This window comes from Bradyrhizobium sp. MI1.4 (genome assembly GCF_055811315.1).
Genome location: NZ_JBVVPP010000034.1, coordinates 1 through 57,671 on the forward strand (window position 1 = coordinate 1; position 57,671 = coordinate 57,671).

The window sequence follows — 57,671 nt, forward strand, 5'->3', positions numbered from 1 at the left end:
ACGGGTGGGCGACTTCAAATCGGAATGGTGGGCGAGATCATCTCGGAATCCTGGGCGACATCGATCGGAATCCGCAAATAGTAGCTGAGGTTCGCTGAAAGTGCTGTGAAATACCTCATTTTCGTGGAAAAGACGTGTCCTGAGCGGTTTCATTTGCTTGTGAGGTGGGTACCAACTTCGGCGGATTAACCACGCGATCCGGGTTAATTTTAATGAGACAAAATACTGCTTGTTAGCCTAGGCGGTGCAGATCAACGTGCAGATATTGCCGTTTTCCGGGCTCGGCGGGATCGGAAAACTGACTCTGTAGAGGTGCAATCGCGATCGCTGCGATGGCTCGATTGGAAGTTACCTCTTCATTGGAGAATCTCGCCATGGTCGAACGTCGAGCAATGGAGCGGATACCGATTAACCGGGCGGCGCGGCTGTCGTTTGGTGGATGAGTGGGACCCATCCGTGCGTGGTGCGCGACATCAGCGCCCTGGGAACCTGCATCTCCACGCCGTACTACATATTCGCCAGCGAATTGGCGTTATCGTTCGACGAACATTCCGAAACCTTCACCTGCCGCCTCATGTGGAGGAAGGAGACACTTTGCGGGGTGTGCTTCCTCCTGCGCCGCAGCTCGCCGAAATTGGCGAATGACGTGGTGCGGCTTGACCACCAATGATGTGCTGCCGACTCTGAGCATCCTTAAGCTCATGTGTCGACATAATTCCTCGCGTGCGCTGAGAGGGGATCGGGCGGCCGTTTTGGGCGACAAAGTCGAGCCCCTCCACAAGGTCCGCTGATTGAGGGATGGCAGACCAGATCAACTCACGTTCAGTTCTTCGCGTTTTGACCCGAAGCGGTCATGTTGCGATTTTGGGAGGAAGCATCTCAACGTTCGCATCACGCTGCAAATCGTGTCACCGCGTGAAGTTCGCAGCTTGATCGCCTCCCGGAAGAGAAGACGTGGAGGCTGGCCGTTGGCAGCCTTCTCCGAATTTTGCCTGCTCGCCTCTCTGGCCAACAAGTTTCCTCAAGTCTTCAAATCAATCGTGGCTGCCTGGGTTTGATCCTGATTGAGTTCAGCAGCGTTGCGGCGGCGATCATCAGCAGGATGCCGGCGAGGCTGAGCGCGATCTGCATCGCAAGACCATTCGAGATGTCGGCCAGCGCTATTTGGCTGGCGAGCGCCAGCAGAACACCGAGACAATAGATTGCCAGCGAATTCTCCCCACAGCGGATCGCTGCGCGCATCAGCGGCATCGGCAGTCCTTGCCAATCGCGGGGTACGAGCCATACCGCCAAAATCGCAAGCGCTAAAAAATGCAGCAACCGCAAGGGAGCGAGATCCGATTTGTCGACTTGGTAAACCACATTGGCGAGCGCTTGTGGGACCAGATCTTCCAGGGTCGTGAGCCACCAACTCAATGCGACGATCAGGCTAAAAGTCAGATAGAGAACTGCAAGTACAAGCGCGATGCGACAGGTCATCCAGGGCCAGACTCCCTTGCCCGCAATGACACACCAGGCGCCGAGCACAACCAGCAGCTGCCAAGCCAGCGGGTTGAAGAACCACACGTTGTTGGGCCAGGCCGGGACGGTCCAGCCGAAGACGTGTACCAGCGCATAAAGCAAGAGCGACGCGCCGAGTGTCACGTTCGGCACTCGCAACAGCAACCACAATAGTGGTGCAAACAAAAGATGATAAACCACGAAAATCGGCAAGACGTCGGTATTGACCGGACGGTATTGCAGGATCGCCGCATGCGCGAGCGCCGCACCCGGATGTTCCAGCAAAAGGCGCGTGTTGCTCTCGTCGGCGATCCGGCCACCGCCGGTTAGGTAGACCATGATGGCGCAAGCTATAGTGAGCAATAGAAATGCAGCATAAATGTCCCAGCTTCGCCACAGCGTTCGGGCGATGACGCCGGGCCAGCCATCGCGCGAATGTGCGCTGCCGTAAGCCAGTGCGCAGGTCACACCCGAGACGAACATGAATACTTCCGCGCTATCACTGAAGCCGTAGTTCCGCAGCGTCAGCCAGCTTCCGATGTTGTTGGGGAAATGATTCAAAAAGATGCACCAGAGCGCGAGGCCGCGGCAAGCATCGATGCGTAGGTCGCGGCCTAGCCCTTTCGGCTCCGGCCGCGGGCCCGCCAATGGCATCGCAGGCGCCGCGAGCAACTCGGGTTCGGGCTGCGGATGCAGTCCGCGCAACGCGTTTCGCTCGATCTCCGCCAGCATCCGGCGACTGTCAATGTTCAGCGCAGTCCGATGCTTGTCGAGGTGGGCCGGCGCGTCACTAACGGGATACGATCGCATCGGCTCCCGCGCATCGGACAGATCGATCGAACTGATCGCCACCATCTCGACGAAAGAGCTGCGCGGCGGCGGCGCAGGCACCATCATCATGGTGGCGACGGACCGAAAGGACGGAAATGATAATCCTTCCATTCCTTCCATTAATTCTTCGTCGGTAATCACTTCATAGGAGCCAGCCGGTAGTATCCGCTCGAAGCTTGTGATCCGAAATGGGTGCTCGAACTCCACCGTTTCACGTCGTGATCGGGTAATCGTCATGATCATCCTCGCATGTTGGCGAGGACGCGCCGGGACAGCGGATAACAGCTGGCATAAAGAGGCGATCTCGCGGGTGCTGAACGCTCAATGACGGGGCTATTCAGCACCTCGGGCGAAAGCGATTCCACTGCAAACCGAAACCGGAAACTCCGCCTCAGAGCCATGCGCGTCCGGATTAATTGTTATCGAATATTCGCTGCCGTCCCGGCAGCCAATGCGCCAAGCATCGACCCCAGATTCGGTGCCGCCTTGATACATGGTCCGAACAACAGCTCCACAGGCCTGCTTTCTATTCTTCAAAACGGACGTCCAGAAAGCGAGATGCTTAGCCTGATCCAGTGCAAGTATCCTCATCGACCTTTTGTTAGCGGCGTGGGCCGTTCTGAAAGGCTCGGCAGCTACGACCTCGGGTGGCATGGCTGTTGTTGCAGTGGCAGCCGCCCTTCTAAAATGCAGATCGGCATCCAGAACAAACCATAGGACGGTGAAGCTCGCGACAGCCACCAGAGAGAGAATAGGCGATCGCTTCATCATGTCTCTCCCTCCCAGAGATCGAGACATTGCGGCCATCGCGGCGTCGCGGGGCCCGAGAAACCTAACGAAATATGGTACGTCGTGAACGGCGCTGATCGCTGCAACCGCCCAGGAACTGAGCCCTACCCTTCGATGAGCAGTGGCACAGCGGGGAGTGCAGCAGCGGCAGCGGGTTCAAGCAGCGGCACTGACCTGTCGCGAAAAGATGTCAAGGTGGGGCTGACTGATACCGTTTAAAGCCGCGTCAGCTCGGCTCGAACCTTGCGTGTCACTGCGTGCCGAGCGGCGAGCCTGGCAGCGCACTAGATGTCCGATTCGGGCACACGTTTACCTAGTCGACTGGAAGAGCATGATCTGATCAACGGCAAACACAACTCACGATTTATGAACGCGCGGAGGTTTCACACAACCGCTGAGGCATAGAAGGGCAACGGCGCGCGAGACGGACTCAGATCGCATGACGCGCAGCGCGAGATAAATGTCTCTTCCTGGCCGATTTTGTTGCAAAAGTCGGTTGAGACAAGTCACGAACCGTGATTCCGTTGTGTTGACGCGAATCTCGGCGAGGTCGATCCATGATGGGCCGTCTGAAGAGTGACCAAGGTCAACTGTTCTACGAGTTTCGTCTTGGCGACGCGATACCCGAAGATCATCTGGTGCGGAAGATCGATGCTGCTCTCGATCTGTCCTGGCTTCGCGGTGAACTAGCATCTCACTATTCGTCGATGGGGCGCCCGTCGATTGATCCGGAACTGATGATCCGGATGCTGGTCGTGGGGTATGTCTTTGCGATCCGCTCGGAACGGCTGATCTGCCGTGAAGTGCAGGTGAACCTCGCCTATCGCTGGTTCTGCAAGCTTGGTATCGAGGACGCTGTCCCGGATCATTCGGCATTTTCGCGCGCCCGCAACGAGCGCTTCCGTGATGGAGATGTTCTCCGCCGCGTGTTCGAGCGGATTGTCGAGACATGCATTGCCGCCGGTCTGGTTGGTGGCGAAGGATTTGCAGTCGATGCGAGCCTGATTGCGGCCGACGCGAACAAGCAGCGCTCGATCGCAGGTCAGGACTGGTGCAGGGATCGCGATCCGGCCAGGTCCAGCCGCGCGGTGAAGGAGTATTTGGCAACCCTCGACGATCCGGCGTGGGGCGCCGCCAGCGATGTCATCCCGAAGTTTGTCTCGCCATCCGATCCGGCAGCGCAGTGGACCGGCGCTCACAAGGGGCCGGCATTCTTCGCGTACTCCGACAACTATCTCATCGACGTGAAGTTCGGCGTCATCGTGGATGTCGAGGCCTCCCGCGCCATTCGCCAGGCCGAGGTCGGTGCAGCAAAAACCATGATCGAACGAACCGAGGAGCGCTTTGGTCTCAAGCCAGAGCGACTTGTCGGGGATACCGCTTACGGAGCGGCTCCGATGCTGAACTGGCTGGTCGAGGAGAAGGGCATCGCGCCGCATATCCCTGTGTTCGATAAGTCGAAGCGGGATGATGGCACCTTCTCGCGGAGCGACTTTCGATATGACCCAACCGGGGACGTTTACCACTGCCCGGGTGGTAAGCGGCTTGGGACGAGCGGTACCGTGCACGAGGGCAAGACCCTTCTGTATCGTGCCAGCAAGCTCGACTGCGATGTATGCCCGCTCAAATCGCAGTGCTGCCCAAAGGAACCATCACGCAAGATCCCGCGCGATATCCATGAGCATGCCCGAGACGTTGCCCGGTCGTTCGCTGGCACCGAGGGCTTCGAGCTCTCTCGGCGTCAGCGCAAGAAGATCGAGATGAGGTTCGCACACTTGAAGCGCATCCTGAAGCTTGGTCGGCTCCGATTGCGAGGCCCGCAAGGTGCCCAGGATGAGTTTGTTCTAGCCGCCATCGCTCAGAATCTGAGGCGGTTTGCATCGCTGGTCGCACGACCGCCGCCGGCTCAGGTTCTGCGCATCGCGTAGCGTAGCGTCAAAGTTGCGTAAAATGCGTCAGGGCCAGCGCTTCAAAGCGCGGCTCAACAAAAGGCCCAGCGGCCAAATCCATTGCAGCCAACTTTTGCAACAAAATCGGCCCATAGCCGACCTGTCGGGAGCAGGCCGGTCGAGGACCGCTTGTGACCCCAATTCAGACATCGGCCTCCCTCTCCCTCTCTCTCTCTCTCTCTCTCTCTCTCTCTCTCTCTCTCTCTTCATGTTGCAGTAGTCTTGAATTGAGACGCCCCGACCAATTGTCGCGGCGCTCGTCGATTTCATATCGTCCGCCAACTAGCCCTTAGACGTTTGTCTCGCGTCGGTTGGCGCAGCGACATATCTAGAGTTCGGCGCAACCAGGAAGTCACGTCAGAGGGCAAGCCGACGCAATCGGTGCGCCGTCGCGTGCGCCATTCGCAGCTACAATCGTTTTTCTTTGCGAAGAAACGCACCTTAAGCCTTTAGGTCCGTGATCCGCATAATCGCGACCACGTTCCCATCATTGAACGCCTGCTCCTTTGTGTCCTTGTTGCAGGTCCAGACAAAATTCTTCTTGCCGGTAAAGGTCTTTTCGTCCTGCTCAAGCCGAAGCTCTCCTTCGGTGATATGGCAGACCATGGCATTCATCATCGGGGGCCCCATGGTCTTCGATCCCGGCTGCATGATGATGTCGCGCATTGAGACGGTCTTAAAACCCGGGATCAGCGATGGTGTCTCGCTATCATACTCACGCACCACCACACCTGGCCACGGAGTTGTGTCCTTGTAGCCCGTCGTTTGAGCGGCGGCGGGCTTTATCATGGCCGCCGAAGCCGCTGCCAACCCGAATGTCAATGCAGACCTTCGATCGATCTTGCTCATCGCTTTTCTCCCTGGGTTACTTGCAACAAGCCGCCGCAAAAGCTGCGCGCGTGTGGAATGTGAAATCGTGGTGTGAAACCGAAAAGGGGGCGGTCTCTTAGGCTAGCGTACCTGCCGACAGCGCTAGTACTGCTCGTTCGGCCCGAACGGTGACTTCGGCACATCCCGCTTCAAGGGCGACCACATTCTACGAGAACGGACGCGCCCTAGAAATGGGTGTTTCGCCCAAGAGGCATAATGCCTCAGTTTGCTTAGGCCTGAAGTTCGGACCCGGCGTCAGCAACTTCACACTGCGACCAACTGAATACGCAAGTCAGTGTCACTGACTGGTCCTGTGGCGGGTCGCAGTAAGTGTGCGGCCACGACCTATTGGCGTCGAGTGCGGAGGCGATGATGCTGCTCCCGCAACACCGCCCGGAGCTAGCCCATCAGCGAAGTGGCAGCATGCCTCAGTTTTATCGGACAAAGGGCAAGGGTCCGATGCCATCAGTGCAACCCGGAAATGAAATAGCTCCAAGCGGTGGCCGGTATTATACAGGTGCCACTGGAAGTGCTGTTTCAAGCGTTCGTGGAAAGATTGCTACGACCAGTCTGGGAGGAACATCTGATGACGACTATGTTTGTTAGACACACGGTTTCCGACTACAAGACCTGGCGGAAAGTTTACGACGATTTTGCTTCGGTTCAGAAGACGAAGGGCGTAACAGCCGAGGCTGTCTACCGAGCAGTCGAAAATCCCAATGACATCACAGTAACTCACGAGTTTGCCACGATTGAAGCTGCGCAAGCCTTCGCGGAGAGTGCTGAATTGAAGAATGCCATGCAGAATGCGGGAGTAGCGAAAGCTCCAACGATTTGGTTTACCAAAAAGGCGTGAAGTATCGATCCCGGCCAAGTGCCGGCTGTGGTGGTACCATGTCGCCTGTTGGCCCATTGAGACATGCCGAAGCGGTCTGACGATATCCGTTCACAGGGGTAGACCGGTAGAGAACGGCACGCGGCCAAAGTGACGCGATTGACCCTGGCTGTGTAAAAACGCAAAGATCGAAACGCGACGAGAATGACATTCTGGCTTTGCGGGCCCGCCGCCCTAGAATTGCGGCGATCAGGATGGGCGAAATGCAGTATGTTTGCGACACGCCGAAGGGTAAGACCTGGTTCCGTATCGAAACGGAAGGTGAAGCGGTGCAAGAGTCGCGCCTGATGCGCCACACAGTCGAGAAATATTTCTGCCGCGAGCGAGAGAAGGCAGTCCAATCCTGGCGTCCGGAGCAGCCCAACGCGATCGAGCGCGACATCGGCCTCGAGGCCCATGTACAGCGAGAGATGCCGCTTTTCCTCACGTTGCGTGACAGGGAGGGTAATCCACTGGCTACAGCGATGCTGCCACCGGGTGGCAAGGATCGCGGCGGGTTCCGGATCATCATCGTTGCCGCATGCAATGCCGATCCTTATCCTGAGCAGGATGCGGCCATCGCTGCGCTAGGAGCGCATTTCGGTCTCACACTCGATCGCCACCGCTGCTTCCCCTACGGCCGCTAAGGAGCCTGACAAGTATCGCTGCTTGGAGCGAAGTCGGCTCATGTCCCGTTGCGGACCTGCGCCGGCCTGCTACCTAATGGCAGCTTCTGACCGAAGGCGGCTATCGCATGGTCTCTATTTCTGCGAAACGGCTCTGTATTCACCACTCGCTCCGCCGGACGAGACGATGGCGCTTTCCCGGAACGGCGCACGGGTAGGCTGGGACGCCGACAATTCCTGGCAATACATCCGATCGATCTTGCGCTGCATGAGCGCATAGCAGTCGCATACAACGCGCTCGAGCCGCACCCGGTCGATCTCGATAAACCCGCGCCGGTCGGAGGGGACGGCGCCGGCCGCGCGCAGCTTGCTCATCGTCAGAGTCACTGTCGTCCGCCGCACCCCAAGCAATTGCGCAAGCGCCTCCTGCGTCACCGGAAGGAGGTCATCGGGAACGCGGTCGTGAAGCTGCAGAAGCCACCGCGCCATGCGGCCATCCACCCGGTGCAGCGCGTTGCAAGCGGCTACGTGCTGGAGTTGCAATAACACCGCGCGGGCGTGGAGCTGAACGACATTCCTGATGGCTGCGCTTTGCGCATAGGCATCCCGAAATTTGGCGGCGGAAATCAATGATGCTGTGCCAGCGATGCGTGCAATCGCGGTCACGGATGAAAGCGATGGGCCGAGTACGGAGAAAGAGGCCAAAGCGCCTTCCCGTCCCATCAAGGTGGTTGCGACCGTTTGCCCGTCCGGCATATCGAGCATGAAGGCGATTGCGCCGCTATGGGGAAAATAGACCGGGTCCATCTCATCGCCCGAGCGCACCAGAACCGCATCTGGCTCAAACGAGATCTTCTGGAAGTAGGGCGTGAGCAAGCTGAGATCCGCTGGCGGCAGCGCTGCCAGTAGCCGATTCCCGATGCCAGTGCGGTTGACGGTCCCGATGCTTTCTTGTGAAAGAGCCCCCACTGAACGGCCGCGTCCATCTATTTCATTCACTAGGATTATCCGAATTATGAGTTGCCGAAAGGCGACTATCCAAACAGAGCCATTAGTCGAGATCAAGCACGGACATTTGCGGAGACGCTGCCGGCGTCTCGCCGCGCAAGCAGGATCTTGCATACATCATACTATTCACGCCCGTTGTGCGACTCGGCGAGCGGGGCCCTGCGGGATGATCAACCGGTGATGGTTCCGGCAGCGCTTGCTCTTGGCTTCCTAGCTGACGTCTTCGGCGGTGTGGGGCGTGCACGTCTTTTGGCCCGGCGCTTCCGTTGACACGGTGCAATTATCCGTCGGTTGATTGGGGTAAAGCCGGAAGTTTGCCGCCCCGCCAGAGCGACGCTTTTGCCCTCAACGGACATGCGGGCGTTGTCCGTCAGGAGGCCCCAGGCCAGCACGCTTAGGTTGCTCTGCCGAAAGTGCGGACATAACGCGGCCAGCTGCTTAATGAGTACACAGCCTAGGAGGGCCCTGCTGCCAGTTAAATTCGGCGACTGTTCGCGATTCCTCGCCGTGCGCAGACGCCGCCCCTGCACTGGCGGTGATCCACAGGCGATGCTTGCGCTATTCGCGCCACGGCATGCGGCACGGATCCGTAGCCCGCACATCGCCTGTTTCGTCCAGCCGTATGCACGCAAATTCCCTGTTCGCTAGCGATAAATTCCCTGTTCGGATTTGGCGGATCGCGCCCCGGATGCACTGAATTTCGAGGCAAATGTTCGCATTTTCATGGGATAGCGGCCTCACCGCAGGCGCGCTTTCCCTGTAAAATTCCCTGTTCGCAGGGAATTCGGACCGCGGCAGCGAAGGAACTTCCTGCGTCTGTCGTGATTGCTGTTCAAGCGCAGGGAGACGCATCCATGATCCGCAAACCTCTGTTCGTTGTCCTTGCCTGCATAGCATTCTCGTCGACAGCGTTCGCCCAAGGCGGCGGTGGCGGCTCGGGTGGGGGAGCCGGCGGCGGCGCGGGTTCGGCGGCAAGCTCTGGTGCTGGGACAGGCACCTCGTCGAGCAGCGCGACCTCGGGCCCCTCGGCTCCTTCCGGCATAGGGACTCAAGGCACCACCACCGGCGCTAACGTGAACACGAGCAGCCCCAACCCCAGCCAGAACAATCCGAACGTCCAACCCCCAACCGCGAACGGAAAGACGCCGGCCGCCGCGCAAGCCGAGCGTAACTCCGGGGTTGGTCATTCAGCTAATGGTTTGCCGATCGGAAGCCCCGGATCAGGCACCAGCAACGAAGATCAGAAATAGGGCGATCTATTCATCAGCTCTCACCGAAAGGCCCACCGTTGTGGGCCTTTTCCTTCGAGCTATGGCTCCGAATAGATCGGACAGCCTGCGGCCAGTGTGTTAAGGCCGGGGATGAAAAAATTGATTTTGGCGATGCTGCTCATCGCGACGCCGGCCTTGGCGCAGCCCGAACCGCTAGCCCCGAAGGCCCCATTGACCGATCGCGAACGGGTTCAGGCCGATCGTGCGCAGGCCGCCACGCAGGAGAAGGACGCCCCGACCGCGCGGCCGTGGGACAGGGGCGCGGATGGCAAGCGGCCCTGGGACCGGGGTGCGCAGGCGAAGTAGCAGCGTTCCCGACGGGACCTCGAAAGCTTGCCGGCAATCGGCAGCAGCCTTCCGTGAGGATCCTTCCGCGACGGAACTGAGTTTAGGCGGCACGGGCTGGGGCTGCCTCAATTTCTCCATCGAGCCGTCCAGTGCAGCGACAGCGCTCCGGCTCCGCTTCCTCGCCAGTCGGCACGGCCCTATCTGACGGTCACTTCCACAGCGATGATCGAGGATCCGCGCTGCCTGCGGTTTTCGCCTGACACCGCAATTCGAAACCGGTCAGTCCCTGGACGTGAGGGGGCTTGGTAGCGAAATGACGGGCCGACGATCGTCACATGACCGGCACTGGGCGCCTCTGCCAGTTTAACTTCATCCAGAAGCTGAGTTCTGCCGCGCAGGCCTTGCAGGCATTCCGTGCCGGCTGGGATTGAAACAACCCAATACACGGTGTCGGAAAGCAGTACGAAGCGCTCGGGCCGCAAGGCGCATTCACCTGCGGCCGCAGCATGCGCTTGCAGCCAGTATCCCGCGATAAAACATAGGCTTGCCGCCGCTGTTTTGGGCCTCATGCTGCCGCCCATGCGGTGATCATGGTTGGATCGGCCAGGCAAGCTCAAACAAAATCGCCGCCACCGGCTGCCCGGTGTTGCGGCGATTCATGGGTGAACGCGGCTGGTCGCTAAACGCTATGCCGTTCACCGAGCGTACCAATACCCCCACCAGCGTTGCGACACAGGCCGGGCCTCCGCCTTGAGCGCGGCGACTTCCTCGACAGAGCGAAGGTTGGGGCCATAGATCGCAGGCGGGTAGACATCATCCCAAAACACGTAACCGGTTCGGAGGTGGGCCGACCGATGATGCGCAGGAGCAAGCGCGAGCTCCGCGGCTGAAGCTGCGGTCGTTATCAAAGCAAGGCCAAGAACAGAAAGAGCAATGGATGGAGCAAGGGTGCGGAAGTTCATTGGATCAATCCCTCTCGAAATGGGCGAGAAATAATGCGACGGCCTCTAAAAGGTTGCAAGCGCATCGTTCCATAGAATGGCTGCGAAATCCAGCTCTTCAGGTGCGCGAATCCACCTGGACGGGACAGAACAGATTTGAAGGTGACCATCCGTGTCGGTGCGTCCGGCCAAAAGATCGCGCTATCAGACAACTCAGATGCTGCTGCTCAGGACACGATCACGCGTGGGCAATCTTTTGGCAGCAGGAGAGCCACCAAGATCATCAGGAATCATGATGTCGACACACTGCTCACTCTTGATGAGCACTGCACTATTCAGGGACGACTCCTATGGCTTCTGCATTTGTCTTCGCCTTGATCTTCTGCGCCGGCGTCATGTCGGTCTATGCGCTGCGTCCCCGGCGGTCGCAACGAACGACGACGAACGAACCCTCCGGTACCTCGCGCAGAACAGCCCGATCGACTCCCAGCTCGGCATTCGGGCGCGTCCGACGTGCCTTTTAGGCCTCGTCCAGCGTGCGAGCGACACCTTTGTTCTCACGACCATAGGCGACACAGAACATGACCCAGCCGATGAGGGACGCACCGCGACGGTACATCGTGGACGGTACAGGACAGCGTGTCCTTTTCGGTTTGACGATCGCGGAAACCATCGAGTTCGAGACGTTGGACAAGCCCGACGCGCCCCTCGGCCCTGGCCTTCGCTTCGATCAGAACAAGCCGGGACAACGATGGCTGGAGCTCTACGCCAAGCATGAGCGGGCCTGGCGCAACTGGATGGCCGACACGCGGGCTGGAGGGGAAATGCCACTCGTGCTCAACTAGGTGATGCTCTTAGCTCGTGACCGCCGAGGCATTCCATTGGCTTCAGGAACAATCTTCCCGACGAATCGGGAGACATTCCCAGGCTAGTCATATCCTGGGCAGTCATACCGCGAGCATCCGGCTGCCTTGTATGCTCATGAGAGTTAGATTGCCCGTCGCGTAGGCGCCCGTATCGATGTTGACCCGGTTTGCCAGAACTTCGGCGGTGCGCACCGGCGTGTGACCATGAACGATATATTTGCCGAACTGCTCCTCACTCTGAAGGAACTCTTCGCGAATCCAAAGCAGGTCGCTTTCGCTTTGCTCGGCCAAGGGGACACCCGGGCGAACGCCGGCGTGGACGAAGAAAAAATCTCCACAGGTAAAGCTAAGCCGTAGTTCGTCCAGGAACTCCAGATGCTCACCCGGCATTGCGCGGATCAAATCGCGCATGATCGACGCTGGGTCGTCGCGCTTCAGGTCTGGCGGCGCGAGTCCATAGGACATGAGTGTCTGGGCGCCACCGATGCGAAGCCAATCTTCAAACAACGAAGGGTCTTCGAAAACCCTCACTAAAAATGCCTCGTGGTTTCCCTTGAGAAAAATCGAGTTTCCCCGCCGGCTTCGTTCGACCAAGAGGTCAAGCGTGGCGCGCGTGTCCGGGCCGCGATCGACATAGTCGCCCATGAACACCTCGATCGCATAGCGTGGCCGACTGTGGGCCAAGTCGGCGTCGATGACCCGCAGCATGGGCTGCAGCAAATGCGAGCAGCCATGAATATCCGAGATCGCGTAAATTCGGACGCCATCCGGCAGTTGCGGCCTATGAATCGGCGGGTGTGATTGGGCAAAAGATGTCATGGCGCGCACACTCGGTGAGGTGGTGGGGACAGTTTCGCCAAGTCGGTCCGCGGCCGGACCTTATTGAAGGGTGTCGCCTCTCAGACAGCCCGATTGCGCCGAAGGAAAGGAGGGTATTCGCTTGCTTAGCTTGTCGGCGCGCGCTGAGCAAATCAGGCAACTCTGCCGTGGGCTGCATCGCGCCCGGCAGCGGGAAGATGCCTGCCTCGCTGAAGACAGCTGGGCGGATACAGCTCTAGATCGTAATTCATCGGACTTCTACTAATCGAATCACATCGGTTGCGGAGTCACTCAATGTGGGCAACAGGCGCATCAAAGATGAGCTGCTATCGCTTCACGCAGGCGCCCCAGCGAATTCGACGCGGAACCTGATTCAAAATAGGGCAGCGAGTTTCGATCGTGTGTCAGCACTGTGACGTAGGTCTTCCGCGCCCATGACCTCTCAACAAAACGCGATGCATTCATGCATCGCAAAAGTTTCGCGTGCAGCGCCACAATATCGCTGTGATCACTTCACAGTTTGCGTTCGGGGAAGTGACGGATCTTCAGCATCACGGATCAGCGTCAAGCATTCTCGATAGCAGAGGTTCGAATGGCTGTTGCAACTTATGGTTCTGAAGGCGCTGGTGCACTGTCGTCAACGCGCGGCACGGCTCTTCAGCGGCCTTTTCAGATCGTCATCATCGCTGCCGACCTGCTGCTGATCCTGCTCAGTTATGGTGCAGGGGCGGCGCTCTACAATGTTGCGCTTGCCTCCACTGGCGACGGCGCGTCGATGGGGGCAGGATTGATTGTCGGCGTTGTGTTCGTCGCGGTCGCATATTCCCAGGACGTCTACGCCACGCACCGCTTGCTGAATCTGGTCTGGCAGCTGCGCAAGGCCGTCTTCATCTGGTTGGCGTCGCTGACGATCCTCGCTATGGCGGCATTTCTGCTCAAATCCACGGACAATCTGTCTCGCGGCACAGTGATCATTTTTGCTGCAATCGGAGGCGCCGGATTGATCAGTCTGCGCTTTGTCTGGCAGTTCGTACTCGCGACAAACTATGCCAGAAGCCGCTTGGTCGATCGCAAGGTGATCCTGTTGAGCCTGAAGCCGCTCGATTTCACCTCAAGCCGCTTCAAGGATTTGCGCAGAAACGGTTTCGACGTCATGCGTCATTTCGTGCTTGGGATCGACAGCGGCGACGGCCATTGGGAGCGACAGATTCGCGATGTCATTCGGCAATCGCGCCAGGCGGACGTCGATGAATATCTTCTAGCGATCGATTGGAACGAATTGCCGATGCTCCGAAAGATCGGGCCCTTCCTGCGCGCGGTGCCCCAACCGGTACGCCTTCTGCCGGATGATTCAATCGCCGACCTCGTGTCGCGCCCATTCCTGCCAGTCAGCGGGACCGTAGCGGTCGAGATTCAGCGGCCGCCGCTCAGTGTTTTCGAGCGTTTCCAAAAGCGCTGTCTTGATGTAGGGGTGGCCTTGTTGGCGCTCGTCATACTTGCACCGCTGCTGCTGACAGTCGCCGTTCTGATCAAGCTCGGATCGCCGGGAGCTGCCATCTTCCGCCAGTCGCGCCGAGGGTTCAACGGCAAGCCGTTCGAGATATGGAAATTTCGGACCATGACGGTCTGCGAGGACGGCCAGACGATTACCCAGGCCACCAAACGGGATGCTCGGGTCACCAAGATCGGGCGTTTCCTTCGCATGACAAGCATCGACGAGTTGCCGCAGCTTTGGAATGTCTTGCGCGGCGACATGTCCCTGGTCGGGCCGCGCCCGCATGCGCTCGCCCATGACAATTACTACGATGAACTCATCAGCAAATACGTCTACCGCCACCACATGAAGCCGGGCCTGACAGGCTGGGCTCAGGTCAACGGCTTCCGGGGAGAAACCCCGACGATCGACTTGATGGAAAAAAGGGTGGAATATGACGTCTGGTACGTCAGCAATTGGAGTATCTGGCTGGATCTGAAGATCATGGCGCGTACGGCCTCGACGGTCCTGTTCCAGGAAGCCTATTAGTAGGAGCCGCCTAGGTGGCGGCGGCACTTATCGGCCGTCAGCTTCCGTTGCCGGGGGTCTTCTTGAAGAGACGAAGGACGGCGTCCCGCAGCGCAAGCATTGGCGGCACAAGGACGAAGAACGCTCCCATGGCGACTGAGGCAACGACGTGACGAAGCGAAAAAGGCTCGTCATGCTCGAGCTCTCGGCGATTCGGATCGAGCGGGGCAGGCGCGAGAGTGGTCGCCAGCGGTCGGGATCCCCGGCGGGCCTTACGCGGGGGAACCACGATCAACACGAAAAGAATATTGAGCAACACCCAGATGCTCAGGACAATAAGAGCAATCACCATCCGAACCTGCCGAAAAAATGCGAAGAGTATGAGCGCACGTTAGCCCCCTGAACCTCGGAAGGAAAGGTGCTCAAAGATTCGGCAGTCCAGGTTGCGGTCACGATCAACAGCCCTTCGTGCCGGGGGCAGGTTTGTGCAGGCAACACGTCACTATCTACTATCTTTCGTCCGGATCGCCGTGGTCAATCCATGCCTTGGGCTATGGCAGAGATCGGCATTTGTGGATTCCGGATGAATACGGGGATTGGGCGCGTATCGGAGCCCGACGATGGGGTCACTTGGCGGGTTGGTTCCGACGTCGTCGCGGCCCCGGAACTCAAATAGAGCCCCGCTGACGCATCTTCGCCCCGCCTGGCGTCCCGCCCCACGGCTGCGAATTTCCGACGGCCCGTTTCGGTCGGCTCCTGCAGACGATGGGACCGAAAAGTGGGTCCCTGCAGTCTCTTCGGAAGGCTCCGCGGCGGCCGTCAGCAGGTCGGGGCCTGCGCTAGGGGCGCAGCCGCGGACTGTGCGGCTTGCTGCGCCCCTCGCTCTAGGAATGTTCGACGTAATAGCTGTTGCGGTGCTTACCCTTATACGCCTCGATGCGTCCAAGCATCTTCGGGTTGGCGCGATTGAGGACAGCACCCAGCAGCTTCTTCTGAAGGATCTCCGACCCCGAAATTGATTCTTGAAGCGCAGCTCGCGTGGTTGCTCCCCATTCGATCACATAGACCATTGCATCGATGAGGACGCTGAACGCTTTTGAGTCCGCCACCGGCATCACAGGCGCAAGATCGATAATGATATATTCGTAGTGTTCCCGGAGCATCGCGAGCAGGTCGGCCATTGGCCTCGATGCGATGACGTCGGCCGAATTGACCATGCGCGAAGCAACGATGGACGGCAGGAAATCGAGACCGGTCTCCTTGCTTCGTTGCACGTGATAGCTGAAGCCCGTGGGATCACTGAGGGCCTCGACCAGTCCGCTGTTGGCGTTCGGCGCGAGTTCCCGTGTGAGTGAGCGCGTATGCAGGTCGCCGTCGATGAGGATGGTGCGGTGACCTGTCATGGCAATCAACTGAGCGAAATTGGCCGCGACTGTCGTTTTTCCTTCCTTTGGCAGCGACGATACAATGCCGATGACCTTGATCTCTCGGGTCATGCGCGCAACGTCGATTGAGACCTTGATGTTGCGCAACGTTTCCGCAAACCGCGAGAACGGATGATCGACGACATAGCGGGATAGTCCCGCTTCGTCGGCTTTCGCGGATGCCGAAAGCAACGCGCGCGTCTTTGTCGGCGGGCGAATATCTGGGAGAACGCCAAGACACTTCACGCCGAGTTCGTCCTCGACCTCTCCGGGGGTCCGCAAGACGTCGTTGAGGAGCTCGCGCGCAAAGGCGGCGCCGAAGCCGAGGCAGAGGCCGCCGACCAAGCCTCCCACCAGGGCCAAAACCGTCCGCGGCGAGCTTTTGCGATCAGGCTTGGTCGCGGTGCTGATCAGGCGTGCCTCGCTGAGCGGGAAGCTCTGATTTTGGGTGGCGCTTTGCAGCTTCTCCAGGAAGTTGTTGTAGAGATTGCGATAGGTGTCGGCCGCGCTTTCGAGATCGCGCAGCTTGACTTCTGCCTGGCCGGTGTGACCCGCCTGGGCGACCAGCTCTTTCACGTTCTTATCGAGAGAAGCCTCTCGGCTTTTTGCGATCTCGTAGTCGCTGCGATAAGCGTCCCCAATCCGATGAAGCTCATCGGCGATATTCTTGCGCAGTTCCTCCATCTTGTTGGCCAAATTGACCGCTGCAAGATGGGTCTTGCCGTAACGCCTTGACCAATCGGCATATTGGGCCTGTAAATCGAGGTACTGGGCGCGCAGGCGCGTAATGACCGAGTTGTTAAGGGCGTCCGTCACGGTGGGTTGGGCGAGGTCTTGGTCGGAAATCGCTTCGATCCGATCGAGGCGCGCCTTGGCTTCGGCCGTGGCCGCCCGCGCCTGAACCAGCTGTGTATTCAAGTCCGACAATTGCTGCTCGGACATGAGGCCGCGGCTGGTTCCGACGATATTGTGCTCTGCCTTGAAGGTTTGCACCGCGCGGTCGCTGGCCGTCGCCTGCTCGCTGAGCTCGACGCTCCGCTGCTGGAGCCATTCGGTCGCCCGTTTAGTGGACTGGTATTTTGCTTCCAGTGCACCCACGATGTAGGCATCGGCGATCGCATTTACGATCTTGACTGCCTTGTCCGGGCTGTGTGCGCGATAATTGAGCGACAAGACGTATGTGGTCAGGACGCGCTCGACCCTGAGACTCTTTTGAATCGATTCCACCACGGCATGTTCGATCCGCTCCTGCGTGGGCGGTTCGCCGGATTCGAACACTGACATGATCTTGCCGGTAACGACGGCGAGAAGTCCTGGATTGGATCCGTTGAATTCCGGATCCTCGGTGAGCCGCAGGCGGCGAACGATTGAAAGGATAAGATCGTCAGAATTGATGACTTCGACCTGGCTGTCGACATAGCCGGTGTCGATCAGAGCGCTGTTGGTCCCGCTGTCCTTGTCCAGAACCTGGGTTTGCCGGGTGTCCATCATGATACGGGCGTTTGCCGTATACATCGGCTTTGCCAGAACCAGATAGACGATCACCAGAGCCAGCGAAGCGCCAACTGCCGCAGCGATCAGCGGCCATTGCCGACGAAGGACATCAGTGACACGGTCAAAGCTGAGGACCGCGCCGCCAAACTCGATGCCAAACCGGTGTCCCGATTGGAAGTGTTCTCTAGGCTGATACATCTGAAATTCGCTGCCTTAATGGTCAGGATCAATTCGGGAGGGGAACAGGTTTGAATGGATTGGCCAGTTTGGTCTTCCATTCGCCTTCCAACAGCGCTCCGCCCCGAGGCTGCGTCGGCTTGTTGTCTCTCGGCTGCAATTGGGCGCTGGAGCCATCTTCTCCCGCCGCGGAATAGCCCGCCTGCACGGCGAGGTCACCGACTCGCTGCGTGAAATCCCTAATCTTGCGCGCAGCGTCCGGTTTCGTTGACGTGCACAGCGCTTCTGCGAGCCGCAGCGCCGCGCCGATGGTCGAGCGGTCGGGGGAAGCCAATTCGGAAATGAGCGTCTGCACCGACGGCAACACCGATGGATTGGTCGCGATATATGAAGAAAGGCGAGCCCTCAGCTTCTCTTTGTCGTTGCGTAGCCGTTCCAGAAGCGAAGACGGCGCCTTCACGAAGGCGTCGAGTTCGGTTTGTGAGGCGCGGTCCGAGAATCCAACGCATTGAGCGCGGGTCGGACCGACGCCCGATGCGATCAGAGCAAATCCCGTCAAGATGATGGGTAGCCATCTCGGCTTCGTACGACGCGTCACTTCGCAGCTCATCCGTGTCCCTTCGTCGTTGCTGCAAACCAGTACACGCGAAGAGTGGCAGCCAACTGTGTCAATTTTTGTGCGATGCAAAAGCGGGTTTCATTCGGTCGCGCTTGCCATCGATTGATACATCAGTGCCTTACCTTTCGTCGGTTGTGCAAGTACGATTTGCAATGCCTGCGAGATCGGCACAATGGCGCCTGCGATTTTTGCAGTTTGAAGATTTATGAGGCGGTCGCAAAAATCTTGTCGCGAAATTGACACACGAAAATTGTTCGAGCGAGCAGCGCTGGATAGCGCCTGGATCAAGAAACATCTTCTGTACAGGCTAAATCGCAACACCGCCGGGTTTCGCGCATACTTTGTTCGCAAATGCTCGCGACCATTCGCCGGCGAGTCAGTTCGTTCGTCCCGATGCTCCTCGATCAGCAAAAATGGCGCAAAGTTGTCGCGCGCATGTTCGAATGACAGAGAGCGTTGAATTTATCGCCGGTCCTCATGCGTCATACGCGAATCCTCAATCGTGACGATTGAAAGCACGCAAAGACCTGATACAGACTGCTGCGGTGCAACAGCTACGGAATGTCGATGTGACGGAGTTGGTTCATCGTGAGAAAGCGCATGTCCTGCCGCTCGACAGCATCCGGGGTATCGCCGCGACATCTGTGGTGATCCACCATCTCCTGCTGATGCCGACCTTTCTCGCGGCATTCCCACACAATGCGTGGATCAATTGCTCGTTCTTCAGAAGCGCGTGGCTATTGGTCGACTTGTTCTTCGTTCTCAGTGGCATCGTGATGTCGTTGAGCTACGTCGAGGGCGACTTCGGACGCTTCTCGCTGCGCGAATTCATGGTGCGGCGTTTGGCGCGGGTCTATCCGCTTCACATCGTCATGCTGATCGCAAACCTGCTGTTCCGCCTCCTGCGTATCGGCTTGGTCGCCACAGGCGTCGTGGTTGCCGCGCCAGCCGCCTTCGAGGTGAACAACGCCTATTCCTTCCTGCTCAACGTCTTTCTCCTGCATTCGATGGGACTGATCGACTATCTCAGCTGGAACGCTCCGAGCTGGAGCATAAGTGTCGAATTCTACACCTACCTGGTGTTCGGCCTGATCGTCCTGCTGGCCCAGCGCATGCGTTCGCTGTCGTGGTTCTACGCCGTCTCCGGGCTCGTCGCGGTCGCAAGTCTTGTCGTGATCGTCTTCGTGCTCGACAAGAGGAGTCTGGGACTCCAGACCGATTTCGGCATTCTTCGCTGTTTTGTGAGCTTCTTCCTCGGTGTCTTGACCGTCAGGATCGTTCGTCGGCTGCCAGGCAAGCCGAGCCCTGCCGTGCAGGGAGGGCTGCAGTTGATCGCCATGATTGCCAGTATCGTCCTGGTCAGCCTCGCAGAGACCAATCCGGCGACCACCTTCCTGGCGCCGCTTGTTTTCGCAGCCTTCCTTGGCACGCTGCTGGCGTTTCCGGATGCGTTGCTGGTGCCGAAGATTCTGGTGGCGCGGCCGCTGGTGTGGCTGGGGCGCAGATCCTACTCCATCTATATGGTGCATGCGCTCGTGGTGCTCTTCGCGGAGTACTTCGTGCGGGCACTTGGGCCACGGCCGATCGCGGCGCTCGATTCGATCTGGACGGGGCTGCCGGCGACGCTGAACCTCGTGATCTCCCTGGCCGCTGTGCTGGTAGTTTCGAACTTCAGCTATCTCTACATCGAGAGTCTTGGCGGTAAGCTGCTTCGGAATGCCCTTGGAAGCCGGCCCGATTTTTCGCCATCTCCGGCGCCATCGGCGCGGCTGACGAATTGAGGCGAGCATGACGGCCCTTGCGCTGCAGCGCCCGCAGATCACGCTGGTCAGCCTCAACATCGAGGCGATCGCGCTCGGGGTTTATCTGGTCCGAGACGCCTTCGGCGGCGTGATCCGCTACTACACCAGCATCTTTCATCTGGACACGCTCTGGTACCTGCCCGACGGCGTCGCGCTGCTGTGTCTGGCCCAGTTCTTCGTGCATTGCATTTTGCGCAATCGCAGCACCCTGGCGCTCCTGGTGTTCGCGCAGATCATGCTGTCGCTGGTGCTCGGCTACTTCATGATGGGCACTGCGACCGCCGCGATCTCGGCTTTCAAGATGATGCTGCCGGTGTTTGTCGGATTCTGTTTCTGCGATTCGAGCCTGGGTTCCTACCGAAAGCTGCTGTCGATCATCGCCGTGACCTTCTATCTCTCCGTCATCGGCGTGTTGTTGACCAAGTTCTACCTCATGCCCTGGGTCGGCTACAAATATGAATCCTTTGGCGCCGTGCGTGAGGCGGGCCGGCTATGGTGGGCCTATGGCGGTGACGATCAGCGCCTGATGGGCTTTGCCGCCGACAATACCATGGCCGCATTCTTCATCCTCGTGTCGTTTGCGATCACGTCGATCCGCAAGAGCACGCTCTGGTGCCTTCTGTACGGCTCCCTGGCGGTTTACGTCATTCGTCTGACCACCAGCAAGACGACCATGATCGTTCTCGTGCTGTACCTGGTGCTGCTGGTGATCGTGCGAATGCTGCCGGAGAAGTCGCGTTTCCCCGCGATCCGCGCGATCGCGTTGTGGTCGTTCGCTGCGATCCTCGTTCCGTTCTTCATGATCGTGGTCGCATCGGGCACCGCAGCAGTGCCGCACTCGACCTTGTTCAGCATTCTCGACCGCATCAATAACAGCTGGCAGCTGCCGTTCGTCTACATGAGCCAGCTGATGCCGATCGGTCTGGTAACCGGCTGCGGCGCGGGTTGCTTCAACTATCCGCAGAAGCTTTTCTCGCCGCTCGCGGCGTACTGGGTACCGGTCGACAACTTCTACATCGGAACATACCTGATGTTCGGGCTTCCGTTCGTCGCATTCATGGTGATGGTGTTCCGCGCCAACTTCGGAGCGACCGACGTCTACAAGCTGACGCTGCTCTTCGTGGTCAACCTGTTTACCATCACCGTCCTGAACTACGGTCCAGCATCAGGGCTCCTGATCATCGCATTGAGCTTCAGCGAAGTATTCTCCCGGCGGGCGACCTCCGCACGGGCAGCCGATACCGTTCCGATAGAATTGCCGCGGCCGATCCGCTCATTGGAGGGTCTCGGCGTAGATATGCCAGGGACGGCAGCGCGTGGGAGCAGATGAGACAAACGATGCATAGACGGCTTGCATTCATCGATACGCTGCGCGGCATTGCCGTGTTGGCGGTGCTGTTCCAGCACGTGTTCGAGGTGATCGTCCAGAAGCACCCCACCGGCGCGTATTACTGGGTCTTCCACGATGCGATCGGCTACTACATGAACTTCGGCCGGTTCGGAGTCGTGCTGTTCTTCTTCGTCAGCGGATTCGTCATCCCGTTCAGTTTTCCGGACAGTGCTACTCCTGTGCGCGATTTCACGATCAGCCGCTTCTTTCGGCTCTACCCGGCGTACTGGACGTCGATGGTGATCGGGCTCGTCACGATGCAGGTGCTGGAGGCCAATGCCTACCCGTTGTCGCAGGTCATCGCGAACGTGACGATGCTGCAGACTTTCGTGAACATCCCGAACCTCTGGATCTTCTACTGGACGTTGGCGATCGAGCTCCTGTTCTATGTCGGATGCACCATTCTTTTCGCGATGGGATTGCTGAACCGGCGCTTTACTGCAGTTGCGATTGTCATTGCTGCGGCGCTGGTCGGGACCGCCGCAGCACTTCTGATCGAAAGCAGGACGGTGTCGTCGCTGATGGAGGTTGGGCTGAACCTTTCGGCGATGTTCCTGGGCAAGGTCATCCGCGACACCGTCATCGGCGGAAAGCTGCGATGGCCGCACGTCGCCGTTTGTACGGTGTTCTATGCGATCTTCGCCATCACGCTGGCGGAGAGGCGGTTCGGCGGCGTCTATCAGGAGAACTTCTTCTACAGCTATTCGATCGGGTCGGCTTATGTCTGCGCAGCGCTCGTCTTCATCGCGTTTGCGGCGTTCGGTGAGAGGATGGCCTGGCGCTCGATGGCGTTCGTGGGAACCATCAGCTATTCCGTCTATTTGATGTCGCCGTTCGTGATCGTCTGGATCCATCGCCTCGTCTGGCTCGGTGATGGACCGCTGGGATGGGCCGCTTTCGCCGCGCTGGTCGCAGCATTGTCAATTCTGGTCAGCTGGTCGACATATGCGTTCGTCGAGAAGCCCAGCATATCGTTCGGCCAGAGGTTCCGGTCGAAGCGCAGGAGGGCGGTCGTTCTCGAGCCGGCGCTCAGCGCGCAAGGGGCAGCTGAGTGATCGAAAAAACGCGCCAGCCGAATGCCGGATACGACGGATCTTTCGTTCCCTCCGTCCAGGGACTTCGTGGCATTGCGGCGCTGAGCGTGCTGATGGATCATTTCTACGACATGCCAAAGGGAGGCGTGTACGACATTCCGGATCCGGGCTTCCTGCCGCCGCTCTGGCTCTGGCTGCAATCGGTGATCAATGTCGGCGGCCACGGTGTCGAGCTGTTTTTCATGATCAGCGGCTTCCTGATCCCGGCCAGTCTGGTGCGGCACGGCTCGCTGCCAAGGTTCTTCTTCGACCGTGTCCTGCGCATCATGCCGGTGTTCGTCGTGCTGCATCTCGCGCTGTTCGTGATTGGCCCGATCGTGGGCTACAAATTCTTCCGCGGGATCGATCTGACCGGTTATCTCGCGATCTTCACGGCCAATCTGTTCTTCGTGCAGGACGCTCTCGGCTTGCCCATCGCTCAGCAGAATGCCTGGACCTTGACTTACGAATGGGCGTTCTACATCTGGTTCGGGCTGACATTCTCGGTGTGGCGCATCGGAGGGAGAATGCTGGCGGCGCCCCTGATCTTGCTGGGCGTGGCCTGTCTCCTGCATTGGCCGATCACGGCGTTCTTCTGCATTGGCATGCTTCTCAGCGCCACGGGTTGGCGCATCTCCATTCCGAGACCTCTTGGCTTGATGGCGGGCCTGACGTGCGGGGTCGCCATGTACGCGAGCCTGGTGCTGTTTCACCCGTTCGTAGGTCTTATTCCGGGCCTTTTGCTGTTCGCCATGGTGCTGGCCCCGGACTCCGGTCTCGCCAGGGCGCTCAGCACGCCGGCCCTGCAGTATGTCGGCAAGATAAGTTACAGCCTTTATCTCGTGCACCCGTTCGTCCTGTTTCCGTTACAGGTGATCGGGCTCAAGCTCGTCGCTGTCGGTGTCGACCGCTGGCTGCTGTGGGCAGCATTCATCCTGCTGGGATCGTTGATGTCGCTGGTTGCAAGCGCGATCACCTACGAGCTGATCGAGGTGAGGCTGAGACGATTGTTGGATGGCGCGGTCCGCGGCATGTTCTTTCGGTCATTGAGCAAGATGGAACAGTCCGCCTAGAAGATCGCAATATAAGTCACGATCAGCTCACGGTACGGCCGGCAAGCTTGCGGTAGGATGGCAACAGGCCATCGGCGATGCGATCCCAGTTCAACTGGCCCGCCGCTGTCTGCCGTGCACCGTCGGTCAATGTCGCGGTAAGCGATTTCGAGGTCAGGACGCGTTCGAGCGCATCGGCCAAGGCGGCAGCATTACCAGGCGGGACCAGAAGCCCGTTCACGCCGTCTGTCACGACGTCAGGAATGCCACCGGTGGCGCTGGCGACGACGGGACGGGAATTCCCGTAAGCAGACGCCAGCACGCCGCTCTGCGTCGCATCCTTATAGGGCAGGGCGACCACGGTCGCAGACTGAAATAATTGTCCCGTATCCTCGGGCGAGATATAGGCATCGATCGTTTTGACCGTCGGCATGGCCTCCATGCGCGCGCCGAGCCGCGTCATCTCGGGACCGCGGCCCGCGACGATCGCTTCGTGCGCCACGCCGCGCCGGTCCAGCAGGTCGATCGCATCGATGAAGATGTCCAACCCCTTGTAAGCCCACATCCGCCCAAAAAACAGGATTCGTGCAGATTCGGGTTCGATGGCCGCGGCGCGCGTCGGGGGCACCATGAGCACGCCGTGCATGCTGGAGACGATTTCTCCATTAAAGTCCGGCGTCGCATGGCGGAAATCTGCAATGCAGCTCTCGCCGTGCGTCGTGACGACTGACGCTGCCGCGCGCATGCGCGCGCGCCAGCCGTCCTCGCGCGGAGAGGTGCCCGAGCCGCCTTCCGAATGAGGAATTGCGTCGTGAACGGTCAGCACCAGCGGGATTCCAAGCGGACGCAGGAACTGGATCAGCTTGGATGTGTAGACTTCCGGAACTTCGTGACAATGAACCACGTCTGGACGAAACGAAATTATGTCCATGAATGAAGCTGGAATGCCGATGGCGCCGGCGCGGCGCAGGCTCAAATCGCGGATCCTTGTCTTGAAGGGTGTCGTCACCGCGATATCGGCCAGTTCCCACTGCTGGTTCGCATCCTTGCGGTTGAGGACGAGGCGAACATCGCAATGGCGCGCCAAGCCCGACGCGAGCCGGTAGGAATATTCTGCAAAATGCGGCGCGTAGATCGCCACGCGCAAGCGCCTGGAGTTGCGATTGGAGGCGGTGGTAGGCGAATTCATCAAGGCATCCATTTTGCATCACATCGCTGAGCCGGTTGGAGTGTAGTCCACGATTTGAACTCACTTCCACGCTAAATCGGATGATAGTTGGTGCTCATCTGATTGCCATAACGTCGTCGTACTGCTGCGCGATTGCTGCCGCCATCGGGACGGAGTGGAAAAGGGCGACGTCACGCGCGGTCATCGATTCCCTGTTTGTCTAGCGGGCGATTGTGATTGGATCTGTCGGAATTGGGTCGATTTTTTGATGAACGTCACTCCGGGCAAACAACATCAGGTCGTGGTCGCGTTGTTGTGGTCGCTGGCGCAGAACTGGGGCGGCCGTGCGCTGTCATTTGTTCTGTTCTTGATATTGGCGCGGCTGCTCAATCCTGCGGATTTCGGTCTTGCCGCGCTGGTTGGCTTCATCCTGCTGCTCCTGAGCTCCATTTCCGAATTCGGGTTCGGTGACGCGTTGATCCAGCGACGCACGCTCGAGCCTGCGGACGTGACACTGCCATTTTTCTGCTCACTGGCGGCATCGGTCCTCCTTGCCGTTCTCATCGCCCTGCTGGCGACCGATATCGAGCGTTGGCTCGACGTGAAGGGACTTGCGCCGCTCTTGACGGCTGCGAGCCTCTCGCTTCCGATCGGTACCGCCACGCTGTTCCAGGAGGCGCTCTACAAGCGCCAGATGGATTTTCGTGTGCTTGCGCTCAGGACCATGGTGGCGACCGCGATCTCCGGAGTGGTCGGGATCGCCTGTGCCTATGCCGGGTTCGGTGCCCTCAGTCTCGTGATCCAGGTGGTCGTTCAGAGCGCGGTCAGCGGCCTGTGGCTCTGGAGCCAGCCCAGATGGCTCCCGATGCGCGGCTACGATCTGAAGAGCTTGCGCGAACTCTCCGGCTACAGCATCCACGTCGTGTCGAACAGGCTGCTGGACTTCGCCATCGTGCGTACGATCGACATGATCATCCTGTCGCTTTATGGCGTCGCGGCCTTGGGCATCTACACGGTGGGTGCGCGGGTCTACATTATCCTGATGCAGTTGCTGACACAGGCGGTCATGGACGTCGCGCTGAGCGCACTGTCCAAGATCGCGCATGAGCGTCACCGTATTGCCGACGCCTATCTGCGAAGCGTGAGCCTCGGAGCATTGATTGGCTCTCCGGTCTTTGTGCTCCTGGCGGCGATCGCGCCGGAGTTCTCCCTGCTGCTGTTCGGCTCAAAATGGGCCGGCAGCGAAGCCGTGATGAGGCCGCTGATGCTCATCGGCGCGATTCAGACGGTGCAGTTCGTGAACAGCGCCTATTTTGGCGCCATGGGCAAGCCCAACTACGTCTTCCTGCTGAACATTCTCAAATTCGCCACGGTGGTACCCGCAATGTTCCTGCTGCCGTCGCACGACATTGGTCAGCTGGCCACCATCTTCGCTGTCGCGCAGCTCGTGGTGACGCCCGTGACGTTCGCGCTGGCGCTCAGGCTGCTGGGCCTGAGCTGGAACCAGTTTCTGCGGCCCGTCGCGGGCTGTCTTTGCGCCATCCTTCTGGCTTATGGCGCAGTTGCGCTATGCCGCGAAGCGACCCCGGACATGAATCCCTATTTGCGGATAGGACTGCTCTCGTCATGTTTCGGGGCGACCTATCTGATGAGCATCTTGCTGCTCTGGCGAAAGCAGCTGTTCTCCCTGATCGCTTTCGTCGTGAAGCGTGGTGCGACCGCCTGATGAAGACGAGGAAGACGTCGTGAAGCAATTGATTCCGGTACCCGTTCGCAAGCATCTCCGAGGCTGGCTCAACAGCGCGAAGAACACGCCCTTTGCGGTCGATCTGCTCGAGTTGCGCAGGTGGCAGATCGCCAGGAAGGCTATCGGCGGCAGTGCCGCGCCGCGCAACAACCCGCGCCGGCTCGTCCTGCTCCCGTCCGACCCCTGGAGCATTCATCAGTCGCGCGGCGATGAGGCCATGATCGAGGCGGCCGTCGGCGAGATGAAGCAGGCCCATCCGAACATCGAGGTCTACATTGTCACCGCCACCAAAGCGGCAAGCGCGGAAGTGCGCGCAATGGGGTTCAAGCCGCTCGAATTTTGGAGGCAGCCGTTTTCCTATATGACGGTGGCGCAGGAGCTTTCTCTCACCAGACCGGATTTCGGAATGGTTCTGGGGGCAGACGTGCTGGACGGCTACTATTCCCCCGTGGACGCCGCTCGCATGCTGCTCGTCGCCGATCTCATGGCAGCGTGCGGCGCCAAGGTCAGCGTGCTCGGATTCAGCTTCAACTCCCGTCCGGCCAAGGCATTGCGCGAGGTGTTTCGGCTGCTCGATCCCGGCGTGGTCTTGAATTTGCGCGATGCACTATCTCTTCAGCGCTTCAAAGAGTTCGCCCCGAATTGTGCGCACCTCGTCGCTGATTCCGCATTCATGCTGGTGCCACAGGCGGAGACCGCGGCTGTGAAGCAGATTGCGGCCGCGATTGCGGAGCAGCGCAGGCAGGGACGCGACGTCTTTGTCTTCAATATCCACCCGATGTTGTTCAGGAAATCCGAGCCGGCCAAGCTACGGCGAATGATCGAACTCGCGGCGAGCGCAATCGAGCGCATGTCTCGAGAGCATAACGCGAGCTGGGTGTTGCTCGCGCACGACTATCGTCCGGAGATCGCCGACGACAATTGCCTTCGACCGCTGGCCGGTCGCCTGAGCGCAGCGCTGGGCAACCATGTTCATCATGTCGAGCACGTGCTGTCAGCGAGCGAGATCAAGGCAGTCGTCGGTCTGGTGGACGGCGTCGTCACCGGCCGCATGCATCTTGCGATTGCGGCTCTCGGACAGGGAACGCCGGTTGCGGCGATCACATACCAGGACAAGTTCCAGGGCCTGTTCGCTCATTTCGGTGTGAGCGAATCGCTTCTTCTCTCACCTGAGCAACTGCTCGCGGGAGACAATCTCGAGAAGTTTCTGCTGAGGTTCCTCGGCGCCTACAAAATGGCCGGCGCGCAGGTCCGCAATATGTTGCCGGCAGTCATGGAGCTGTCGCGCGCCAACATCGCTCCACTGCGGGGCGATGGTCTGGTGTCGGTTGACGCGGCGTCCAACGGTAAGGTCGCCTGAGGGAAGCGGGCGGACGTCAGTTGGCGGCCTGCTCCGTCTCGTCGAAACGCACGGACGTCTTGGTGGCAGACGTATTGGTGACAGACGTCTTGCTGGTGACAGACGTCTTGGCGGACGATTGCACGTTGCGAGGCGATCCAAATCCGATGTCGGCCGCACGATTGATCAGCCGCCGCGCCGGGTTCTCGAAATAGGCATAGGTGCGATCGGCGATGATGGTCAGGATCGCGCAGCACGCGAGGGCGAAGAGGCCAAATTGATCCGGGCGCAGGCCAAGCGCGGTCCACAACGGCTTGAATACAGCGATGAGGACGGCGTCGTGCAGCATGTAGATCGAGTATGAGGTGTTGCCGAGCCGCCCGAGGAGCCGGCTGCCGGGAATTTGCACGAAGGCGCTCTCCCCGACGGCGGTGAGCAGGATCGCGCAGGAGAACAGAATGATGGCCAGATCCGGCTTGGCGAAGATGTTCAGGACAAGCACGGAGATCCCGAACAGGGCGACGCCGGCGAAGACAACTGGCTTCTGCCGATACGGATGCGACAACCTGAACAATATGGCGAGCAGGATTCCATTCAGGAAGCTCGGCAGCGCACGGAGCATCCCGTAGTCATAATTGGCTCCATACATCTGCGATCGTTCTTGCCAGATCGGCAAATGGCCGTGGGCCAGGACCAGATAGAGCGCAGCGACGATGGCGGCCAGCACCAGCGGATGGACCTTGCGTGCAAGCAGCATAAGCAGGGGAAAGATCAGATAGCAGAAGAATTCCGCGCTGATCGACCAGGACGGAGAGTTGAAGCTCAAATGATCGGTAACGCCCCAGGCCTGAAGCAGCACGAGGTTGTACAGGAAGTCCAGCGGCGTCGACCTCGCCGATCGGTCCAGACCGAACCCGATCAGCAATACGAACACGAGTAAAGTCAGAAAATGCAGCGGATAGATCCGCGCAATGCGGCGGATCATGAACCGGGAATATGCCTTGAGACCACGCGCGTCAGACGGATAGGAATAGGAGATCACGAACCCGGACAAGATGAAGAACATGTCCACGAAAAGGCCATAAGATCCGTTCCAGATCGGCGCGATACCGCTGTCGATGGTCTTCAGATGGAAAATGAAAACGCCGAGAGCGGCAACGAAACGATAGAAGTCGAGAACGACGAACCGTCTTGCTTCATTGGCTTCCATCGCGTGTCGAATTCCTTGCCTGACGCTACCGTCTGCTTAGCGGTCAATTGTGACGCAAGTTCGCTGGGCCGGCGTTCGACGGCAGGCGAATAGCCGTTATGCAGCTCCTGCCTCGCGACAAGGCAACCGCCTAATTATTGAACGGCGCCGGGACTTGCCTGAGCTGGTCCCGGCGCCTGAGATATTGATGCGATCCTGCGGACAATTCGCCGTGGTCAGACGAACAGGAAATCGTGGCTCGTCAGGCTGGCGACGTTGACGTTCTTCAGGAGGATCGAGTCGCTGGCCGAAAGCGTGACCAGGGCGTTCGCGCCCGACTGCGTGATTTGCAGATGGCCGTAGTCCGCGGCGAGGAGCTTCGAGATCTGGATCACGTCGTGAGTGGCGGCGTCGCCGGCCTGGAAGTTGACGATCTGGTCTTGGCCGTGATCGTAGACGATTGTGGTCGAGCTCGGCGCCCCCGAGAACAGGTCGTTGCCGGCCCCGCCCTGGATCGTCACGCCGCTCGCAACCGCCGTGACGTTGTGTGTGCCGTCGGTTTTGGTGTCGTCGAAGAACTGGAGTGCATTGGCTGAATTGTAGTTTTCGTGCTGCGTCGTGCCGGCCTGTCCGTTGAAGTTGAACAGGAACACGTCCTTCGAACCGTCGGCGTTGTTGGCGATCTCCTGGGTCTTGGAACCGGAGCCGTCGTAGATGCCGGTCAGCTTGCTGCCGTCGTTGTTGATGACCTGGGTATAGTCCAGCGTGCCATCGGCGTGGGTCCGGGTAAGCTCGACGATATGCCCGGAGGCATCGAGGTGCTGATGCTGCGTGGTGTAGGACTGCCCCTTGATGTTGTAGCTCCAATTGTCCGACGTGCCATCGGCGTTGGTAATGTACGCGGCAGTCTTGACGCCGTTGGTGTAGGCGGTCGTGGAGCTATAGCCGTCGATCTTCGTCGTCACCTCGCTGGTCAGAACGCCCTTGGCGTCGTACCAGTCCGAGGTTTTGGTCCCGTCTGAGCTCTGGACAAGCGTGAAGGCGAGGCTGCTATCGGCGTGGGTGCGCACGATGTTAGTGAGGAAGCCGGTCGGATCGTAGCTGTCGTGCTCGGTCGTGTAGGTCTGGCCCACGATATTGAACTGGAAGACGTCCTTCGAACCGTTGGCGTGGTAATCGGTCTCCGTCATCTTGACGCCGGAGGCATTGTAGTTGCTCACCACGCTGCTGCCGTCGCTATTGACGACTTGGCTGTAGTCGAGCGACCCGTCGGCATGCGTGCGGACCACTTCGGTCGTGACACCGGAGGGGTCGAGGTGCTGGTACTGCGTGGTATAGCTCTGACCTGTTATATTGTAGCTGTAATTGTCGTGGCTCTGGTCCGCATTGGTGATGTAGGCCGCGGTCTTGACGCCGTTGGTGTAGATCGTCGTTGCGCTGTAGCCGCTCGTCTTCTCCAGGACCTCACTGGTGAGGATGCCGCTGGCGTCGTACCAGTCCGAGACCTTGGTGCCGTCGCTGCCCTGCTGCAGTTTGAAAGCCAGGCTGCCATCGGCGTGCGTGCGAACGAGCGAGGTGAGGAAGCCCGCCGCATCGTAGATGTCGTGCTCGGTCGTGTAGGTCTGGCCGGTTATGTTGAGAAGCCAGATATCCTTGCTGCCATCGGCGTTATAGTCGGTTTCCTTCGTCCGCTTTCCCGCTGAGTCATAGTTGGTGACGACGCTGCTACCGTCGTTGTTGATGACCTGCGTATAGTCGAGCGTGCCGTCGGCATGCTTGCGGGTCACGGCCGTGACCTTGCCGGAGGGATCGACGTGCTGGATCAGTGTGCTGTAGCTCTGGCCGGTGATGCCATAGGCGTAATTGTCCTGGCTGCCGTCGGCATTCTTGACATAGGCGTTGGTTTTGACGCCGTTGCTGTAGAGCGTCGTCGAGCTGAAACCGTTGGCCTTTTGGACGACTTCGCTGGTGAGGCTGCCGGCGGCATTGTACCAATCGGTCGTCTTGGTGCCGTCGGTCGTTTGCACCAGCTTGAACGCCAGGCTGCCATCGGTGTGGAGGCGCGTCAGGGTCGTGAGAAAGCCGGTCGTATCGTAAACGTCGTGCTCGGTCGCGTAGTTCTGGCCCTTGATGTTGTAGGTCCAGACGTCCTTGCTGCGATCGGCATGGTAGTCGGTCTCGACCAGCTTGACCCCCGTGGCGCTATAGGTGGTGATCACGCGACTGCCGTCGCTGTTGTAGACCTGTGTCGAATCGAGCGAGCCGTCCGCATGGCTGCGGACCACGGACGTGACCTTGCCGGTTGAATCCAGGTGCTGGACTTGGCTCGTGTAGCTCTGCCCCTTGATGTTGTAGGTATAGTTGTCCTGGGTGTGGTCGGCGTTCTTGACGTAGACCGTGGTCTTCACGCCGTTGGTGTAGATGGCCGTCGAATAATAGCCGTCCGGTTTTTGCACGACTTCGCTGAGAAGCGTGCCGGTGGTGTTGTAGGTGTCGGTGGTCTTGGTTCCGTCGGTAGCGAAATGGACGGAGGTGGTCTTTACGCCGCCGGTGTAGCCGATCGCGTCTTTGGACCCGTCGGTGTAGACGATCGTGGTCGAAGTGGGCAGTCCGCTTGCGTTCAGGCCGGTGTCCGCTTTCGACAGGAGGTTGCCGCTGGCATCATAGGTTTTCGTGCTGCTCCAGGTCGCGGCCGAGTTCGTGATCGAGAAGGAATGGCCGCCCTGGATCTTGGACAGCGCATTGCCGTAATGCGCGATCATATAGTCCATCGTCGCCTTCGAAGCGACGGGCAGGACATGCGAGTCGGTGAGCGTAATGGCTTGAAGCGCCGTCGACGTGCTCAGGTCGGACAGTTGCGGCACGATCTCGGCAGCCGTACCGCTGACACTGGTTCGGGTGTCCGGCGGAATCGGGGTGGTCGCAGGCGCGTCGATCTCGATGATCAGCGGGTGATCGCTGACCGGAATCGTAATGGTGCTGACGTCCGTGTAGCTCGCGATCGCGGTGGTCCCGGTCAGCGTGTCGTACACCTTGACCGAATGATGCACGCCGCCCAGGTTCACCGTGACCGTCTGGGTCGGATTGGAGATCTCGGCATCGGCCGCATCATTCCAGAGCTTCGGCTCCGCCCAAACGACAAGCTCGTAGGCGCCATTGCTCTTGCCGAGCACCATGCTGTTGCCCGAGGCCGGCATGTTGCTGAGGGTGTAGTTCAATGGATTAGTCGGCTGCAGGCCGCCCTTGCCGTCATCGGCCAGAATGCTCGTCAGGTTGTGAATTGCCGTCGCGGCGAGCTTCGGCGTTCCGTCGGAGTTGAATAGACCGAAGTTGGCTTCAGGATTGGTGTTGCTGGCGGACGAGTCGCGATCGAACATCTCGTAGAGATAGGTCGCACTCACGCCAGCCTTGTAGGCATCCACCAGGGTGTTCAAGATCGACTTGGCCTGCACCGTCTCGTCGACACCGAGATATTGGGTGTTGGCTTGGGTGGTGTAGCCGGTCTCCGTAATCACGATGGGCTTTCCCGGCGCGGCGGTCGAGACGGCGCTCAAGGTGGCAGCAAGTGAGCTGCTGGTCGTCAAGCTGGTGCTGACATAGGCATGCGCATTGGCGAAATCGACCGAGCCCGACATGTTGCCGAGCTGGCTGTAGCCTTGGGGATCGTTGTAGGCGAGCGACAAATTGATGACGGGAATGCTGGAAAGCGTGCCGTCTGCCTTGACCGCCTGATAGAGCGCGCTTTGGAACTGGGCCGCGGCGCTAAGGCTCGAGCTGCCATTGTAGCTGAAGGGCTGGTGATTGGCCTCGTTGAGCCCCTCGATGGCGCTGATGCTGCCTGGATGGCTCGCCACGAACTTCTCGAGCGACACGATATACTTCTGGAGGCCGGCGGTGCCCAGCTGGGGCAGGGCGGACGACACCAGGAAGTCGAATTTGTAGCCGGCAGCCGCCAGCCCTTCAACGACCGGTTGTGCGGCGGGGCTGGTTCCCATCGCGTCGCGCAAATGGGTGACGCCAAGATACTTCAGGTCATCGACCATCAATGCGAGGTTATTGTAGTCGGTCCACCCGAAGCCGGCATGCGTGTTGACGCCGATGGAGTTGATGAAGCCGCTTGCGGAGAGGACGGTTTGATCTGACGACATTTCACACTCGAGTTTCTACGCGAACGAAATTGCTCGCAGGGATTTGCGTTCAACCTTCTCGATCGAGTGTGAATTTCAGATAAAAATCGGAGCTACAAATCGAGAGCGATCAGCAGTTCCTCGCAGGAACAGCTCGACTCTGATTCAAGACAATAACGATGTCGTGCCGACGCAGCATGACCTCAACATGGCGCTTCCAAGAATTCGCAAGGTTTCACTGCTGAATCTATGCGCATGTCGCGCTTCAATGATGCATGTGACTTGGGGCGCGGAGCTGTGAAGCTGTCAGGCCGACCCGATGCGCTGGTAGATTTTGCCGGCACGAGCAAGTCACTCAATATTCTCGTACTGGTTGTCAGTCACTTCGCCGCATTTTGAAGCGAAGTAGAGAGTTCCACGGTAGGAACTTCGCGGACGCGGGCAGAGCGTCAAGGGCGCATCTAGCTCCAAAGAAGGTTTGCAAGAGACCGGTCGACAGATCAGCTCGGGCGGGCCAGGAGGAGAAAGTTTCCGCGCCAGCCGACCGCAGCCGTGACGATTGCGGCGATGACGATCTTTCCAGCAAGCCACGCCGCCGGTTCGCTCGGCGCATGACTGAGCGATCCGATCAGAATGGCGGCTGCGAGCGCCTGAAGCACCAAGGGCCAGCGCGGGAACGCATCGAACCTGAGGGTAGGGCCAAGCCCGGCCAAGATCGCCGCGAGCGTGGCGATCGAGGCGCAGGTGACTGCCGCTTGGGGTGACAGGCCGGCCCAGACGGCAACCAGGGAGAACGCCGCAACCATTGCCAGCTGCCCGGCAGCAACGAGGGCGAGCCTGGTCGCGAGCTTTTCCAGGTGGGGAACGACCGCGATCGTCGCCTGCAGGTGGGTATGGAGGAAGTAGAAAGCAGCGACCGCCGGCCCTGTCGCCAGGAAGCCCTCGACGCTCTCCCGCGGGACCAGGATGCGGGCCGCGTCCGGAATGAAGGCGACAAGCCCGCCCAGCAGGACCAGGGTTGTGCAGATCATGAACTCGAACATGTGCCGCGCCGATTGTCTCGACGTCGTGGCGCTCCCGTGCTCGAAATCATTGACCACTTCAGGATAACTCACGGTGTGGATCGCCGCATTGAGGACCCAGAAGGGACGTTGCAGCAGGTCCAGCGCAATGGAAAATCCTGCACCGGCTCCTGTGGCGCCGAGTCGCCCGACGACGATGATACGAAGCAGAACCGGCACGGACAAATGGATCACGGACGCGCCGGCTGCAAGCATGCCGTAACGCGAGAAGTCCTTCCAGTCAGCCAGCATTGTTCGCAGCGACACGCGATCCAGCGGCGTGCGATATGCGATGAGACCGGCAAGGAGCCCAAGCAGGTGACCCAATGCGATGCCGAGCAGCGTTGCTTCGGCCGTGCCTGAGATCATTCCGCCCGAGACGGCCCCGCCCAAAAGAGCCGTCGCACGCAAGGCAAGAAGGCAGGAGGCGGTCCCCAGCCGGTTCGACAGTCGTACCGACAAGAAGTACAAATCGGTCGAGCCCTGAAGAACGGCCACGCTCAGGCCGAGGACGACCAGCCGTGGCGTGAGGCCGCTGACCAAGGAGGCGCAGCTCCCGACCGCAACGAGCGCGCCGGCGCTCATGAGGGCCGCCGCAAAGAGCGACGATCTCAGTCGAGCCGCCTCGCTCTCCTTGGCGGCCGCAAGAAAGCGCAGCCCCGCGAGCTGCAGCCACTCGAACATGAGGACGCAGAGCAACTGGCTCGAGGCCATTGCGAGAGAATAATTGGTGTAGTCGGCGGCAGGCAGCAGGTGACTGATCACAAAGATCAGGATGATCGCTGCTGCGCTTTGGTAAACGTAGCCGGCGATCGCGAAGAGACGTGTCATCTCGGAATGAAGCTACTCTTTGCCACCGCATGCGCTTGTGGTACCCCGGCTATTGCCGGGCGCACGGACGACATCCGTCGCTGACGCAGTTGTTCATACAGGTTCTTGTACGACGACAATACGTCGGAAAAGATCCACTTGTTCGTGTCGGCGATAAGCCGACGGCTGATCTCGTCGATCTTGTGCGGGTCCGCGGCGATTTCGCGCATGCTCGTGGCCAGGGATTGTGGATCTGCTTCGGTCAACCACCCGGTTACGCCATGCTCGATCGCCTCCGGCATGCCGCCAAAGTGCGTACCGAGCAGCGGTCTGCCCGCCGCCTTGGCGTCGGCGACGACGAGCGGGCCGGGATCGTGCCAGATGGACGGAGCGACCACGACGTCGACTTGCCTGTAGAATTCATCGGGAGACACGAATCCCATGAACTCGACCCGTGCATGCGGCGCCAGTGCTCTCAGGCGCTGTTGTTCCTGATCGCCCAAGCGGCCGGCAATCATCATCCGGATCCGATCGGGCGGCAGCATGGCCAGCGCTCGCATGAGATTGTCGATGCCCTTCTCCTCGGTGATCCGTCCGATGAAGCCGAATGTCACTTCCGTCGTGCAGACAGGCCGCGGGTAGGGTGAGCGCGGCGGCTCAGTCGAGGCATTGCGGATGACGGTGCGGATTGGCGTCTCGGCAAACATGCCCATATCGGTGTGAATGGAGAGGACGCGCTCGCTGACGCCGACCACGGCATCGAGCCAATGCGTCGCCCGTTTGCGGTGGTACGTCAGGATCCCACAGCTCGTACAGGTGTGTTCGCAGGAGCGGCCCTTGTCGAAGCGGGAACAGCGTGGACACGTCAAATAATAATCATGAAGCGTATGCAGGACCGGAACTCCGAGCTTGGCGGCTACCCGCCAGATCGCCGTGGTCAGGCCCGATAAATTATTGGAATGCAGAACGTCCGGCTTGAAAGCGCGAATGCGCTCCGCGATCATCGGGGCCTGGATCTGCCAATCGTCGATCGCATGCCAGATGCTTCGTTTCACGACGTTCTTTTGCTCCGTGAACGGCGCATAGACGTTTTGCACCGGTGCGGAATAGACGTTGATACCGTTGCATAATTCACGGCCCTGCTCGGGTGCGGATGCGGCGCGCACCACCTCGACCTCGTCGCCGCGCTGAGCCAGGCCCTCGGCAAATCTCCGCGCGAAGATCTCTGCTCCGCCGACGATCTTTGGTGCCTGCGGGGTCGGATAAAGCGTGGATGTCAAAAGGATCTTCATCGCGTCAACCTCTTTGTGCCGATCCGATTACCGTGCCGGCCGTATATCCAGTGCGGGAATGGCGTCATTATTGGCGGCGATCAGCACCGGCGTGCTCGAAACCGGCAGCCAGATCCCGGAGGCTGGCCTTGCAGTTGCATCGCAGGGGGCCGCGAAAGTCGCCCCCGGCAGATCGCCTCTGATCCGGACCTCGTAGCGTCGATCCGGATCCTCGGACCAGACCGCGATCTTGCCGCCGGTGGTCGAGGATGCTCCGATCGACATCACCCCGTTGGCAAGGCTTCTTCGTTCGGCGGTTAGAGTGGAACGGACGAATGCCCAGGCGCCACGCGCCGCGCAGGCTACGGGTTTGGGCGAATTGTCGAAACCGTAGAGGCCAAAATTGTCCTCCAGCTCGGCTGGATTCTGACCACTATTTTTGAGCTCATAGATCCACATCCCCTTGAGCCAGCGCGCCGCTGTCGAGGCCCACAGGATGAGCTGTGCCGTGTTATCGGCCTGAGCCTGCTCGCTGACACCACATTTGTTCGCAGCCGTGGTCCAGCCAGTCTCGGTCACGTAAATGGGGAAGTCGGGATTGCCGCTCGCTTGGCCGACCAGTCGATGGAACGCCGTGAGCCGGTCGATAATCTCGGCCGAATTGCGCTTCGCCGGCGCCATGCAGAAATTGTAGAGATGAATCGAGGCGCCATCGGCGTATTGAAGGATGCCGGTTTGCAGCATCTTCTCCGTCCACGTCCAACCGGGATCGTCGCCGATCGCGCCGACGACGAAAGGTGCATTCGGCACCGCCTGCTTGACCGCGGGCCGTGCTACCTTCGCGAGGGCCAGGTAGTTGTCGGCTGAGAATGAAGGGTCCTTCTTGGCTGCCAGATTCCACTCGTTCCAGAGTTCGAAGATCGGGCGCTGCGGCGCGACCGATCGCGCGGCCGCTGCCGCATAGTCCGCGAACCGCTGCCGGGCTTCGTCCGTCGTCGGAGGCGATGAGTTCGGCACGAGGTGATGGCCGAATGCAAGGATGAGGAGCGGCCGGGCGATGCCGGACTGAACCTGCGCGTCGAGCCTGCCCAACCGCGGCGTGAAGCCCATCCGACGTCCCGGCAATTCGAAATCAGACCAGGGAAAATCGTCGCGGAAGGCGTTAAAGCCCAGTTGCTTGATCTGGCTGACGTTCACGGAGGGCACGTAGCCTCGCGAACTGACCGGCCCTCCCAGTCCCTGATGGGTGCCGATACCCAACAGGAATCTGCTTTCAAGCGTCTGAGCCTGTTGAGCGCATGCCGGGACAGACAGAGAAACAGACGCGATGAGGCTCGCGATCCAGAGCAGCCTGTTGCGACCCAAGGTGCGGTGGCCTGCCATCGCCTGGATCATACCCGTCATCATTTCTCGCCTGCCGCAACTCACCTCAAAAAGGCTTCGAGAGGTCCGATTGCAGTGCCACGTTCTGCTCGACTCCGCTCTTGTTGTCGTCGAGGAGTTCGACATAGACCTGATGCAATTGGCGGTGTGTCTTCTGGACGTCATAAAACTGCTTGAAGCGATCGTAGCCGCGTTGCCCCAGGACCTTGAGATCCAGATCGAGCATCCGTCGGAAGCCGTCGATGAGAGGTTGAACCGCAACAGGTTCGCAAAGCACGCCGGTGACGCCGTCAACGACGATTTCAGGCAGCGCTCCGCTGTGGAAGGCCAGGATGGGCTTGGCCGCGCGCATCGCTTCCAGAGCGACGAGGCCGAAGGCCTCCCATCGTGACGGGATGACGACGAGATCGGCCGCCTCCAGCTGAGCCTCGATCTGCTGACGATCCAGCCAGCCTAGCAGCGAGACGTTGGCGGGAACCGCAGCTCCGTCGAACTTGTTGACCACGGAGGCGCCGACAATGCGAACATCCAGGACATCTTCGAGGGATCGTGCGGCCTCGATCAGGAGGTCGAAGCCCTTTTGTCGATCAAGACGGCCAATGAAAAGGACCTTGGCCTTCTTTGAAGTCCAATCTGTCGCAGCGCCGTACGGCAGTGGGCGGCTCTTGGAGATGCCATTGTGCACCAGGGTCAGACGGTCGGTCGGAATTCCCGCCCGGACCGCTTCATTGAATTCATCGCCGGAAATGCAGATGATACGATCCGACGTGCGGGCCAGAAGAGTCTCTGCAGCTTTTGCCGCCAGATGGCTCAGGCGGCCGGTCTCTCGCGAGAACGCCCAGCCATGCGGGCAATAGACGACGCGAGGACCTTCGGAACGAGCCGCCAACGCGGGCCTGAGAACGAGTCCGGCAAACGACGAATGGAGATGCATTACGTCGGGTTTGAAGGCGTCGAGCGCCTGCATGCTCGCCCGCAGCATCTGAAATAGTCCGGCGATGCTGCGGCCCGATCTGTCGAAGGTCGTGATCTGGCTGTCATCGATTCCGACGAGGTCGTGGCGATGATCCGATGGCACAACATAGTGCACGTTCTCCGCGCCGAAGCTCGCTTGCTGCTGCGGATGCAATTCGTTCAGGTAGCTCGCTATCCCACCCCGGATGGTTTCCGCGACATGCAGCACCTTCACCGCCTGCCTTGCGGAAGATTGAGTTGGGAAGATCGACATGGCGCATCCTTAATTGAGCATCAACGGATGCGATCACAATCCATCCAATCCATAGCGAGATTTGGGCAGCGGTGTGGTGTTGTTGCGCCGCGATGTCGAAGCTCTCTTGCTTCGAAGTCGAACGTACACACGGAACTCGTTGGATGGCGGCCGTTGTCGCCGCTATGCGCGCGACGCGAGAAAATCCAACAGTGCTCGCGCCGAGTCTTGCCACGAATATAATGCAAGACGATCTTGTTGCTTTCGGCGCTCCTGATCAGAGATTGCGCCGATTGCCAACCTTTCGAGCATAAGCTGTTGCAGCGCTTGAGCATCGTTGGCGCAAAAATAAGCAGCTGCTTCGCCGCACGTTTCCATCACCGCGTCAGCCGTCGAGGCTATGACCGGACAGCCGAAGATCATGGCTTCAAGTGGCGGTACACCGAAGCCCTCGTATAGAGAGGGAAAGACAAACGCCAGAGCGTGCGCATACAGAGCTGCAATCTCGCCATCCGCCAGGCGTCCTGCCAGAAGCAGGCCCGATTCGCTCTCGCCCAGATTGTCTTGAAATACCTTGCTGTTATCTCCGCCGACAATGACGAGGGGAACGTCCTTTCGTTCGAGCAGCCGCGCCGCCTCGATTGCAACGGCGAGATTCTTGTTCTTGGTTCTGGAGCCGACAAAGAGAAAATATTTTCCCGGCTGAAGCCCTAATCGTTCGAGAATACCGTGATCAGGCGTTGTGGACGCGAAATGCTCCGCGCTGTTGGGGAATATCGGAATGTCCGTTTTCGAAAGGCCAAGCATTGCAGCCAATTCATTGCGAGAAAAGGCCGATACGGTCGCGATCGTGGCCCGCCGTGCAAGCAGGCGGCCCATCGTGCGGTGGACGGCCAAATAGCGCCAATTGAAGAAATCGGGCCGGCGGAAGACCTGTGCGTCGTGGATGACGACGATATGATCGCCATGAAACACAGGTCCGGCATTGGCCAGACTGATCAGGCGACCTCCAGCGGCGGCGCGCGCAAGTTCAATCTGATCCCAGGCATGTCCGCTCAGCCGTCCTATCTTGCGTACCTTGATGTGGGCGAGATTGATCGCTTCGCTCGTCTCGCTCGGCACGAGCAATTGCCACTCGGCTCCTCTGAGGGCAGCGGGCGATTGGTCGGACGCAAGCAACGCATCGATCGCTTTGACCAGTTCGGCGGCATAACGCTGAACGCCGGTCAGCTTTTGCGAGAGAAAGCGGCCGTTGATGAAAAGCTTCAATTTTGTGCCGTTCGGGTTGTCGATGCCACAACGCGTGGGTCGCGATTTGTGCTTTCGAACCAAATGTGACCACGGAAAGAAGCAGCCCGAAGGCACGAAATTATGACGGCATCGGTAGTGATCGCGCTGTTCGTTCGGCGCTCCCCGGGAACACTTGTTGAAAGTCTTGCCGGGCAGCCGGGAGCCTTTTATGGACGCGCGCCTGATGTTGCGTCGGCAGGCAGAGGGCGCTCCCGTCTGGTTAACTTGGGGAAGGCTGACATCCGAAGCGCCCGGCATTAAGCTTGCCGATGCGAGGGGGCTGTTCTCCAATGCTGAACCCTTGCCTCTACCGGTTCAGTCTGGCAATGCGGTATATGAGGACGGACAACGGAGTTTATTTTGGCCCCCGTGGTGGTTACCGGCGCTGCCGGCTTCATCGGCATGCATGTCTGTGAGCGCTTGCTTGCGCGCGGGGAACGAGTTGTCGGCATCGACGCAGTGACCCCTTACTATGATCCCGCGCTCAAGCGCGCTCGCCTCGAGACGCTCAAGCATGAGGCTTTCACGTTCCACGAGATCGACCTGGCGGATTTCGCTGCGGTGACGCGTGTGTTCGACGAGGTCTCGCCCGACCGCGTGGTGCACCTTGCGGCGCAGCCCGGCGTGCGCGCATCGATCGACGATCCCATCACCAGCATCCGCGCCAATTGTGATGGCTTCGTCACCGTGCTCGAAGCGGGCCGGCGCCACGGCCTGGCGCATCTCGTCTACGCCTCGTCGAGCTCCGTGTATGGCGCCAATCGCACCTTGCCGTATTCGACCGAGCATTCGGTCAATCATCCGGTCAGCCTCTATGCCGCGAGCAAGAAGGCCAACGAGCTGATGGCGCACACGTTCGCACATGTTCACAAGCTGCCGGTGACCGGACTTCGCTTCTTCACTGTCTATGGTCCATGGGGCCGGCCCGACATGGCCGCCTGGCTCTTCACGCGCGCGATCTTTGCGGGTGAGCCGATCAAGCTTTTCAATAATGGAAATATGTGGCGCGATTTCACCTATGTCGACGACATCGTCGAGGGCGTGATCCGCACCCTCGATCGCCCCGCGACGCCGAATCCCGCGTGGAACGCCGAGCAGCCGGAAAACTCGTCGAGCTATGCGCCGTATCGCGTCTATAACATCGGCAACAATTGCTCGGTCGATTTGATCGAGTTCGTCGAGACACTGGAGAAGATCATCGGCAAGCCCGCGATCCGCACGCTTTTGCCGATGCAGGCAGGCGACGTCCTCGAGACGCGCGCCGACATTTCGGCCCTGCAACGCGACGTCGGCTTCACGCCCTCGACGCCGCTGGCGGATGGCTTGGGCCGCTTTGTCGAATGGTACCGAAATTATCACCGCGTATAAACCCCTCTCTTGAGTAGCTCACACGTGTCCCAAAAAATTATCCCCCTGATCATGTGCGGCGGTGCCGGAACGCGGCTGTGGCCGGCTTCGCGCGAGGTGCGCCCCAAGCAGTTCCTGCCGCTGTTCGGCACGCGCTCGACCTTCCAGGACACGCTGCTCCGCGTCTCCGAGGCCTCGCTGTTCGATCGCCCGATCGTCATCACCAATGCCTCCTACCGCTTCATGGTGCTGGAGCAGCTCGCGGAAATCGGCATCGAGGCCGACGTGATCCTCGAGCCGATGCGGCGCGATTCCGGTCCTGCGATCGCAGCCGGCGCGGTGTTTGCGCAGAACCGCTCGAGTGAGGCGATCGTGCTCGCGCTCGCCGCCGACCACGTGGTGCAGGACAATGCCGCGTTCGTCGCGGCGTGCCGCCAGGGCCTCACCGCCGCGAGCGCCGGGCGCATCGTCACCTTCGGCGTCAAGCCGGAGCGGCCGGCGACCGAATACGGCTATATCAGCCCGGGCGAGGTCATCTCCGGCGAGGTGCACGCGGTCGCGCGCTTTGTCGAGAAGCCGGATGCGGTGAAGGCAGCCGACTACCTCAATTCCGGCTATCTCTGGAACAGCGGCAACTTCATGTTCCCGGCCAGCGTATTGCTCGACGAATACCGCAAGGTCGATGCGGCGAGCGTGGAGACCATCTCCAATGCCGTGACCAATGCCGGCCGCGATCTCGGCTTCGTGACGCTGGAGCCCGAGGCGTTCGGCGCGGCCAAGGCGATCTCGATCGACTATGCGGTGATGGAGAAGACCGCGCGCGCAGCGGTGGTGCCGGTGTCGTGCGGCTGGTCCGACGTCGGCTCCTGGCACGCAGTGTGGGAATTGTCGGACAAGGACGCGCAAGGCAATGCGTCGCATGGCAGTGCGGTGTTCGAGGATAGCCGCAATTGCAACGTCACCACCGACTCCGCGCTGGTCGCGCTCGAAGGCGTCGACGATCTCATCGTGGTCGCGACCGCGGACGCAGTGCTGGTCTCGCGTCAGAAGGATGCCAACGGGCTCAAGCGGCTGGTCACGAAACTCAAGGCGGTCGCACCGAAGGTCACCGAGGAGCACCTCAAGGTGCATCGGCCCTGGGGCAGCTACCAGTCGGTCGACAATGGCGAGCGCCACCAGGTCAAGCGCATCGTGGTGAAGCCGGGCGGGCGTCTGTCGCTGCAGAAGCACCATCATCGCGCCGAGCACTGGATCGTGGTCCGCGGCACAGCCCGCGTCACCGTCAACGAGACCGTCAAAAGTGTGCACGAGAACGAGTCCATCTACATCCCGATGGGCGCGGTACACCGGATGGAGAACCCCGGTAAAATCATGCTGGAGCTGATCGAGGTCCAGACTGGAAGCTATCTCGGGGAAGACGACATCATCCGGATTGAAGACGACTATCAGCGCTCTTGAGCAGAATGTCGCTCCAACATTCCGCGAACATTTAGAAATTGTCTTGCGAATTGCGATGATCGGAGCAGGCTACTATGACCGACGACACGCACACAATCCGCTGCGGCGGGCTCGCCGCGACCATCAAGGCGCAAGGCGCGGAGATGTGTTCGCTGGCGAGCGATGCCGGCATCGAGTTCGTTTGGCAGGCGGGGGCGGCCTGGCCGCGCCATGCGCCGCTGTTGTTTCCGATCGTCGGGCGTCTCGCCAGTGACGAATTGCGGCACCGGGGCAGGACCTACCGGATGACCCAGCACGGCTTCGCGCGTGACAGCCGCTTTGCGTGGGTGGAACGTGGCGAAAGTCGCTGTATCCTGGTGCTCGAAGACAGCGAGACGACGCGCGCGCTCTACCCCTTTGCGTTCCGCCTGACGGCGACCTATGCGCTCGACGAATCCGGTCTCGATCTTTCACTCGTGGTCGCGAACACCGGCAAGGAGATGTTGCCGGCCTCGCTCGGCGGCCATCCCGCTTTCAACTGGCCGCTGCAACCAGGACTGGCGAAGGAGAGTTACGCGCTGAGCTTCGCGAACGCAGAGCCATCCCCCGTCCGCCGTCTCGACGGCGGCTTGCTGCGTCCGGCAACGGAGCCGAGCCCGGTCCAAGGCTCCGTGTTGCCCCTGTCAGAATCCCTGTTCGTCGACGACGCAATCATCTTCGATCGGATCGCGAGCACTTCGGTCCGCTATGCCGCGGAGCAGGGCGCGTCCACCGGGCCGTGGTTGAAAATGTCATGGCGCGGCTTTCGCGAGCTTGGCGTCTGGTCGAAACCGTCGGGCGCGCCGTTCCTCTGCATCGAGCCCTGGCGCGGCTATGCCAGTCCCGCCGGCTTCGACGGCGAATTCACTGACAAGGCGGGCCTGATGCACATCGCGCCCGGGACGGAAGAGCAATTGTCATTTCGGGTTGAGGTTGGATCGTCCTGAGGCCGGACGGCCTTCGCGCATCTCAAGTTCTCAGACCTCGATCCGCGTGAGGTCCTCGCCGAGCACGACAGGACCCGCGTAGTCCCGCCTGACATCCGCGAGCAGCGCATTCAGCATGGAATCATCGGTGCGAGGCCGGTGATGAGTCAGCGCGAGCTTCTTAACGCCGGCCTTGGCCGCGACCTTGCCGACTGTATCGCCGCAGGCGATCGTGAATTTCGCAAGCCGGCGCAGGTGCTCGTTGTCGATCTCCGGCGTGGCGAGAAAGCAGCACTGGACCAGCAGATCGGCCCCCTCAGCCAGTCGTTCGAGACCGGGGCACGGCACCGTATCGCCGGAAATTGCGATGACCTTGCCTTCGGCCTCGAAGCGGTAGCCGAGGCACGTCCAGCGTGCGAGGAAGGCCGGCGACATGTCGAGGCCGTCGCCATGCGAGACGAGTTCGGCACTGATCTTCCAGCGCCCGGTGTCGAGAACGGGGCCCGGTATAATGTCGGTCGCGACGACAGGTTTCCAGCCGCCGAAGCTCGGCTCGCCCTGATCGCGCCAGGTGATGTCCTTGTCGTAGACCTGCGTGACCAGCGTATTGACGAGCCGTTCGGTATCCGGCGGTCCATAGATGCGCAGATCGTCCTTGCGCCCGTGCATCCATGAATTGAGCATCACGTCGTAGAGGTCGCCAATGTGGTCGAAATGGTGATGGGTGAGAAAGACCGTGTTGATGGAGCCGAGCGGCACGCCGGCCTTGTTGAGCTGCACCATGACGCCGCGGCCTGCATCGATCAGGATATTTTCCTCGCCGAGCCTGATCAGCGTTGTCGTCGCCATGCGGCGCGGGTCCGGGCGCGGGCCGCCGGTGCCGAGCAGGATGACTTCCATGGCGCCACCTCCTGGGGCAGACTTTTCGGGCGTTACAGTAGATTTGAAGCGGTTGGCGAGGCAAGCGTCCGTGGGACGGCCGTCAGCCCCCACAACAACCGCTTGTGCGGGGCTCCCGAACATGATGCGCGGGACGAGAAGTGTGGGCCAATTCATACTTAATACGGCCAGATCGTGACCAATGTTGTTTGGGCGCGATAACGCGCCTAGTATTGCAGCAGGCAATTCGAGGGGGCTCGAACAGTCGTGAATGTACGTTCACAGGACGGCGCGCTCGGCGACCTGAGCTTCGAGGTCGGCCCGCAAGCACACAGGACATCCAACATCGTGGCTGATTCCGCAGTCCAGGAATTGCGTGTCGCTGGCCGCGAGCGGCTGATCGTCGTCGAGGACGATCCGGTGACGCGGACGATGCTGGTCGGCTATTTCAGCGAGAACAATTTCGACGTGGTCGGCGCCAGCTCCTGCGCGGAATGCCGCCAGGCGCTGCGGACGCGGACCGATCTCGTCTTCCTCGACGTGCAGCTGCCCGACGGCGACGGTTTCGATCTCGCCAAGGAGATCCAGGCGACCAGCAACGCGGGCATCATCTTCGTGACCCGCCGCGACACCGACGTCGATCGCATCCTCGGCCTCGAGGTCGCGGGCGACCACTACGTCACCAAGCCGATCGATCTGCGCGATCTGCTCGCGCGCGCGCGAAGCGTGCTGCGGCGGCGCTCGATCGACCGCAAGGCGGCGCGCAACCACAATTCGATCGCCTTCGGCGACTGGATCATCGACCTGACGCGGCGCGAGCTGCTCGGCAGCGACGGCAAGCCGGTGGCGCTGACGCGCGCCGAATTCGACCTGCTCGCAGCGCTCGTCGGTGCCGACGGCAGGCCGCTTAGCCGCGACTATCTGATCGAGGTCGTCAGCAATCGCCAGGCCGAGGTCGACATCCGCACCGTCGATGCCTTGGTGGCGAGGCTGCGCCGCAAGCTCGTCGGCAGCGGCACGCCCGTCATCACCACGGTCACCGGGGTCGGCTACAAGCTCGCGCTGAGCGAACGGCTCTAGAGCCGGGCGCAGCACGAAACGGTGCCGGCTGAGCCGTCGGCTTCAGCCACTGAAGCCGACCAGGAACCGAATGGCGAGAAAGGCCGACAGCGCCACGGCGCCGGTCGCGAAGATTGCAAACAAAACTCTCAAACTATTGTGCATGATCTCTATTCAGGTTCGGTTTCAAAGTCCGGTTTCAAAAATGTCGTTCGTCCAATCGCTGCTCGTCTCAAGGCAGGCGACTCTAATTCTATTGGCGTGATGCGATCCGTTTCCACTTGGCTTCGACGCGAGCCTTGATGATGCGGACCCGGGCTTCCTGTGCCGCCCAGTATGCCCTGCTCGCGACCGCCGTGCCTTGACGGTAACGTGCGTAAACGTCCTTCGGCTGCGCCGGTCTCTTTTGATTGTGCGCTGACTTCAAGACGGTGGGCGCCGGAGTTGGCGCCGGTGCCACATCTGGGACGGCGGCAGCCTGGTTTCCCACATTCATCGAGTTCATAGAGACAAGACGATTACGGGCGCGATGACAATAAACCTGGGAGCGCGGCGTCATGGACTCCTCGTCATGACCGGCTCGATATTTCATCAGGGCGCGGCAAAGGTCCCCGCCTGCCAGGCGCCATGCGCGGCTCAGATAGAGAACGCCATAGTGGATGTTGATATCGGGCTCTGCGAGCTCTGCGTTATGTCCCCGAAATCCGAGCATCGCTGCCGTTTCGGGTCGAATTTGCATGAGGCCGATCTCGCCGACGGCGCCAATGGTGCCCGGATTGTATCCGCTTTCAACGAAGACGACGGCCTCCGCGATGTCGGCGGGCAGATCGGTCCTGGCCGTTTCTCTTTCGATAATTTTTCGAATCGCCGCCCGCGAGGCCGGCGTCTCTCCAGCGCCGAGATCTGCATCGTGACCGCCAGCCGCCAACGCCGGTTCCGCGGCGTTCAGAGCGCTGCCCTGAGCGTGCACGGAGGTGGATGCCAACCAAAGCACAGCGATCGCAACGTGTGTGCACGCCGCGCGGGCATTGATGTGTGTTCGATCCCGCAGCATGGACATGTATTATATCTTTCGAGTTAACAACCGATTTTCTGGCGGCCTGGCTCGGACGGCGCGACCGGCCAGCGGCGCAATGAAGCTATCGCGACCGCGAGCTCTGGTCGGTTGATGTGCTTGGCGCAGCCCCGGCCAATTTGTCGTCGACCGCATAGAGTGTGCAGGTGGGTGACCATTTTGTGCAGGCGCCAAGTGAATCGCGCTGGGCGTCGTCGGCGGTCGCGCGCCCCGTACGCCAGCCGTAACCGCCGTTCGGCGACACCGCAAAAGCCTTGTGCGGCATCGTGCTGGCGAGATAGCGCGCGAACTCGGCCCGCGCGGCCTCGCTGAGCTGGCCCGGCGGCGGCAGCGGATCGGGCGGGCTCAGGACGTCGTGGCCGAGACCTCGCTCGCGCAGGAAGGCGTCGAGATAGGGCGTCCATTGCGGACGGCTCACCACCGAATAGAGATAGTGGCCATCGTCGCCGTAAGGCGGCGCTGCGACGAATTTCGCGTTGCCGCCGCTGGCGCGAAATCCGTCATGGAGGCGGCGCGCGAGGTCGGGACCGAAGTACGAATCGTTGGCGGCGTAGACCCACAGCATCGGCGCGCGGGAGGTTTTGCCGAACGTGGCGAAGGCCTGCACCAGCCCGTTCGGATTGCAGACGTCGTCATCGTCGCGCGAGCCGCGCCCGCCGGCAAAGCTGATCGCGGCGGCGAGACCCGCTGGCGCCTGCGCGGTCAAGGCGACAGTGGCGAACCCGCCGGCGGAATGGCCGGCCGCGATCATGCCCGAGGTGGTGACGTCGGCCCTGCGCACCATCGCCTCGATCGCCGCGCGCAAATCCGCCACCGCGACCGCCGCCGCCGGCAGATAAGCGGCATTGGCGCAGCCGCCGACGCTGTCGACGCGCCCGCCGGGCGAGGTGCCGTAGCCGCGCCGCATCACGATCAGCGCGGCGAAACCGCGCCGGGCATATTCGAGAGCGATGCCGTAATATTTGTGCGCGGACATCGTCGCGCGATCGTCGAAACTGCGCGGCGAGCCGTGGCTGAGCAGCGCGAGCGGATAGCGCTTGGTCCCGGCTGGCCGGACCAGGAACGCCTCCAGGCCCTGCGGTCCGGCCTCGGCCATCGGGATACGCAAGTCCTCGGTGTAGAACTCCGCGGCCATTGCATCGGGCACGATGCCAGCCGTCGCAAACCAGGCCATCAGAACAACCAAGAGCCTCTGAAACAGCGTCATGCCCCGACTCGAAAAGCCCCGATCAAAAGACCATAGCATGATCCCAGGAACGGCCGCCCCATCGCGGGTGTTGTGCTCTTGGCGGGGGCTTGGCCGATGCTATGGTATCGCGCAATTCTACGACAGGACGAGGTATATCCAGTGGCTGATGTTCATCCCGCGGCGGGCAAGCAGGCCTCGCCGGACGCGCTCACCAACGTTCCGCGGCTGGTGACGGCCTATTTCGCCGGCAAGCCTGATGTCGCCGATCCCGCGCAGCGGGTGGCGTTCGGCACCTCCGGCCATCGCGGCACCTCGTTCAAAACCAGCTTCAACGAGGGCCATATCCTCGCGACGACGCAGGCAATCTGTGATTACCGACGTGAAAAGGGGCTGACCGGTCCGCTCTTTATCGGCATCGACACCCATGCGCTGGCCGAGCCGGCGCTGGTCAGCGCCGTCGAGGTGTTCGCGGCCAACGGCGTCGACATCATGATCGACAAGGACGGCGGCTACACGCCGACGCCGGTGATCTCGCATGCGATCCTGACCTACAACAAGGGCCGCACCTCCGGCCTTGCCGACGGCGTCGTCGTCACGCCTTCGCACAATCCGCCCGAGGACGGCGGCTACAAATACAATCCGCCGCATGGTGGACCGGCCGACACCGACGCGACCTCCGTGATCGAGAAGCGCGCCAATGCCTATCTCGCCGACGGCCTCAAAGGCGTGAACCGCATCGACTACGCCAGGGCACGCAAAGCCGCGAACGTCCACGCCTATGACTTCGTCACACCCTATGTCGCCGATCTCGGCAACGTGGTCGATCTCGACCTGGTCAAATCCGCCGGCGTGAATATCGGCATCGATCCGCTCGGCGGCGCCGCCGTGCATTACTGGCATCCGATCATCGAGCGCTACGGCCTGAAGGCAACCGTGGTGAACGAGGCGATCGACCCGACGTTCCGTTTTATGACGGTGGACTGGGACGGCAAGATCCGCATGGACTGTTCCTCGCCTTACGCGATGGCGAGCCTGATCGCGATGCGCGACCGCTTCGACGTCGCCTTCGCCAACGACACCGACGCCGACCGCCACGGCATCGTGACGCGCACCGGCGGCCTGATGAATCCGAACCATTATCTCGCGACCGCGATCTTCTATCTGTTCGCGCACCGCCCGAACTGGGGCAAGGGCGCCGCGATCGGCAAGACGGTGGTGTCGAGCTCGATCATCGACCGCGTCGCGAAAAAACTCGGCCGCAAGCTGGTCGAGACCCCGGTCGGCTTCAAATGGTTCGTCGACGGCCTGCTCACGGGCGGCTTCGGCTTCGGCGGCGAGGAGAGTGCAGGCGCCTCGTTCCTGCGTCGCGACGGCACGGTGTGGACCACCGACAAGGACGGCATCATCCTCGGCCTGCTCGCGGCCGAGATCATGGCAAAGACCGGCCGTGATCCGAGCCAGCTCTTCAACGATCTCACCGTCGAGTTCGGCGTGCCCCATTACGCGCGCATCGACGTCGCCGCCACCACGCCGCAGAAGAACATCCTGAAGTCCGTCACGCCCGAGCAGCTCGGCCTGAAGGATCTCGCCGGCGATCCCGTCCGCGCCACCCTGAGCAAGGCGTCCGGCAACGGCCAGCCGTTCGGCGGCATCAAGGTCGAGACCGATTTCGGCTGGTTCGCCGCAAGGCCGTCAGGCACCGAGGACGTCTACAAGATCTACGCGGAGAGTTTTCGCAGCCCCGAGCACCTGAAGGCGATTCAGCAGGAGGCTCAGACAGGGTTGGCGAAGGTGTTCGGGGCGTAGTCGTCGAGCCAAAGCGCCGCTGCCACTGCTCCCCCGGGGGGGGGGACTCGCCGCATCAACAGGTGTCATCACCCGCGAAAGCGGGTGATCCAGTACGCCGTGGCGCCAGTTGAGTAAACCAACAACCGCCGCGGAGTACTGGATTCCCCGCTTTCGCGGGGAATGACAGCGGAACAGATTTGTATACACGATGCGAGATAAAGGTATTATAATACGCTCCCATCCGCCCTTGAACGATTCCATTCCTCCGCTATTGTATACATAACGTATCCACAAGCCTTGGGAGTGAACCGGTGACAAAACCCTTCCCGATGAACGCCTGGTATGCCGCCGCCTGGGACGCCGATGTGAAGCCGGCACTGCTGCCGCGGACGATCTGCGGCAAGCACGTCGTGATGTACCGCAAGGCCGATGGTTCGGTGGCTGCGCTGGAGGATGCCTGCTGGCACCGCCTGGTGCCGCTGTCCAAGGGTAGGCTCGAAGGCGACACCGTCGTCTGCGGCTATCACGGCCTGAAGTACAACGCGCAAGGGCGCTGCACCTTCATGCCCTCGCAAGAGACCATCAACCCGTCGGCCTGCGTGCGCGCCTATCCGGTGGTCGAGCGTCATCGCTACATCTGGCTCTGGATGGGCGATCCCGCGCTGGCGGATCCTGCGCTGGTGCCCGACCTGCACTGGAATCACGACCCCGCCTGGGCCGGCGACGGCAAGACCATCCACGTCAATTGCGACTATCGCCTCGTGCTCGACAACCTCATGGACCTCACCCACGAGACGTTCGTGCACGGCTCTTCCATCGGCAACGAGGCGGTCGCGGAGGCGCCGTTCGACGTCACCCATGGCGAAAAGACGGTCACGGTGACGCGCTGGATGCGCGGCATCGAGGCGCCGCCGTTCTGGGCGAAACAACTCGGCAAGTCCGGCCTCGTCGACCGCTGGCAGATCATCCGTTTCGAAGCGCCCTGCACCATTGCCATCGACGTCGGCGTGGCCCCGACCGGCACCGGCGCGCCGGAAGGCGACCGCTCGCAGGGCGTCAACGGCTTCGTGCTCAACACCATCACGCCCGAGACCGAGAAGACCTGCCACTATTTCTGGGCCTTCGTGCGCAATTATCAGCTCGGTGAGCAGCGCATCACCACCGAGATCCGGGACGGCGTCTCCGGCATTTTCCACGAGGACGAGCTGATCCTCGAGGCGCAGCAGCGCGCGATGGACGAGAACCCGGATCGCATCTTCTACAATCTCAACATCGACGCCGGCGCGATGTGGACGCGCAAGCTGATCGACAAGATGGTGGCAAAGGAAAATCCGCCGCAGCATCTTCAGGCCGCGGAGTAAGCCGACATGGCCGAGCGCGAGGTCGACCGCTCCGTCTCGCAGACCGTGAAGGCGCAGCTCGCGCTGCGCGACCAGCTCCTGTCGGGCTCGTTGCGCCCGGGCGAGCGCATCTCCGAGCTCCAGGCGGTGGAGACCACCGGCGCCTCGCGCACCCCGGTGCGCATGGCGCTGGTGCGGCTGGAGGAGGAGGGCCTCTTGGAGGCGATTCCCTCCGGCGGCTTCATGGTGAAGGCGTTCTCCGAGCGCGACATCTCCGATTCCATCGAGCTGCGCGGCACGCTGGAAGGGCTCGCCGCGCGCTTTGCCGCCGAGCGCGGCGTCTCCGCGCGCGAGCTCGAGCCGCTGAAGGAGTGCCTCGCCGCGATCGACGAGTTGTTGCGCCAGGTGCCGATCTCGGTCGATGCGTTCTCGTCCTATGTCACGCTGAACGCGCGCTTCCACGCCCTGCTCACCGAATTGTCGCGTAGCCCGCCGCTGATCCGGCAGATCGACCGCGCCTCGTCGCTGCCGTTTGCGTCGCCGAGCGGTTTCGTGATGGCGCAGTCGGCGCTGCCCGAGGCACAGCAAATCCTGATCATCGGGCAGGAGCACCACCGCGTCGTGATCGACGCCATCGAGAACCGCGAAGGCGCCCGCGCCGAAGCGGTCATGCGCGAGCATGCGCGGCTCGCGGTGCGCAATTTGCGGCTCGCACTGCGCAACCGGACCCATCTCGACCTCTTGCCGGCGCTTGCGCTGATCAAGTCCGCAACCGATTGAGGGCAGTCACCATGCGCTTCATCGAAACCTGGATTCCGGCGACGCTCGTCTCGATGCGCGATCTCGCACCCGGCATCCGCGAATTCCTGATCCGGCCCGACCAGTTCGACGGCACGGCCTATCCGGTCGGCAGCCACATCAATATCAGCGTTACCATCGACGGGCAGCCCGAGACGCGGTCCTATTCGCTGGTCGGGGAAGCCTCGTCCCAGGCTCTAAGGATCGCCGTGCGCCGCGCCGAGGACTCGCGTGGCGGCTCGCGCTATATGTGGTCGTTACGGCCGGGCGCGCGGCTCGACATCACGACGCCCGCCTCGCTGCTCGCCGTCGATTGGGCACGCCAAAACTACTGCCTGATCGCCGGCGGCATCGGCATCACCCCGATCCTCGGTGCCGCGCAGGCGCTGGCCCGGCGCGGCACCGATGTCACGCTGCATTACGCGGTGCGCTCGCGCACCGAGGCCGCCTATCTCGACGATCTCGCCGCAACGCTGGGTGATCGCCTGGTCGTTCACGCCAGCGATGAGGGCAAGCGGCTCGATCTCGACGCCCTGTTCGCCTCGGTGCCCAAAGACACGCTGGCGCTGTTCTGCGGCCCGATGCGCATGCTGGATGCCGCGCGCCACGCCTGGATCGGCGCCGGCCATCCGCTTCCCGATCTCCGCTACGAGACTTTCGGCTCCAGCGGCACGCTGCCGACTGAGACATTTCGCGTGCGCCTGAAGGGCTCCGATGTCGAGCTGGAGATCCCGCGCGAGCGCTCGATGCTGGACGTGCTCAACGCCAGCGGCCACGACGTGATGTACGATTGCAAGCGGGGCGAATGCGGCCTCTGCGCCATCGACGTGGTCGCGATCGACGGCGAGATCGACCATCGCGACGTCTTCTTCAGCGACCATCAGAAGCAAAGCAACCAGAAGATCTGCGCCTGCGTTTCCCGCGCGCGGGGCACCATCACGGTGGACACGCTGCTGCGGGCGGATCCGGTCTGAGGTGAGGTCGTCATGCCCGGGCTTGTCCCGCCTGCGCGGTCGGAGCCGCTTCGGCGAGGCGAAGGCCCGGGCATCCACGTTCTTCGTGCGATGTCGTAGGTGTGGATGGACAGGCCCGGCCGTGACGCCGTGAATGCTTTGGTGGCTACGCCGCGTAGGTCGCCCGCAACTTCTTCGGATCAAGCAGCGCCAGAACGCCATCCGCCGACACCGGCCGGCTGATGAGATAACCCTGCACCTCGTCGCAACCGATCTGGCGCAGATATTCGAGCTGGTCGGCGGTCTCGACGCCTTCGGCGACCACGCCGATGCGCAGGTCGCGCGCGAGCCCAATCACCGATTTCACGATCGCGGCGCAGTCGGGGTGCACCAGCATGTCGCGGATGAAGGACTGGTCGATCTTGATGCGGCTGAACGGCAGCTTGCGCAGGTAAGTCAGCGAGGAGAAGCCGGTGCCGAAATCGTCGAGCGCCACGGTGACGCCGAGCTCCAGCAGCGCGTTCAGGACCGACGCGGCCGAGGCGTATTTCGACAGCAGCATCGATTCCGTGATCTCGATCTCGAGCCGGTGCGGGGCGATCTTCGCGTCCGCGAGCGCCTGCACGATGATCTGGAGGAGGCCGTTGCTGTGAAACTGCGCGGCCGAGAAATTCACCGCGACCCTGATCTCCTCGGGCCACTCGGCAACCGTGGCGCAGGCGCGGCGGACAACCCATTCGCCGATCTCATGGATGAACCCGGTTTCCTCGGCGATCGGAATGAACTCGCTCGGCGGCACCAGCCCGCGCTGGGGATGCTGCCAGCGCAGCAGTGCCTCGAAGCCGGTGATGCGGTTGCCGTCGAGGTCGAGGAACGGCTGGAACACCAGGAACAGCTCGTTCCTGGCGACGGCGCCTTCCAGATCCGATTGCAGCGCCTTGCGGTCGCGTGACGAGCGGTCGTCGGCTTCCTCGAAGAAACACACCGTGCCGGGTCCGGCCTTCTTGGCGCGGTAGAGCGCGGTGTCGGCGTTCTTCATGATGTCGAGTTGCGTGCTGCCGTCGCGCGGCGCCAGCACGATGCCGACGCTGGTCGCGCCGACGATCTGGCGACCCTCGATCTGGAACGGTTCGTCGAAGGCCGCGACGAAGCGCTCGGCGATCTCGAGCGCATCCTCCGGCCGCGCCCGATTGGCCATCACCAGCGCGAACTCGTCGCCGCCGATGCGTGCGACATGCTCGGCCGCGCGGGTGCAGCGTTGCAGGCGGCTCGCGATCTGGACCAGAAACTCGTCGCCGGCGGGATGGCCGAACTTGTCGTTGACCTCCTTGAAACGATCGAGATCGAGCAGAAGCACCGCGAATTCCTCGCCGGACAGAGCGAGCCGCTTCAAGGCTGCATCGAGCGTTTCGTTGAACGCGACGCGATTGGGCAGATGGGTCAGCGAGTCCTGCCGCACCGTACGCTCGGCCTCGATCTGCCGCATCACGCGCCGTGCGAACGCGATCGAATTGACGAACACGCTGCGCAGCAGCACTGATCCGTAGACGACCACCAGGAAAGCGATCAGCAGAAACGCCGGATCGCCATTCCTGCCGAGGCAGATCGCGATGCCAGCGAAGATCGGGGCCGTGAATGCGATCGCGGCGATCGGGATGGTGGCGAAGGCCAGCGCGCCCCCCGCCAGCATCCCCGAGCAAAGGCAGGTGATGACGAGCTGCCCGCCCGTTGAGGCATTGACGAAGAATGCGACCGGAACGGTGCCCCAGGCGGCGCCGAGGATGAAAGCATTGCGCACCAGCCGATGCATGGCCCGGCGCGAGACGAATTGCGGTTTGGTGATGCGGCGCGCGGCATGGGATTGCAGGCCGAACGCGATCGCGGCGCCCGCCACGATGGCGGCCCAGATCAAGGCCAGCTTCAAGTCCGGCGAATGCCACAGCGCGACGACGAGTACCCCGGCGTTGCAGGCATTGGCCAGCATGATGCCGACCGAATAGCCGAGCACCAGCGACATCTGTTCGGCGCGGATATGGCCGGCGACGGCTTCGTCGGTTACGGGACCGCCAAAGGCCGACAGATCGCCGGCGAACAGCCGCGCGAAATAGCTGGTCGTTTGAGTCCGCATTCCAGAGCCTAGCAACATGGGCCGCTTGTCCGGCCCGGTCAGGAGAATTCGCTGCAAACCTTTGACGAACTATGAATTATCCAAACTTGCGACGATTGCTCTGACCACTTCTGCGTGTTCGCGATATTGTATCGATAACAAATCGATACAAATGCGGCGCCGGGAGGCTATGTTCGCTACCAATTCCGCTGTCATGCCTCGCCTTGTGCGCACTTGCGCACTGGGGCGGGGCATCCAGTACGCCGCGGCCTATCGGATCAATCACGCCTGTCTCGGAGTACTGGATCGCCCGGTCAAGCCGGGCGATGACAGTTGTGCTTCAGGCATCACCGCCCCAACTGCTTCGGATCGTAATAGAACCGCTCTTCGATCAACTGATCGCCCCGCCAGGTCTGCCATGCGATCTCATCCAACGTTCGGATGATGCCTTCGGCATTGGTGAAGCTGAATCTCCAGCGCGTCGCGACATGATCCCCTTCGATCAGGCTCGGCCCAATGCGCACCGCCTTGACCTCCTTGAAGGCTGCCAGCACGCCGCGCTCCTTGGCGGCGAGCTTGTCGCGTCCGACCACGGGATCGCCCTGGTTTTCATAGGTGGCGGCGTCCGGCGTGTAGTAGTCGAGGATCGCCCCGACGAAATCCCCGTCCTCCAATCGTTTGGCAAAAGCTTCGACGACATCACGGCTCGGCATGGTGCACCTCACGAATAAAACCGACTGTTGGTCGGTAAATACCGACCGACGGTCGAAAAGTCAACTGGCTGTCCTCGTCCATTTCGACTACAGCAGACCCATGGCGAAACAGGCGGAGCGGCGGGCTGCGACATCGGAGGCGATCCTGACGGCGGCGCGCCGCCTGTTCGGGACGCAAGGCTTTGTCGCGACGACGATGGACGAGATCGCCGAAGCCGCCCACGTCGCCAAGGGCGCGGTGTATCATCACTTCAAGACCAAGGAGGCGGTGTTCGAAGCGGTGTTCAATGAGGTCTCGCGCGACCTCGTCGCCGAAATCGACAGCACGGCCCGTGCCGAGAAGGACGTGCTTGCCGCGATGGTCGCCGGCACCCAGCATTATTTCGCCGCGACCGCGAAGGGCCCGACCGGCCAGATCATCCTGCGCGACGGCCCGGCCGTGCTCGGCTGGGAGCGCTGGCGCGAGATCGACGCCAAACATTTCGGCGGCAAGCTGCCGCGCGCGATTGCGGCGGCGATGGAGGCCGGCCTGATCGCGCGGCAGCCGGTCGAGCCGCTGGCCCGGCTGCTGCTCGGCGCGGTAACGGAGGCCGCCGTCGCCTGCGCCGGACGCGCCGATATCGCAAGGGCGGGTGCGGAATATGCCCGTGCGTTCAGGTCGCTGGTCGAGGCGCTGCGCGTGGCTGCATGATCGTGCTAAGTGATGATTGGAAACGCCCGTCAACAAAAAGAACAGTAGCGCATGAACGCAACTTCCTCCCTGACACCCTCCGACCCTGAATTCGACTACATCATCGTCGGTGCCGGCTCTGCCGGCTGTGTGCTCGCCAACCGGCTGTCGGCCAACGGCAAGCACAGCGTGCTGCTGCTCGAGGCAGGCCCGAAGGATTCCAACATCTGGATCCACGTGCCGCTCGGCTACGGCAAGCTGTTCAAGGAAAAGACCGTCAACTGGATGTACCAGACCGAACCGGAGCCTGAGCTGAAGGGCCGTCAGGTGTTCCAGCCGCGCGGCAAGACGCTGGGCGGATCGAGCTCGATCAACGGCCTGCTCTATGTCCGCGGTCAGCACGAGGATTACGACAGATGGCGTCAGCGCGGCAACGCCGGCTGGGGCTATGACGACGTGCTGCCCTATTTCAAGAAGGCCGAGAACCAGTCGCGCGGCGCCGATCAATACCACGGCAGCGGCGGCCCGCTGCCGGTCTCCAACATGGTGGTGACCGACCCGCTGTCGAAGGCCTTCATCGATGCCGCGGTCGAGACCGGTCTGCCCTACAATCCTGATTTCAACGGCGCCACCCAGGAAGGCGTCGGCCTGTTCCAGACCACGACGCGCAACGGCCGCCGCGCCTCGACGGCGGTGGCCTATCTCGGCCCCGCCAAGGCCCGTCGCAATCTCAAGATCGAAACTGGCGCGCTTGGCCAGCGCGTGCTGTTCGAGGGCCGCCGCGCGATCGGCGTTGAATACCGTCAGGGCGCCACATTGCGCCGCGCCCGTGCGCGCAAGGAGGTCGTGCTGTCGAGCGGCGCCTACAACTCGCCGCAGCTGCTCCAGCTCTCCGGCGTCGGACCCGCCGACCTCCTCCGCAAGCACGGCATCGACGTCGTGCTGGACGCGCCGGGCGTCGGGCACGATCTCCAGGACCACATGCAGGTCCGCATCGTGATGCGCTGCTCGCAGAAGATCACGCTGAACGACACCGTCAATCATCCGCTCCGCCGCACCATGGCTGGCGCGCGCTATGCGCTGTTCCGCAAAGG

The 57,671-nt window shown here is 61.0% G+C and carries 46 protein-coding genes (1 of these 46 running past the window's edge); 23 read left to right on the plus strand and 23 right to left on the minus strand.

What is annotated here, in order from left to right:
* Window positions 1–460: 460 nt before the first annotated feature.
* Entirely contained in the window at window positions 461–670 is a 210-nt protein-coding gene (locus AC0L23_RS27645) for a hypothetical protein (RefSeq protein WP_245329393.1), read from the plus strand.
* 359 nt (window positions 671–1,029) lie between these two features.
* On the opposite strand, the gene AC0L23_RS27650 is transcribed toward AC0L23_RS27645, so the two are convergent.
* The gene (locus AC0L23_RS27650; RefSeq protein ID WP_240543969.1) at window positions 1,030–2,568 is read right to left on the minus strand and encodes an OpgC domain-containing protein; all 1,539 of its coding nucleotides are present in this window, start codon (window positions 2,566–2,568) and stop codon (window positions 1,030–1,032) included.
* A 96-nt stretch (window positions 2,569–2,664) separates the two neighbouring features.
* Window positions 2,665–3,102, minus strand: a complete 438-nt coding sequence (locus tag AC0L23_RS27655) for a hypothetical protein (RefSeq protein WP_085349975.1) — start codon at window positions 3,100–3,102, stop codon at window positions 2,665–2,667.
* A gap of 575 nt (window positions 3,103–3,677) precedes the next feature.
* Here AC0L23_RS27655 and AC0L23_RS27660 point away from each other — a divergent pair.
* Window positions 3,678–5,048, plus strand: coding sequence for a transposase (locus AC0L23_RS27660; RefSeq protein WP_473357556.1), 1,371 nt, complete (start codon window positions 3,678–3,680; stop codon window positions 5,046–5,048).
* 462 nt (window positions 5,049–5,510) lie between these two features.
* Here AC0L23_RS27660 and AC0L23_RS27665 read toward each other — a convergent pair whose 3' ends face one another.
* A complete protein-coding gene (locus AC0L23_RS27665) occupies window positions 5,511–5,918 on the minus strand; it encodes a hypothetical protein (protein ID WP_085357631.1) in 408 nt (135 codons plus the stop codon).
* A 607-nt stretch (window positions 5,919–6,525) separates the two neighbouring features.
* On the opposite strand from AC0L23_RS27665, the gene AC0L23_RS27670 reads away from it, so the two are divergent.
* Both AC0L23_RS27670 and AC0L23_RS27675 read left to right on the plus strand, forming a co-directional pair.
* Window positions 6,526–6,795 (plus strand): cyclase, encoded by a 270-nt coding sequence (locus AC0L23_RS27670; protein WP_026233982.1) that lies wholly within the window; start codon window positions 6,526–6,528, stop codon window positions 6,793–6,795.
* 233 nt (window positions 6,796–7,028) lie between these two features.
* Window positions 7,029–7,460, plus strand: coding sequence for a hypothetical protein (locus tag AC0L23_RS27675; protein ID WP_018460247.1), 432 nt, complete (start codon window positions 7,029–7,031; stop codon window positions 7,458–7,460).
* A 114-nt stretch (window positions 7,461–7,574) separates the two neighbouring features.
* Here AC0L23_RS27675 and AC0L23_RS27680 read toward each other — a convergent pair whose 3' ends face one another.
* Complete coding sequence (locus AC0L23_RS27680) at window positions 7,575–8,408, minus strand: Crp/Fnr family transcriptional regulator (protein WP_085394237.1); 834 nt, start codon at window positions 8,406–8,408, stop codon at window positions 7,575–7,577.
* A 1,400-nt stretch (window positions 8,409–9,808) separates the two neighbouring features.
* On the opposite strand from AC0L23_RS27680, the gene AC0L23_RS27685 reads away from it, so the two are divergent.
* A complete protein-coding gene (locus AC0L23_RS27685; protein ID WP_018458866.1) occupies window positions 9,809–10,024 on the plus strand; it encodes a hypothetical protein in 216 nt (71 codons plus the stop codon).
* A 179-nt stretch (window positions 10,025–10,203) separates the two neighbouring features.
* Here AC0L23_RS27685 and AC0L23_RS27690 read toward each other — a convergent pair whose 3' ends face one another.
* Window positions 10,204–10,587, minus strand: a complete 384-nt coding sequence (locus AC0L23_RS27690) for a hypothetical protein (RefSeq protein WP_143274130.1) — start codon at window positions 10,585–10,587, stop codon at window positions 10,204–10,206.
* Between the two features lie 941 nt (window positions 10,588–11,528).
* On the opposite strand from AC0L23_RS27690, the gene AC0L23_RS27695 reads away from it, so the two are divergent.
* Entirely contained in the window at window positions 11,529–11,792 is a 264-nt protein-coding gene (locus AC0L23_RS27695) for a hypothetical protein (protein ID WP_018458864.1), read from the plus strand.
* Between the two features lie 102 nt (window positions 11,793–11,894).
* Here the strand turns inward: AC0L23_RS27695 and AC0L23_RS27700 are convergent, their stop codons facing one another.
* Window positions 11,895–12,632 (minus strand): metallophosphoesterase family protein, encoded by a 738-nt coding sequence (locus AC0L23_RS27700; protein ID WP_026233678.1) that lies wholly within the window; start codon window positions 12,630–12,632, stop codon window positions 11,895–11,897.
* A 592-nt stretch (window positions 12,633–13,224) separates the two neighbouring features.
* Here AC0L23_RS27700 and AC0L23_RS27705 point away from each other — a divergent pair.
* Window positions 13,225–14,655 (plus strand): undecaprenyl-phosphate glucose phosphotransferase, encoded by a 1,431-nt coding sequence (locus tag AC0L23_RS27705; protein WP_018458862.1) that lies wholly within the window; start codon window positions 13,225–13,227, stop codon window positions 14,653–14,655.
* Between the two features lie 37 nt (window positions 14,656–14,692).
* Here the strand turns inward: AC0L23_RS27705 and AC0L23_RS27710 are convergent, their stop codons facing one another.
* The 4 genes from AC0L23_RS27710 to AC0L23_RS27725 form a co-directional block, all read right to left on the minus strand.
* Window positions 14,693–14,986, minus strand: a complete 294-nt coding sequence (locus tag AC0L23_RS27710; RefSeq protein ID WP_018458861.1) for a hypothetical protein — start codon at window positions 14,984–14,986, stop codon at window positions 14,693–14,695.
* A gap of 532 nt (window positions 14,987–15,518) precedes the next feature.
* The gene (locus tag AC0L23_RS27715; protein WP_018458860.1) at window positions 15,519–17,750 is read right to left on the minus strand and encodes an AAA family ATPase; all 2,232 of its coding nucleotides are present in this window, start codon (window positions 17,748–17,750) and stop codon (window positions 15,519–15,521) included.
* Window positions 17,751–17,778: 28 nt separating this feature from the next.
* Window positions 17,779–18,288, minus strand: a complete 510-nt coding sequence (locus tag AC0L23_RS27720) for a hypothetical protein (protein ID WP_018458859.1) — start codon at window positions 18,286–18,288, stop codon at window positions 17,779–17,781.
* Window positions 18,289–18,426: 138 nt separating this feature from the next.
* A complete protein-coding gene (locus AC0L23_RS27725; RefSeq protein WP_143274129.1) occupies window positions 18,427–18,636 on the minus strand; it encodes a hypothetical protein in 210 nt (69 codons plus the stop codon).
* Between the two features lie 281 nt (window positions 18,637–18,917).
* Between AC0L23_RS27725 and AC0L23_RS27730 the strand changes: the two genes are divergently transcribed.
* The 4 genes from AC0L23_RS27730 to AC0L23_RS27745 are packed head-to-tail and all read left to right on the plus strand — an operon-like array spanning window position 18,918 to window position 23,686.
* Complete coding sequence (locus AC0L23_RS27730) at window positions 18,918–20,129, plus strand: acyltransferase family protein (protein ID WP_240543140.1); 1,212 nt, start codon at window positions 18,918–18,920, stop codon at window positions 20,127–20,129.
* 7 nt (window positions 20,130–20,136) lie between these two features.
* On the plus strand, window positions 20,137–21,480 hold the full coding sequence (locus AC0L23_RS27735) for a hypothetical protein (RefSeq protein ID WP_018458856.1): 1,344 nt from the start codon (window positions 20,137–20,139) through the stop codon (window positions 21,478–21,480).
* Between the two features lie 8 nt (window positions 21,481–21,488).
* Complete coding sequence (locus AC0L23_RS27740; RefSeq protein ID WP_018458855.1) at window positions 21,489–22,595, plus strand: acyltransferase family protein; 1,107 nt, start codon at window positions 21,489–21,491, stop codon at window positions 22,593–22,595.
* Window positions 22,592–23,686 (plus strand): acyltransferase family protein, encoded by a 1,095-nt coding sequence (locus AC0L23_RS27745; protein ID WP_085357627.1) that lies wholly within the window; start codon window positions 22,592–22,594, stop codon window positions 23,684–23,686. Before AC0L23_RS27740 ends, AC0L23_RS27745 begins: the two co-directional genes overlap by 4 nt.
* Window positions 23,687–23,708: 22 nt before the next feature.
* Here AC0L23_RS27745 and AC0L23_RS27750 read toward each other — a convergent pair whose 3' ends face one another.
* Window positions 23,709–24,854, minus strand: coding sequence for a glycosyltransferase family 4 protein (locus AC0L23_RS27750; protein ID WP_094183268.1), 1,146 nt, complete (start codon window positions 24,852–24,854; stop codon window positions 23,709–23,711).
* Window positions 24,855–25,101: 247 nt separating this feature from the next.
* Between AC0L23_RS27750 and AC0L23_RS27755 the strand changes: the two genes are divergently transcribed.
* Entirely contained in the window at window positions 25,102–26,559 is a 1,458-nt protein-coding gene (locus AC0L23_RS27755; RefSeq protein WP_085357624.1) for a lipopolysaccharide biosynthesis protein, read from the plus strand.
* Window positions 26,560–26,578: 19 nt separating this feature from the next.
* A complete protein-coding gene (locus AC0L23_RS27760; RefSeq protein WP_240543141.1) occupies window positions 26,579–27,940 on the plus strand; it encodes a polysaccharide pyruvyl transferase family protein in 1,362 nt (453 codons plus the stop codon).
* Between the two features lie 16 nt (window positions 27,941–27,956).
* Here AC0L23_RS27760 and AC0L23_RS27765 read toward each other — a convergent pair whose 3' ends face one another.
* From AC0L23_RS27765 to AC0L23_RS27795, 7 genes are all read right to left on the minus strand, one after another.
* Window positions 27,957–29,129: an acyltransferase family protein gene (locus AC0L23_RS27765; RefSeq protein WP_085357620.1), complete on the minus strand. Its 1,173-nt coding sequence runs from the start codon at window positions 29,127–29,129 to the stop codon at window positions 27,957–27,959.
* 215 nt (window positions 29,130–29,344) lie between these two features.
* Window positions 29,345–33,256 carry a glycoside hydrolase family protein gene (locus AC0L23_RS27770; RefSeq protein WP_085357618.1) on the minus strand — a complete coding sequence of 1,304 codons (3,912 nt, stop codon included), beginning with the start codon at window positions 33,254–33,256 and terminating at the stop codon, window positions 29,345–29,347.
* A gap of 479 nt (window positions 33,257–33,735) precedes the next feature.
* Window positions 33,736–35,127: a hypothetical protein gene (locus tag AC0L23_RS27775; protein WP_085357616.1), complete on the minus strand. Its 1,392-nt coding sequence runs from the start codon at window positions 35,125–35,127 to the stop codon at window positions 33,736–33,738.
* A complete protein-coding gene (locus tag AC0L23_RS27780; RefSeq protein WP_018458846.1) occupies window positions 35,124–36,398 on the minus strand; it encodes a glycosyltransferase family 4 protein in 1,275 nt (424 codons plus the stop codon). Before AC0L23_RS27780 ends, AC0L23_RS27775 begins: the two co-directional genes overlap by 4 nt.
* Window positions 36,399–36,425: 27 nt before the next feature.
* Window positions 36,426–37,781 carry a glycoside hydrolase family 5 protein gene (locus AC0L23_RS27785; protein WP_240543967.1) on the minus strand — a complete coding sequence of 452 codons (1,356 nt, stop codon included), beginning with the start codon at window positions 37,779–37,781 and terminating at the stop codon, window positions 36,426–36,428.
* A 25-nt stretch (window positions 37,782–37,806) separates the two neighbouring features.
* Window positions 37,807–38,949 carry a glycosyltransferase gene (locus AC0L23_RS27790; RefSeq protein ID WP_018458844.1) on the minus strand — a complete coding sequence of 381 codons (1,143 nt, stop codon included), beginning with the start codon at window positions 38,947–38,949 and terminating at the stop codon, window positions 37,807–37,809.
* A 201-nt stretch (window positions 38,950–39,150) separates the two neighbouring features.
* The gene (locus AC0L23_RS27795) at window positions 39,151–40,548 is read right to left on the minus strand and encodes a glycosyltransferase family 4 protein (protein ID WP_240543143.1); all 1,398 of its coding nucleotides are present in this window, start codon (window positions 40,546–40,548) and stop codon (window positions 39,151–39,153) included.
* A 69-nt stretch (window positions 40,549–40,617) separates the two neighbouring features.
* Between AC0L23_RS27795 and AC0L23_RS27800 the strand changes: the two genes are divergently transcribed.
* From AC0L23_RS27800 to AC0L23_RS27810, 3 genes are all read left to right on the plus strand, one after another.
* On the plus strand, window positions 40,618–41,625 hold the full coding sequence (locus tag AC0L23_RS27800) for an NAD-dependent epimerase (RefSeq protein ID WP_026233673.1): 1,008 nt from the start codon (window positions 40,618–40,620) through the stop codon (window positions 41,623–41,625).
* Window positions 41,626–41,649: 24 nt separating this feature from the next.
* Window positions 41,650–43,062: a mannose-1-phosphate guanylyltransferase/mannose-6-phosphate isomerase gene (locus AC0L23_RS27805; protein ID WP_368508477.1), complete on the plus strand. Its 1,413-nt coding sequence runs from the start codon at window positions 41,650–41,652 to the stop codon at window positions 43,060–43,062.
* Window positions 43,063–43,136: 74 nt separating this feature from the next.
* On the plus strand, window positions 43,137–44,027 hold the full coding sequence (locus AC0L23_RS27810; protein WP_085357447.1) for an aldose 1-epimerase family protein: 891 nt from the start codon (window positions 43,137–43,139) through the stop codon (window positions 44,025–44,027).
* Between the two features lie 30 nt (window positions 44,028–44,057).
* On the opposite strand, the gene AC0L23_RS27815 is transcribed toward AC0L23_RS27810, so the two are convergent.
* The gene (locus AC0L23_RS27815; RefSeq protein WP_085349963.1) at window positions 44,058–44,906 is read right to left on the minus strand and encodes an MBL fold metallo-hydrolase; all 849 of its coding nucleotides are present in this window, start codon (window positions 44,904–44,906) and stop codon (window positions 44,058–44,060) included.
* Between the two features lie 246 nt (window positions 44,907–45,152).
* Here AC0L23_RS27815 and AC0L23_RS27820 point away from each other — a divergent pair, with 246 nt between their 5' ends.
* Window positions 45,153–45,965 (plus strand): response regulator transcription factor, encoded by an 813-nt coding sequence (locus AC0L23_RS27820; RefSeq protein WP_085349962.1) that lies wholly within the window; start codon window positions 45,153–45,155, stop codon window positions 45,963–45,965.
* A gap of 232 nt (window positions 45,966–46,197) precedes the next feature.
* Here the strand turns inward: AC0L23_RS27820 and AC0L23_RS27825 are convergent, their stop codons facing one another.
* Entirely contained in the window at window positions 46,198–46,998 is an 801-nt protein-coding gene (locus AC0L23_RS27825; protein ID WP_085357466.1) for a transglycosylase SLT domain-containing protein, read from the minus strand.
* An 85-nt stretch (window positions 46,999–47,083) separates the two neighbouring features.
* Window positions 47,084–48,226, minus strand: coding sequence for an alpha/beta hydrolase family protein (locus AC0L23_RS27830; protein WP_085357448.1), 1,143 nt, complete (start codon window positions 48,224–48,226; stop codon window positions 47,084–47,086).
* Window positions 48,227–48,367: 141 nt separating this feature from the next.
* On the opposite strand from AC0L23_RS27830, the gene pgm reads away from it, so the two are divergent.
* From pgm to AC0L23_RS27850, 4 genes are all read left to right on the plus strand, one after another.
* Window positions 48,368–50,014, plus strand: coding sequence for a phosphoglucomutase (alpha-D-glucose-1,6-bisphosphate-dependent) (pgm, locus tag AC0L23_RS27835; protein WP_162496255.1), 1,647 nt, complete (start codon window positions 48,368–48,370; stop codon window positions 50,012–50,014).
* Window positions 50,015–50,307: 293 nt separating this feature from the next.
* Window positions 50,308–51,357, plus strand: coding sequence for an aromatic ring-hydroxylating dioxygenase subunit alpha (locus tag AC0L23_RS27840; RefSeq protein ID WP_026232861.1), 1,050 nt, complete (start codon window positions 50,308–50,310; stop codon window positions 51,355–51,357).
* Window positions 51,358–51,363: 6 nt separating this feature from the next.
* Window positions 51,364–52,116 (plus strand): GntR family transcriptional regulator, encoded by a 753-nt coding sequence (locus tag AC0L23_RS27845; RefSeq protein ID WP_007595257.1) that lies wholly within the window; start codon window positions 51,364–51,366, stop codon window positions 52,114–52,116.
* Between the two features lie 11 nt (window positions 52,117–52,127).
* Entirely contained in the window at window positions 52,128–53,108 is a 981-nt protein-coding gene (locus tag AC0L23_RS27850; protein ID WP_085357450.1) for a PDR/VanB family oxidoreductase, read from the plus strand.
* A 145-nt stretch (window positions 53,109–53,253) separates the two neighbouring features.
* Here the strand turns inward: AC0L23_RS27850 and AC0L23_RS27855 are convergent, their stop codons facing one another.
* Window positions 53,254–55,215 carry a putative bifunctional diguanylate cyclase/phosphodiesterase gene (locus AC0L23_RS27855; RefSeq protein ID WP_085357451.1) on the minus strand — a complete coding sequence of 654 codons (1,962 nt, stop codon included), beginning with the start codon at window positions 55,213–55,215 and terminating at the stop codon, window positions 53,254–53,256.
* A 326-nt stretch (window positions 55,216–55,541) separates the two neighbouring features.
* Window positions 55,542–55,907, minus strand: a complete 366-nt coding sequence (locus AC0L23_RS27860; RefSeq protein WP_018455021.1) for a nuclear transport factor 2 family protein — start codon at window positions 55,905–55,907, stop codon at window positions 55,542–55,544.
* 100 nt (window positions 55,908–56,007) lie between these two features.
* Here AC0L23_RS27860 and AC0L23_RS27865 point away from each other — a divergent pair, with 100 nt between their 5' ends.
* Together AC0L23_RS27865 and AC0L23_RS27870 are read left to right on the plus strand one after the other, a co-directional pair.
* Window positions 56,008–56,598 (plus strand): TetR/AcrR family transcriptional regulator, encoded by a 591-nt coding sequence (locus tag AC0L23_RS27865; RefSeq protein ID WP_018455020.1) that lies wholly within the window; start codon window positions 56,008–56,010, stop codon window positions 56,596–56,598.
* Window positions 56,599–56,649: 51 nt separating this feature from the next.
* A protein-coding gene (locus AC0L23_RS27870) for a GMC family oxidoreductase (RefSeq protein WP_085394149.1) crosses the window boundary here: on the plus strand, window positions 56,650–57,671 show its 5' portion. Its footprint extends 604 nt past the window's final position; only the first 1,022 of its 1,626 coding nucleotides appear in the window; the start codon lies at window positions 56,650–56,652; its stop codon lies off the right edge, out of view.

What these genes read in the sequence shown, in the direction of transcription:
- AC0L23_RS27695 (WP_018458864.1), top strand. Translation starts at nt 11,529, where the DNA reads ATGACCCAGCCGATGAGGGACGCACCGCGACGGTACATCGTGGACGGT.
- AC0L23_RS27710 (WP_018458861.1), bottom strand. Translation starts at nt 14,986, where the DNA reads ATGGTGATTGCTCTTATTGTCCTGAGCATCTGGGTGTTGCTCAATATT.
- AC0L23_RS27705 (WP_018458862.1), top strand. Translation starts at nt 13,225, where the DNA reads ATGGCTGTTGCAACTTATGGTTCTGAAGGCGCTGGTGCACTGTCGTCA.
- AC0L23_RS27665 (WP_085357631.1), bottom strand. Translation starts at nt 5,918, where the DNA reads ATGAGCAAGATCGATCGAAGGTCTGCATTGACATTCGGGTTGGCAGCG.
- AC0L23_RS27815 (WP_085349963.1), bottom strand. Translation starts at nt 44,906, where the DNA reads ATGGAAGTCATCCTGCTCGGCACCGGCGGCCCGCGCCCGGACCCGCGC.
- AC0L23_RS27715 (WP_018458860.1), bottom strand. Translation starts at nt 17,750, where the DNA reads ATGTATCAGCCTAGAGAACACTTCCAATCGGGACACCGGTTTGGCATC.
- AC0L23_RS27670 (WP_026233982.1), top strand. Translation starts at nt 6,526, where the DNA reads ATGACGACTATGTTTGTTAGACACACGGTTTCCGACTACAAGACCTGG.
- AC0L23_RS27675 (WP_018460247.1), top strand. Translation starts at nt 7,029, where the DNA reads ATGGGCGAAATGCAGTATGTTTGCGACACGCCGAAGGGTAAGACCTGG.
- AC0L23_RS27765 (WP_085357620.1), bottom strand. Translation starts at nt 29,129, where the DNA reads ATGGAAGCCAATGAAGCAAGACGGTTCGTCGTTCTCGACTTCTATCGT.
- AC0L23_RS27660 (WP_473357556.1), top strand. Translation starts at nt 3,678, where the DNA reads ATGATGGGCCGTCTGAAGAGTGACCAAGGTCAACTGTTCTACGAGTTT.
- AC0L23_RS27780 (WP_018458846.1), bottom strand. Translation starts at nt 36,398, where the DNA reads ATGAAGATCCTTTTGACATCCACGCTTTATCCGACCCCGCAGGCACCA.
- AC0L23_RS27830 (WP_085357448.1), bottom strand. Translation starts at nt 48,226, where the DNA reads ATGACGCTGTTTCAGAGGCTCTTGGTTGTTCTGATGGCCTGGTTTGCG.
- AC0L23_RS27755 (WP_085357624.1), top strand. Translation starts at nt 25,102, where the DNA reads ATGAACGTCACTCCGGGCAAACAACATCAGGTCGTGGTCGCGTTGTTG.
- AC0L23_RS27860 (WP_018455021.1), bottom strand. Translation starts at nt 55,907, where the DNA reads ATGCCGAGCCGTGATGTCGTCGAAGCTTTTGCCAAACGATTGGAGGAC.
- AC0L23_RS27825 (WP_085357466.1), bottom strand. Translation starts at nt 46,998, where the DNA reads ATGCTGCGGGATCGAACACACATCAATGCCCGCGCGGCGTGCACACAC.
- AC0L23_RS27810 (WP_085357447.1), top strand. Translation starts at nt 43,137, where the DNA reads ATGACCGACGACACGCACACAATCCGCTGCGGCGGGCTCGCCGCGACC.
- AC0L23_RS27690 (WP_143274130.1), bottom strand. Translation starts at nt 10,587, where the DNA reads ATGGGCGGCAGCATGAGGCCCAAAACAGCGGCGGCAAGCCTATGTTTT.
- AC0L23_RS27735 (WP_018458856.1), top strand. Translation starts at nt 20,137, where the DNA reads ATGACGGCCCTTGCGCTGCAGCGCCCGCAGATCACGCTGGTCAGCCTC.
- AC0L23_RS27650 (WP_240543969.1), bottom strand. Translation starts at nt 2,568, where the DNA reads ATGACGATTACCCGATCACGACGTGAAACGGTGGAGTTCGAGCACCCA.
- AC0L23_RS27775 (WP_085357616.1), bottom strand. Translation starts at nt 35,127, where the DNA reads ATGACACGTCTCTTCGCGATCGCCGGCTACGTTTACCAAAGCGCAGCA.
- AC0L23_RS27845 (WP_007595257.1), top strand. Translation starts at nt 51,364, where the DNA reads ATGGCCGAGCGCGAGGTCGACCGCTCCGTCTCGCAGACCGTGAAGGCG.
- AC0L23_RS27850 (WP_085357450.1), top strand. Translation starts at nt 52,128, where the DNA reads ATGCGCTTCATCGAAACCTGGATTCCGGCGACGCTCGTCTCGATGCGC.
- AC0L23_RS27865 (WP_018455020.1), top strand. Translation starts at nt 56,008, where the DNA reads ATGGCGAAACAGGCGGAGCGGCGGGCTGCGACATCGGAGGCGATCCTG.
- AC0L23_RS27855 (WP_085357451.1), bottom strand. Translation starts at nt 55,215, where the DNA reads ATGCGGACTCAAACGACCAGCTATTTCGCGCGGCTGTTCGCCGGCGAT.
- AC0L23_RS27740 (WP_018458855.1), top strand. Translation starts at nt 21,489, where the DNA reads ATGCATAGACGGCTTGCATTCATCGATACGCTGCGCGGCATTGCCGTG.
- AC0L23_RS27685 (WP_018458866.1), top strand. Translation starts at nt 9,809, where the DNA reads ATGAAAAAATTGATTTTGGCGATGCTGCTCATCGCGACGCCGGCCTTG.
- AC0L23_RS27700 (WP_026233678.1), bottom strand. Translation starts at nt 12,632, where the DNA reads ATGACATCTTTTGCCCAATCACACCCGCCGATTCATAGGCCGCAACTG.
- AC0L23_RS27785 (WP_240543967.1), bottom strand. Translation starts at nt 37,781, where the DNA reads ATGACGGGTATGATCCAGGCGATGGCAGGCCACCGCACCTTGGGTCGC.
- AC0L23_RS27655 (WP_085349975.1), bottom strand. Translation starts at nt 3,102, where the DNA reads ATGATGAAGCGATCGCCTATTCTCTCTCTGGTGGCTGTCGCGAGCTTC.
- AC0L23_RS27750 (WP_094183268.1), bottom strand. Translation starts at nt 24,854, where the DNA reads ATGAATTCGCCTACCACCGCCTCCAATCGCAACTCCAGGCGCTTGCGC.
- AC0L23_RS27770 (WP_085357618.1), bottom strand. Translation starts at nt 33,256, where the DNA reads ATGTCGTCAGATCAAACCGTCCTCTCCGCAAGCGGCTTCATCAACTCC.